This window comes from Ochrobactrum sp. PL_is501 (genome assembly GCF_055816895.1).
Genome location: NZ_JBVPGR010000023.1, coordinates 1 through 50,038, shown reverse-complemented (window position 1 = coordinate 50,038; position 50,038 = coordinate 1). Strand labels below are relative to the sequence as shown.

The window sequence follows — 50,038 nt, the reverse complement described above, 5'->3', positions numbered from 1 at the left end:
TGCAGCTCTGGTTGCAGCTTCCGGCGCTCAGGCTGCCGACGCAATCGTCGCGCCAGAGCCAGAAGCCGTTGAATATGTCCGCGTCTGCGATGCTTACGGCGCTGGCTACTTCTACATCCCAGGCACCGAAACCTGCCTGCGCATCCATGGCTACGTTCGTTACGACGTTAAGGGCGGCGACGACGTATACGCTCGCGGCGGCCGTATCTCTCGCGACCCAGAGACGGGCTACCCCATTACTCTCGGCGGCAAAGATCGCGACACCTATGCCAAGACGGCTCGTGCAGTTCTCCGTTTCTCGACCGCTTCGGAAACCGAACTCGGCACCCTGAAGACCTATATCGACACCCGTTTCCAGTGGTCTGACGGTTCTGACTCGAGCTCGACCGGTACGCTGCGTTTCGGCTACATTCAGCTCGGCGGCCTGCGCATTGGTCTCGACGAATCGGCTTTCGTAACCTTCCCTGGTTACCTCGGCAACGTCATGAACGACGACGTGATCCTCGCTGGCGGCTACCGCACGGGTCTCATCAGCTACACCTTCACCGGCGGTAACGGCTTCTCGGCAGTTCTGTCGCTCGAACAGGGCAACAACGTTGACGTCGACTACAATGGCGTCATTGACGACTACACGCCGCATATCGTTGGCGGCCTGAAGTACGCTGGTGGCTGGGGCTCGATCGCAGCAGTTGCTGCTTACGACGCAGTCAACGAAGAGTGGGCCGGCAAGGTTCGCGCCGACGTCAACATCACCGACCGTTTCTCGGTCTGGGCGATGGGCGGCTACAAGTCCAACGATGATACCTATTATGGCTATACGGATGCAGACGGTAATTTCCGCGGCATTCGCGCCATTGATAGCTTCTACGGCACCTGGGGCGGCGATTGGGCCGTTTGGGGCGGCGCAGCGTTCAAGGCAACCGAAAAGGCTACCTTCAACGTTCAGCTCGCTTACGAAGATGCAGAAACCTTCGCAGCAACCGCAAACGTTGCTTACGAACTGGTTCCTGGCTTCACCATCACCCCAGAAGTTTCTTACACCAAGTGGAACGACAAGAAGTCGGTCCTCAAGGGCGAAGACGCTTGGCAGGGCATGATCCGCTTCCAGCGCTCGTTCTAATCAGATCGACGCTTAAGCGAAAAGCGCCAACGGGAAACCGTTGGCGCTCATTCATTTGAAACACAGCTCACGAATGCGTGAACTTTGATCCTTCAGAAATGGGGATTTCGAAAAGGATCGAAAACCGAGGGGAGTTGCGGGGGACGACAAAAGCTGGGGGCAGATACTGGTCTTTTAGAAAGGTCCAAACATGTCTCCGCATAAAGTTAGCTCACTTATCTTGTGTTCCGAGAATTATTTCATTAGTTGTGCGTCTCATATATCTATGGGGGGCGTACAATGATCGTCGTTGGGGAAACGAAGATCGACATGGGCGAAAAATTTGCGCCGATAGTCGACTACAACTTACAATATACATCCAGCAAAAGTCCGAACCACCGGCTTGTCGAACAATTTTCGGTGGCGGAACTGACGGGGAAATACATCAACATCCTGTGGGATGATGGGTCGCACAAGTATAATGTGAAGTCGTTTCTCGGGGAAATTGACGAGATTCTGAAAGGCGAGCGCTTTTCAGGTTTCGATCAGGAAATGCTCGACTCCGTCATCGGTTCGCTTCGTGAGCGCGGCAACAGCAATGCAACCATCAATAGAAAGATGGCTGCGCTGAGCAAGCTGCTGCGAAAGGCGCACAAGATGGGGGATATCTTCAATCTACCGGAATTTATCCGGCAGAAAGAGCGTGTAGGACGCATTCGATTCCTTGAATATGAGGAAGAAAAGCGCCTGTTCGCGGCGATCAAGTCGCGTTGCGAAGATAGCTACCGGCTTTCGCTGTTTCTTGTCGACACAGGCTGTCGTCTCGGGGAAGCAATTGGCGTTACCTGGAACGATATTCAGGATCACAGGGTTACGTTCTGGCTCACCAAATCGAATCGCAGCCGCACTGTTCCCCTCACCCGTCGTGCCCGCAAGGCAGCACATATCCCGCATGAAAAGCTCAAAGGCCCCTTCTCCATGCTCAATCAGGTCAGGTTCCGCCAGATCTGGAATGAAGCGAAGATGGAAGTCGGGCTGGGCACGGACGATCAGGTCGTTCCGCATATTCTGCGCCATACCTGTGCATCTCGTTTGGTTCGGGGCGGGATCGACATCCGTCGTGTTCAAATGTGGTTGGGTCACCAAACCTTGCAGATGACCATGCGTTACGCTCATCTGGCGACACATGACCTCGATTCTTGTGTGAAAGTACTCGAAGTCCATTAAAACCTATCCCGCAAGCGTGAAACGGCTTTCGGAACAAGACGCGCATGAACCAATTGGATAAGGCATTTCCAATACTTCAGGAAATGCCCCATGAGCCTGAAGCAAAAGGCGATGCTGTGCGAAAATGGTTGCTTTCGGAAGACGGAGCGCAAGCTACTTAAGATACAAAGCGCCGAAACGCGAGAACTTGTCGTTTGTGGCCACAGATGACCACTTTTGTAACGGCTTCCATGCTTCCGCTGTTGTGTTTGACAGCAGCAAATAGCAACGGACGTGACGATTACCTGGCGGATTGGACATCCAGATTTCCGCCCGGAGCCATTTTTCTGCGTTCGTGATACCCCTTCCCTGACGGACCGCTGGCCCGATCAGCTTCCTATTATTCGGCGCGCACCAAATCATTGTGATGGCACCGGCCCATACAAGTTGCTATGCCTTTCCTAGCAGGACAGACGCGGGTAGCTTACGGCATCATCCGGCCTTCGATCTGCCTCATCATATTGTGCCGGACCGAGAATCGACTGGGAATCGTCATGGGATCGCCTCGCCTTACACCGCTCGTTGCAAATCTGCCCTCCACCGTTCCTTTTACCGGCCCTGAAACGCTGGAACTGCAACGCGGAAAACCTTTCCGTGCGCGAATCGGTGCGAATGAGAGCAGTTTCGGACCAGCCCCCTCCGTCCTTGAGGCAATTCGGACGGAAGCAACCGAAATCTGGAAGTATGGCGACCCGGAAAATTACGACCTGCGTCACGCCATTGCCGCACATCACAGAGTGAAACCTGAAAATATCATGCCCGGAGCGGGCGTTGATGCGTTGCTTGGCCTTGTGGTCAGGCAATATGTTCAGGAAGGTGACAGGGTCATCAACTCCCTCGGCGGCTATCCGACTTTCAACTACCATGTTGCCGGTTATGGCGGCAAACTGATCACCGTCCCCTATATCAATGACAAGTCGGATCTGGACGGTTTGATAGATGCCACGCGCGAGCAAGATGCCGCGATCTTGTATCTCGCCAACCCGGATAATCCGATGGGGACCTGGCATGAAGGCTCGGACATCCAGTCCTTCATCGAGCGCATCCCCGAAACCACGATGCTTGTTCTGGATGAGGCCTATTGCGAAACCGGACCAGCTTCCGCCTTTCCGCCTTTCGAAACCGACCGCCCGAATGTTCTTCGGATGCGTACTTTTTCCAAAGCCTATGGTCTTGCGGGCATTCGCTGCGGTTATGTTGTCGGCAACGCCGATGCCATCAAATGTTTCGACAAGATTCGCGATCATTTCGCAGTCAATCGTCTCGCACAGGCGGCGGCTATCGCGGCTCTCAAGGATCAGGCCTATTTGCAGGATGTGGTGGCGAAAATTCAGGCCGGGCGGGATCGAATCGCTGCAATCGCCGAAGCAAACGGCCTGTCAGCAATCCCATCCGCTACGAATTTTGTCACCATCGATTGCGGCAAAGACGGAGCGTTTGCCACGGCAGTGCTGAACGGACTTCTCGCACGGGACATTTTCGTTCGCAAACCCGGCGCGCCAATTCTCGATCGCTGCATTCGAGTGAGTGTCGGCATTCACGAACAGCTCGACCTCTTGGAGGCCGCTCTTCCTGCGGCCCTGGAGGAGGCCAGGAAACACGCAAAGCTTCGGGAAACGGCCTGAACAGCGGAGCCATATATGCAGATTCAACCCGATAGCCGCCCGAAGAACATTCTTTTCAGCACCCTTGCCGGGCTAACCGGCGCCCTTGCGATAGCCGCTTATGCGGGTGCGGCCCATGGCGGTGATAATCATCTGGGCAATATTGCGCCGCTGCTTCTCGGCCATGCGCCCGCATTTCTGGTACTGTCGCTCATTGCACCGACGAGCCGCACTGCTTATGCGGGCGGCGCATTGCTTGTTATCGGCCTCGTCTTGTTCTGCGGCGATCTGTTCATGCGTGACATGACCGGCGACCGCCTTTTCCCGATGGCCGCACCGACAGGCGGGTCGTTGATGATACTCGGCTGGCTTGCTGTGGCGGTCACGGGTTGGTTCTCACGAACCAAATAAAAAGGGGCCGGAGGGGCCCCTTTCTCTTCAGATGGTCCTGATCAGATCAGGAATTGCCCTTCAGGCGGGCGTTGCAGAGGCTGTAGTAACCGCCGCCCTTCTGTACCCACTTCAAGCCGCCGAGAGCGTTTGCATCTTTCAGGGCATGATATTGTTCGAGGCAGGTGTGCATACGCGCCTTGCCAGCTGATTCACTGGAATATTTCGCCGACACGGCTGTCGGGAACTTCACGCCTTTCGGCGCAGCAACCGTTGGGGCAGCAGGTTCACTGTTGCCATCCGTGGTAAGTGCAACCGGATCAGCACCCGGACCGCACTCGGCCTTGCGGAAATCGTTCCACTTCGCGCCATTATCCGTGCCAGCGTCCTTGGCTGCCTGATACTTGGCACTGCACTGCTTCATCGTCAGGCCCTTGGCGCTGTCGTCTGCTGCAGGAGCAGCGGCCGCCTTTTTGGCTGGAGCAGCAGGCGCGGGCGCAGCCGGAGCAGCCGCGGCGTCTGCATCGTCGCCACATTGAGCCTTGCGGAAATCGTTCCACTTCATGTTGCCGAGCGTGCCAGCATCCTTGGCAGACTGATACTTTGCGCTACATTCCTTCATCGTCAACGCATTGGCAGGCGATGAAAAGGCAAATGCAGCAGCACTCATGATGATAGCCGTGCCGGCCATGGCGGTTATGGTTCGAATAGACATCTTGTCACTCCCTATCGAATGCAGCCCTTCGATCGCCCGGCATCCGTTCACACCTTGCGATCTTTCTAATACAGAAGAACGGTAGATGTCATTGTTGCTCACACCCGTTCCGTTTTGTCATCATTGCGCTTCGCAAAGTTGACTGTCAATCAGTTGGCCAATATTACCCTAAACTCCAATACAAATTTTCTAACGGGCTTTCTTTGCTCGTTATGGTCATGCGGGTGCCATGAAGTAGAAATACAGTACTTCCTATCCCATGTCCGATTTTTATTCGAACAGAGTTAAAATCCGAGGACGATGCGGACGATGAAGCGGATCATGATTATAGGCGGTGCCGGTTCGGGAAAATCCAGCCTTGCGCGCAGGCTTGGCGACCTCACCGGCTTACCGGTCGTGCATATCGATACCCTTTACTGGCAGCCTGGCTGGAGGATGCGAACGCGTGACGAGATCGGTCGTCTCACCAACGAAGCGGCAAATCAGGACGCATGGATATTTGAGGGCAATCATAGCGAAACTATGAACTACCGCGCCTCACGTGCAGATATGCTCGTTTTTCTCGACCTGTCGACCGCGCGTCGCCTATGGCGCGTGGTCAAAAGAACGGCAATCCACTACGGGCGTGCACGCCCGGACATGGCGGAAGGATGTGTAGAGCGTTTCGACTGGGATTTCATGAAATGGGTGGCGGGTTACCGCAAGGATGGCCGCATTCGCGCGCTGGCATTTCTGGAAAAAGCGCCGCAACATCTTATCAAGCATCGTTTGCGCAGTCCGCGGGAGGTGAAACGCTTCCTCGCGCAGATGTCACGCGAAATAAATTAAAACAATCTGCCCTTCCAATTGCGATAAATCCACAAAGCCGACCTTGAAATAACAATATTGCAAGTCGTGCGCAGCGTCGAAACGGCTGCTATATTTGGCCGTCTCCCAAGACTTGACGCTGCGTGCTATGGTCGAACCATCTGCACAGCGCGAAGACATACCGGAACTCGTTCCGGCACCACACTTTTTGCCGGATCGCCGGCTTCTCGCTGTTCTGGAGTTTCGCCGTGGCCGATATCACTGATAACGCCGCCCCCCTCATCGATGCGCCCAAAGCCGCCGCGTTCGACCGTCACCGCCTCTATGAAGATGCGATGGCGATGTTGATCGGCACATCCTTCATCGCACTCGGCATCACGCTTTACGGTCAGGCGATGCTGATGACGGGCAGCACCGCCGGTATTGCCCTTCTTATCCAGTATGCCACGGGCACGGAATTCGGATTGCTCTATTTCCTGATCAATCTGCCGTTTTATTATTTCGCCGTGCGTCGCATGGGCTGGGCTTTCACAATCAGGACATTCGTCGCAGTAGCTATGATGTCGGCTTTTGCCCGCCTGATGCCGCTGAGTGTCGACTTCTCAAGCGTCAATCCGCTTTTCGCCGCCCTCATGGGCGGCACCTTGATGGGCATGGGCGTGCTGGCGCTCTTCCGCCACCGCTCGGGCGTCGGCGGCGTCAATATTCTGGCGCTTTATCTGCAAGACGCCTATGGAATAAGGGCTGGCTGGTTCCAGCTCGGCCTCGATGTCCTGATTATGCTGGCTTCCCTGTTCTTTATCCCATGGGAAAACATGGCGCTTTCCCTGATCGGCGCGGTTGCCATGAACCTCATCATCGCGATCAACCACAAGCCTGGTCGCTATCTCGGCATAAGCTGAACAAAAAAGCCGCCGGAAGGGCGGCTTTTGTCATGGCGGAGGAACTCGTCAGTGGGTGGTCATCCACTCACGTGCGCCGCGCAGGGCTGCTGCCAGTTCGCCCTTGCTCATCGTAGCGGCCACCTGGTTGCGCATGCGGGCTGCCTTTTCGCTGCCGCGGATGGCGGCAATGTTCAGCCATTTATGCGCTTCGATCACGTCGATCTCGCAATCACGGCCGATGGCAAATTTCATACCCATTTCCAGAAGAATGCGATCCTGTGCGATAGCGTTGTTCTTATTCGTAAAGCTCTGAAACTGTGCCATTTTCTTTGTCCCTGTTAAATCCCGAGAACCGTCCGGTCTTTGTTTTCAAAGACTGATTTTTCAGCTTCGAAACCGCCGTCTCTGTCGTTCCGTTCATGCTTTCAAATCTACGGGAAAGGGTTGAAATGCGCGTTAAACCAGATGCTTAACGAGCAACCAACAAAATCCGAACAAGGGGTAAACTTGGGATTTTGTTAAACATGCAAGTTCCGTCGATTGCTGGATATTCACGAAAATTCGATTCAAATCCAAATTCTGAAACGAAACCAGTTGCTAACTATAGACAACATTCGAAAGCGGCGGATGCATGAAAAAGGCGGCATCCGACATGCCTCTAGAGAGGCAAACATTCCTCTTCCGCTTCGTGAGAAACTGGATTACGTTTACGTTTGCGTAAGTCTGGCGGAGGTCGAGGAGGCGTCCGCCAAACTTGTGAAACGCATCATGGCGGTTTCATCGCTGCGACCGGCAAAACCGGAGTTCGCGGCGAATTGGGAGGAAAGAATGTTCCGCACACTTATTCTTGGAATGACGCTAGCAGCCACCTTTGCCGCGCCTGCCCTCGCCGAGGAAGGCATTGTCGGCACGTGGAAGCGCCCGAACGGCACGATCATCAGTTATGCATCCTGCGGCGCCAACAAGTTCTGCGGTACGGTGCAGACCGGCGAGTACAAGGGCAAGTCCATTGGCACGATGTCGGGCACCGGCGGCAGCTACAAGGGCGAAGTCAACAAGCTCGACGAAGGCAAAACCTATACCGGCAAGGCAAGCGTCAAGGGTAATACGCTTTCACTCTCCGGCTGCGTGATGGGCGGTCTGATCTGCAAAAGCGAGAGCCTGACGCGCCAGTAATTCAGCGAAACATGGAATCAAAAAGGGCGGCGTCATGGCCGCCCTTTCTTCTTGGAGCATTTCCAGCAAAAGCGTGAAACGGCTTTGCGTTGGAAAATGCGACAAAACCTGCTCAACGTGCCTTCTGGCCGAAGAGAATTTTCTGGGCTTCCTTGTCCGTTGCCAGATTGGATTTTTCCCGCTCTTCCTTGCCGACCAGCAGACCGCGCTGCACTGCCGGACGAGCATTCATCGTTTCATGCCAGCGCTTCAGGTTCGGGAAATCATCGAGGTTCTGGTCGTAGTTCTTATAGGCGTTGATCCAGCCAATCGATGCCATATCGGCGATTGAATATTCGCCTGCGATATAATCCTTGCCCTCAAGCTGCTTGTTCAGCACACCATAGAGACGATTGACCTCATTGGTATAGCGATCAATCCCGTATTGCACCTTTTCAGGCGCATAGATACGGAAATGACCAGCCTGTCCCGACATCGGGCCGAGCCCGCCCATCTGCCACATCAGCCATTCGTCGACGGCAACGCGCTTGCGTTCGTCAGACGGATAGAATTTGCCGAATTTACGCCCGAGATATTGCAGGATCGCTCCGGACTCGAAAACCGAGATCGGTTCGCCACCCGGTCCTTCCGGATCGATGATCGCGGGCATCCGGTTGTTCGGCGCAATCTTCAAAAAGTCCGGCTTGAACTGATCGCCCTTGCCGATGTTGACGTATTTGACCTCGTAGGGAATGCCGAGTTCTTCGAGCATAATGCTGATCTTGAAGCCGTTCGGTGTCGGCCAATAATATAATTCGATGGGCTTGATCTGTTCGGCCATGGGCTCTCTCCCGCTGATCCTGACATTGAGCGGGACGTGCTCCCGCATTCCAATGATGGGAAACATAAGACCCTTTCGAACAGGCACAAGAGCCCAATGCCGCAATAAACGGAACATCAATATTTTTGAACGCCGCATGAACGACGCTCTCAGGGACGGTTCAGGCGTGATCGCTAGATTGGCAAGGGAGAACAGAAATCAGAACGGCCTGGGGGACCAACCGCTATGCTTCGGCGCTTAACAATTCTCTGCCTGATGATCGCCGGCTTTGCCGCAGTCGCCAGCATTTTCGTTGACCAGCGATACAACGCTTATCGGGACCAGCCGGTGATCGGCCCTGTCGCCGCATTCACCCAGAAACATGCCGGAGAACGGCAATGAGGAGAACCCAGGCAATAGCCGCAATCGCGCTTCGCGTTTTCCTTTTCACCGCCATATTCACCGGTCCGGCAGCTACCTTTGCCTATACGCAGATCGGCCAGCATTCCCAGATGAGCAGCATCGGTCTCGTGCTTTATGTAAGCCTGCAGCGCGCCGCATAAACTGGGTCATGTCACGGTCATAGACTTTGCTATACTGGGTTATGACACAGCGAATCGAACATCCATTTCTGACAGAAATCAAAACGCCTCCAACGGTTGACCCGGAGGTTTTCACTGATGCCGGTGCGGCAGTTGCCGCCCTGCAGAAACTCTATGATCGCAACACGGCCTTCCTTCGCGATGCGTTCGAGAAAGTCGCGCGCGGCGAAGTTCCGCCGCAGCGCTATCGCGCTTATTATCCCGAGATTTGTCTATCTACGTCCAGCTTTGCGCATGTGGATTCGCGGCTGGCCTATGGCCATGTCTCGACGCCGGGCGATTATTCCGCGAACATCACGCGGCCCGATTTGTTCGATCATTATCTGAACGAACAAATTCGCCTCCTGATGCGCAATCACGGTGTGACCGTGACGGTGAAGGAATCTTCCACGCCAATCCCGATCCATTTTGCCTTCAAGGAAGGCACCTATGTCGAGGCTTCCGTCGCCAATGCCTTCACGCATCCGCTGCGTGACCTGTTCGACGTGCCAGATCTGGCGGCAACAGACGACAAGATCGTCAACGCTGACTTCGAGCCTGCACCCGGCGAACCGATGCCGCTTGCGCCGTTCACGGCCCAGCGCGTCGATTATTCCTTGCACCGGCTGGCGCACTATACGGCGACAAGTCCGGCACACTTCCAGAATTTCGTGCTGTTCACCAACTACCAGTTCTATATGGACGAGTTCTGCGCCTATGCCCGTCAATTGATGGCAGATGGTGGTGGTGGCTATGACCAATTCGTGGAACCGGGCAACATCGTCACGCTGGCGGGAGAGACCGCGCCGAGCAATGGCAATCCGTTGCAGCGCCTGCCCCAGATGCCTGCTTATCACCTGCAGCGGGCGGACCATTCCGGCATTACCATGGTCAATATCGGCGTAGGCCCGTCCAATGCCAAAACCATTACGGACCATATCGCTGTGCTTCGCCCTCATGCCTGGCTGATGTTGGGTCACTGCGCGGGCCTGCGCAACAGCCAGCAGCTTGGCGATTATGTTCTGGCCCACGCCTATATGCGTGAAGACCACGTTCTTGACGACGATCTGCCGGTTTGGGTGCCACTTCCGGCCCTTGCAGAAATTCAGGTCGCGCTTGAAGAGGCCGTCGAAGAAATTACCGGCCTGGAAGGCTATGACCTCAAGCGGATCATGCGCACCGGAACGGTCGCCACCATCGACAATCGCAACTGGGAACTGCGTGACCAGCGCGGTCCTGTCCAGCGCCTTTCGCAAGCACGCGCCGTCGCACTCGACATGGAATCAGCCACGATTGCCGCGAACGGGTTCCGCTTCCGCGTGCCTTACGGCACGCTGCTCTGCGTGTCTGACAAGCCGCTGCATGGCGAGTTGAAACTGCCGGGCATGGCGACCGAATTCTACAAGCGGCAGGTAGCACAGCACTTGCGCATCGGCATTCGCGCAATGGAGAAGATCGCGGCAATGCCCGATGAACGGTTGCATTCCCGAAAGCTCAGAAGTTTTTACGAGACGGCTTTCCAGTGAAGTAAGGGAGTAAGGGAAAATCGCTTATTCCCGGTCATGGCAAATATTTTACTTGCCTTGTCCACTGCCTGATCGCACCCTATTCCCCTATTCCCCTATTCCCCTATTCCCCTATTCCCCTATTCCCCCTTTCATCATCACGCCGCAATCAGCACGTATTGGCACCTTCATGTCGAAAAGCCGTGAAAACCTTTCATTCCTGCTGCTTCTGGCCGCTGTCGTGCTGTCTATCCCGCTCGTGCTTGGATTTCTCGGGGCAGCGCATCCTGCTCTTGATTCCTTTTCACATTTTCGGGCTCACCTCGCCGTTTTGTTAGCGTTGCTGGCCTTTCCGCTGCTCTTCACCAAAATGCGCCGCGAGGCAGCGATGCTTCTGCTTTTTGCCGTCATGGCGTTCAGCACGACCACCGGCGCCGCACGCGATTTCCTGAGTGGCTCCACCGGCGCACAGGCAGACGAACAGGCTGGCGCGCGCTATAGTCTCGTCCAGATCAATCTGCGCGAAGATAATCCCGAGCCGAAACGCATTCTCCAGATGATTGCGCGGGAGAAGCCCGACGTCATTACCTATGAGGAAGCGAGCGACCAATGGACGAAATGGCTTACCATTCTCCAGGGTTCTTATCCCTATCATCTCAATTGCGCTGACGACCCCAATACCTGGGGCGTGGGAATCCTGTCCAAACGGCCGTTCAGTGAAGAGGCGCAGACAGCCTGCGTCGGTGATGGCTTGCTGGCAATTGCGCCGATCAACTTCGGCGGGACGACCGTGCATGTCGCCGCCCTGCACTTCTCATGGCCATGGCCGCGCTGGCAGCCACATCAGCTCCGCTATATCGAACCGGAACTGGCGAAGCTGAAAGGCCCTCTGGTCATCGCCGGGGATTTCAACGCGGCTCCGTGGAGCAATGCCGTGCGTCGGGTCGAAAATGCCTCCGGCACCCACCACATGACTGGTATTGGCGGCACGTGGATGACGCATCTGCTGCCCGTTACGCTGGCACCCTTTCTGGGCCTGCCTATCGATCAGATACTTGTCAGCCCTGAAATCGGAGGGGCGAAGGTTTCGGCCCGCGAAGACGCTGGCTCCGATCATCTGCCGGTGCGGCTCGATTTTTCCGTTCCGCCTCCCGTTCGACCGGATGAAGAACAACCGGAAACCCAATCCGTCATGCTGCAATGAAAAAGGCGGTCCCAGACCGCCTTTCAACTCATGTCATCATGTAAACATTACATGTTCACATAAACGGGCCCTTCCCCGCCTTGTGGCGGCACCCAATTGATGTTCTGGTTCGGGTCCTTGATGTCGCACGTCTTGCAGTGCACGCAATTCTGCGCATTGATCACAAACCGCACGTCCTTTGCCTGTGGATCGGCAGCAGAGTTGCCGTCAGCATCCACCCATTCATAGACGCCAGCGGGGCAATAACGGGTCGACGGACCAGCGAAGACGTCATGTTCGGAAGTCTTTTGCAGTTCCATGTTGCGGACCTGCAAATGCACCGGCTCGTTCTCGTCATGGTTCGTGTTCGACAGGAACACTGACGACAGACGATCAAACGTCAGAACGCCATCCGGTTTTGGATAGTCGATCTTGGTGTGCTTCGCAGCTGGTTCCAGCGACTGCGCATCGGTCTTGCCGTGCTTCAGCGTTCCAAAGATGGAGAAGCCGAATAGCTGGTTGGTCCACATATCGAGACCACCAAGCGCCACGCCGACAACCGTGCCGAACTTCGACCACAGCGGCTTGACGTTACGCACCCGCTTCAGATCCTTGCCGATCAGGCTCGAACGCCAGCTGTTTTCGATCTCGACCGGTTCGTCATTGGCGCGGCCTGCGGCAATTGCCTCAGCGATCTTGTCTGCGGCGAGAATGCCGGACAGAACCGCATTGTGGCTGCCCTTGATGCGCGGCACGTTGACCAGACCGGCCGAGCAACCGATGAGCGCTCCGCCCGGGAACGACAGCTTCGGCACCGACTGGAAACCGCCTTCGGTAATGGCACGTGCGCCGTAGGAAAGGCGCTTGCCGCCCTCAAACACGTCGCGAATGGCCGGATGCGTCTTGAAGCGCTGGAATTCCTCAAATGGCGACAGATATGGATTCTTGTAGTTGAGGTGCAGCACGAAGCCGACCGCCACCATATTGTCTTCCAGATGATAAAGGAATGAGCCGCCGCCCGTCTTCATGTCGAGCGGCCAGCCGAAAGAGTGCTGGACAAGACCCGGCTTGTGCTTGGAAGGATCGACCTGCCACAGCTCCTTGAGCCCGATACCGTATTTGGCGGGTTCGCGGCCTTCATCGAGCTTGAACTTCGAGATCAGTTGCTTGGCAAGCGAACCGCGTGCGCCCTCGCCGACCAGCGTATATTTGCCGAGCAGCGCCATGCCGCGCGTATAGTTTGATCCATGCGTTCCGTCGCGTTCGACACCCATGTCGCCGGTGGCAACGCCAATGACCGCGCCTTCATCATTGTACAGCACTTCGGTTGCAGCAAAACCCGGGTAGATTTCCACGCCGAGTTCTTCGGCCTTGGTGCCAAGCCAACGGCAGACGTTACCGAGCGACACAATGTAATTGCCATGATTGTTCATCAAAGGCGGCATGGCGAAATTTGGCAGGCGCACAGAGCCTGCTGGCCCCAGCACGAGGAAATGATCGGCTGTCACAGGCGTCTTGAAGGGGTGCCCCTCTTCCTCGCGCCAGCCCGGCAGAAGCTGATCAATGCCAACCGGATCAACGACAGCGCCGGACAGAATGTGCGCGCCGACTTCCCCGCCCTTTTCGAGGACGACGACTGAAAGCTCCGGATTCGCCTGTTTCAAACGGATTGCCGCAGCAAGGCCCGCCGGGCCTGCGCCGACGATCACAACGTCGAATTCCATGCTTTCGCGCTCGGGAAGCTCCTGATTTGCATATTCTGGGGCTTCAGACATTCATTCCTCCGTCCGGTGTAATATCGTCTTCTCACTAGGCTAGCCCAGACGACACATCCAATTGTTTTTGTGCATGATCTGATCGCGAATATCCATGAACAAACTGCCCGTCAGCACTCGAACCCGCGAAAAGACCTGCCGTTTCCCCGTATTCCGCCTTACCCTGTCGCAGAGTTGGAGACTGTCGCAAATGCGTCCAATTGTCCAAAACGGGCGTCTTACGTCCTCAAATATATTTACCTTAACGTAAACGTCAAATCTATTCCATTCAATAAACTGCGATAAGGATTTGTCCAGACGGTAGAGGAAGCATAACTTCATGTCATATTGAGGGTCCCGCTCAAGCCCGCGCAGGAAACCGGGTATGAACAGGAACTAATGGGCCCGACGGGCCTGAAATCTGAACAGGGCTATTGCATTCACCTTCAAAATTCGCCACCTCAGAGGTGAGGTAAATAATGGCTGATAATCGTGAAACGCTGGATATTGAAGGCTTGCTCCGCTTCTATGCGGAAGCGGGCGTCGACATGCCGCTTTCCGAAACGCCGATAGACCGGTTTGCGGAGCCTCAGCGCGTCGCCCCCTCGCAGCCAGCAACGCAGGCGGCGAGTGTAGCTGAACGCGCCCGTCAACAGCAGCCGCGCCCTGCCCCGGCGCCAGCCCCCACCAGCAGGCCCGTTCAGGCCGCAGCCGATCTTCCTGATACAGCACAGATTGCGCTTGCGCGCGAAGCGGCAGCCCAGGCCTCGACGCTCGATGAACTGCGGGAAAAGCTTGCGGCATTCGACGGCTGCAATCTGAAATTCACGGCGAAGAATCTTTGCTTTGCCGATGGCGATCCATCCTCCGACATAATGTTCATCGGAGAAGCGCCCGGACGGGACGAGGATATGGAGGGATTGCCGTTCGTCGGAAAGTCCGGCCAGCTTCTCAATCGCATGATCGAATCCATCGGCCTGAAGCGGGAAAACGTCTACATCGCCAACACGATCCCCTGGCGTCCGCCGGGCAATCGCACGCCGACGCCGCTTGAAACAGAGCTTTGCCGACCATTCATTGAAAGACAGATCGAGCTTGCCGCGCCGAAAGTTCTGGTCGCGCTGGGCGGACCGGCTGGCAAGGCACTCACCGGCGCGCCGGAAGGAATCCTACGCCTGCGCGGTAACTGGAAGATTCACCGGACACCTTCCGGCGTGGAAATTCCGGTTATGCCGACCCTGCATCCGGCCTATCTTCTGCGTACGCCAGCCCAAAAACGTTTTGCGTGGCGCGATTTTCTGGCTGTGAAACTGAAATTGGCCGAATTGACGGATTGATTTTTAAGCATTTCAGCGGCATCGGCAGGTGGCATTGTCACCAGCATGCCGCAAACTTGTTCTACTTCGCCGCTTGCCAAACCGCCTTCCGGCGACAAGTAGCCCTAAATTCAGTTTCCCATGGGATTTCACTATGGAGTTTTTCATGGCTGGCCAGCTCCTGCCCATAGCCGCTTTGCTTGCAAGCACGTTTCTCATGCTGCTTGCCGGTGGCCTCGCGGGTATTCTTCTGCCCCTGCGCGGTGGCATGGAAGGCTGGTCGACCACGACCATCGGCTGGATGGGCACGAGCTATTCCCTTGCCTTCACGATCGGCTGCATTGTGGTGCCGCATCTGGTGCGGCGCGTCGGCCATGTGCGCGTCTTTTCCGCATTGCTGACGCTGCTTTCCATGGCGCTTCTCTTGCACGCACTGGTCGTCAACCCGGTTGCGTGGATGATCTTCCGCGGCGTCGCGGGTTTTTCGCTCGCAGGCAGCTACATGATTATCGAAAGCTGGCTGAACGAGCGCGTGACCAATGAATCGCGCGGGCGCATCTTTTCGATCTATATGATCATCACCATGCTCGGCCTGTTGTGCGGACAGTACATTCTGCCGTTCGGCGATGCGGGAACGCAGACGCTCTTCATCATTTGCGCCATCATCTACGCAAGCGCGCTGCTTCCAACGGCCCTTTCAAGTGCACAATCGCCCAATCCGCTGACGCAGGTTTCGCTCGACCTGAAAGGGCTTTACCGGCGATCACCAGCCGCCGCTGTCGGATCGCTGATTGCCGGTATCGTTGCAGGCACGTGGAACTTCCTCGCCGCCATCTATGGCGAGATGAATGGCCTTTCCACTTTCGGCATCGCCACGATGCTGGCCTGCGCCATGGTGGGCGGCGCGATTTTCCAATATCCGCTCGGACGGGGATCGGACTTTGTGGATCGCCGCTATGTCATGGTGCTTGCCGGGGTCATAGGCTTTGTCCTGTCAATGGTGATGGTGCTGTTCCACCCCACTTCGCCCTATGCGCTCTATGCCATGATGTTTCTGTTCGGCTCGGTGATTTATCCGATCTACAGCCTCAACGTCGCCCATGCCAATGACTATGCAGATGCAAGCGAGTTCGTGAAGGTTTCCGGCGGATTGCTGATTATCTACGGCGTGGGCAGCGTCATCGGGCCTGCTCTCTCCGGTCCGCTAATGGATCTGATCGGCGCTTCGGGCTTCTTCGTGACCATGGCCATCGCTTACAGCTTCTATGGCCTGCATGCCTTCTGGCGCATTCGTCGTCTTGAGCGACCGGCCATCAGCGACCAGAAAACCGAGTACAAGTTCCATACGCCCGACGGCCAGTCCACGCCGGAAACGATGCAGCTCGATCCTCGCGCGGAAGGCACACCCGGACAGAGCTGAATTTACGGGGTCTGCGGTGCGTTGACCTTGTGCGGCGCGATGGAAAGCTGGTGCTCGCGATAGATGATGAAACCGCCAGCCGCCATGACGACGGCGCTGCCCGCCAGCATCTCGAAGGTCGGGATATCGCCGAACAATAGAAACCCGATGGCAAGTCCAAGCAGCATGGACGTGTATTCGAAGGGAGCAATCGTCGACATGGGTGCATGGCGATAGCATTCGGTCAGAAGTATCTGGCCGACCCCACCGGCAAATCCTGCACAGATCATCATGGCAAGCTGTGACCAGCTTGGTACGATCCAGCCGAAAGGAAAGCTCGCCAGGGAGATGACGCTCGCGGATATGGAAAAGTAGATCACGATGGTTGAGGTGCGCTCCGTCTGCACGAGACGGCGCACAAGCATCATGGCCACCGCAGACAAGATGGCCGCGCCAAGAGCGGCAAGCGCACCCATGGCCTCATCATGCCCCAGGCCACCGCTCGAAAACACTGTCAGCCGCGGCCAGATGATGACCATTACCCCGCAAAGGCCGATGAGAACCGCGCTCCACCGATAGAATCGCACGACTTCATGCAGGATGACCGCGCCAAGAATGACGGTGATCAGCGGCGAAGCATAGTTGATGGCGATTGCTTCCGGCAGCGGCAGCTTGGTGAGCGCGAAAAAGCTCATCGACATGGAACAGACGCCGACCAGCCCGCGCCAGAAATGGCTGAAGCCGTTCTGGGTGCGGAACACGCCTGAAAGCTGTCCGCGCCATCCGAGATAAAGCAATATCGCGAAGATTGCGAAGAATGACCGGAAGAAGATCAACTGCCCGACCGGCACACCATCCGCCGCCTTCAGCAAGCTGGACATGGCGACGAAAACGGCAACGGAAGCGATTTTAAGACCGATGCCGAGCATCGGTTTCGTTTCAAGATGGGCAGCCTCGACAGGCGCGCTCGCATGAGCGTTCACAACGCAATTCCTTAAAATATGATGCGTAGCTACACCCGAAATATTCGTGTGCCTGTCTTTCTTATTCCTGTTTGCAACACAGCACCAGTAGCTCAAAGGTCAAGTCGAAAAATATTTGATAAAACGCCCATCCGGCTACAAAGCCCGGTTGGTTGTTCTGGAATTAAGTTTCCCTCGGCAGCAATTTTGGGTACGAAACCAGTATCGTAAGTTCAAAGAGAGTTCAGGGAGAGAGTTTCGCTATGCGTACTGAAACCGGCCAGACATTCCGCCTCGAAGATTACCGTCCGACCCCTTACGCCATACCCGAGACCAAACTGGACTTCTCACTGGAACCGGAAAAAACCATCGTCAGTGCGACCCTTACGATTGAGCGCCGCGATGACACTCGAGCCGGCACGCCCTTGGTGCTGGACGGTGACGAACTGAAGCTTGTCAGCATCGCCATCGACGGCAAGCCTCTTGCCGACAACAGCTATGTCGCAACGCCCGACCAGCTTGAAATCAGCGACCTGCCGGAAGGAAAGCGCTTCACGCTTGAAATCGTGACGGAAATCAATCCGACGACAAACCGGCAGCTATCCGGCCTTTATCGCTCAAGCGGCGTCTATTGCACCCAATGCGAGGCCGAAGGCTTCCGCCGCATCACCTATTATTACGACCGCCCGGACGTGCTGTCAGTCTATACCGTCCGCATCGACGCCGACAGGCAAGCTGCTCCAATTCTTCTGTCCAACGGCAATCCGGTCGACAGTGGATCGGTCGAAGGCAAACCGGACCGGCATTTCGCCGTCTGGCACGATCCGCATCCGAAACCATCCTATCTCTTTGCGCTCGTTGCCGGATCGCTCGGCGTCGTGAAGGATCACTTCACCACGCAATCCGGAAGGCCGGTCGATCTGGCGATCTATGTCGAACATGGCAAGGAAGGCCGCGCGCTCTATGCAATGGATGCATTGAAACGCTCCATGCGCTGGGACGAGGAAAAGTTCGGCCGCGAATATGATCTCGATGTTTTCAACATCGTCGCCGTGTCCGATTTCAACATGGGCGCGATGGAGAACAAGGGGCTTAACGTCTTCAACGACAAATATGTGCTGGCCGACCCCGAAACGGCAACCGATGTCGACTATGCGGGCATCGAGGCGGTCATCGCGCACGAATATTTCCACAATTGGACAGGCAACCGCATCACCTGCCGCGACTGGTTCCAGCTGTGCCTCAAGGAAGGCCTGACCGTCTATCGCGATCACGAATTTTCCGCCGATGAGCGTTCGCGCCCGGTCAAGCGCATTTCCGAAGTGAAAATTCTGAAAGCGCAGCAATTTCCCGAGGATGCCGGGCCACTTGCCCACCCGGTGCGCCCGCGCGAATACCGAGAGATCAACAACTTCTATACGGCGACCGTTTATGAGAAAGGCTCGGAAGTGGTGCGCATGATCCGCACGATCATCGGGCCCGAGCTGTTCCGCAAGGGCATGGACCTCTATTTCGAGCGCCATGACGGAGATGCTGCGACCATCGAGGATTTCGTCAAGGTTTTTGCCGATGTTTCCGGTCAGGACTTTTCGCAATTCGCACTCTGGTACGATCAGGCCGGAACGCCGAAAGTGGAAGCTACTTTCACTCATGACGCCGCGAAAGAAACCTTTACGATTGAACTGACACAGTCGCTTGGAGCTACGCCCGGACAAGCGACCAAGAAGCCCATGCACATCCCGATTGCCTTCGGCCTGATCGGGCCTGACGGCAAGGATATGGTTGCAGCTTCCGTCGATGGCGGGGATGTACGCGGTGACGTCATCCATCTGCACCATTCATCCGAAACAATCGTCTTTCATGGCATCAAGGAACGCCCGGTTCCGTCGCTGCTGCGCGGATTCTCGGCTCCCGTTAATCTGACGGCGCCGTTATCGGATGATGATCGCGCATTCCTGGCCCTCAACGACAGCGACCCGGTGGCGCGCTGGCAGGCATTGACCGGAATTTTCAACCAGGTTCTGCTTGAAGGCGCCAAGCGTGTGCGCGGCGGTCATGCCCCGGCAGTTGAAGACAAGATCGTTGAACTCGCGGGCAAAGTGGCATCCGATGAAACCCTTGATCCTGCCTTCCGCGCACTCTGCCTGACATTGCCGAGCGAAAGCGATATCGCGCGCGAGATGGGAAGCAATGTCGATCCCGATGCGATCCTCGCCAGCCGACACCATCTGGTGGACGCCATTGCCGCCCGTTACTCCAAGGACTTCGCCAGTCTCTACGATGCCCTGAAACAAGATGGCGCTTTCTCACCGGACGCAGGTGCAGCAGGCAAGCGTGCCTTGCGAAATGTGCTGCTCGATTATCTTACCCGCCACGAGAACAGCCAGCAACGCGCCGCCAACCAGTTCGCTGTTGCGGACAATATGACCGACCGCTTCGCAGCACTGACCATACTGGTGCATCGGTTTGGCGATTCGAGCGAAGCAAAGGACGCGCTGGCAAGTTTCGAGCGACAGTTCGGCATGGATGGTCTTGTGATGGATAAGTGGTTCAGCGTGCAGGCAAGCCGTCCCGGCGATGTGGCCTTGCAGGCTGTGCGCGACCTTACGAAACACGCGCTCTTCTCGCTCGACAATCCGAACCGCGTGCGTTCGTTGATCGGCTCGTTCTCCGCATCCAACCCGACCGGCTTCAACCGCAAGGACGGTGCGGCTTACGCGTTCTTTGCCGATACGATCCTGTCCATCGATCCGGAGAACCCGCAGCTCGCGGCACGGCTTCTGACTGCGCTGCGTTCGTGGCGCTCACTCGAAGATGCTCGTCGCGAACATGCAAGGGCGGCGCTGGCGCGCATATCCGGCGCGGGAAAACTGTCCACCGATCTGCGCGACATCGTGGACCGCACTCTCGCCTGATTCGCGGTCCATCCTGCCGTCGTGATGATTCGTCCGTTCCGGTTGCTGTTACGCTCCCGGAACGGACCTTTTCACGCGGAATGCGGTAAAGGCGGCAAGGCAGTCAGCTTTCATGAGTCTTTTCATGCGTTTAGACGAATCAGATAGGACATCGATTCTACTTAAGAGCTTGAGATTCATGGACAAATTGACCGATGAAATTCCCGTTTTTTACGCCTCGTTAACGAATTCGCTGGACAGCGCGAATCACTTTTGATTCATTGAGGATATTCGGAGGTGGCGTATTCCGAATCACTTCACTCGCAGGGAATTCACGAGGGACCATTATATGGCGAGCACCGACGCGTATGGCGCGCCGGCGGGGACGCATTGCGAATCCGGTCGGAAAAGAAGGAAGGGCAAGCTTTCGGGCCATGTCAGTCTTCTTGCTGGTCCGGCCTATGGCAAGTTCATCTCAATCGAGCCTATCCTTCGTCGCCTCGTTCCCGCGCTCATCATCATTTTCCTGATTATTCTGGGTGTTGCTCGCGTCTTTTCGATGCTTGCATGGCGCGACGATATCGAGCAGCAGCACAAGGCTTTCCTGTCGGCGGCAACCGCCAATCTTGCCCAGATGATCGAACGCGTTGCCAATGGCACCGACGCCGGAGCGCAGATATCCGCGAAGGATATTCAGGACACGATGGCGGAATTCCGCTCTCGCGGACCGTCATCCTCGAACATGACGCTCGCCGTCATCGACCCGCAGTCTTCCGTGGTGGCGGCCTCGGGCCCGCTTTCCGATTTGTCCGGCAAGCCGATCGATACGATCCTTGCAGAAGCGCAACCGTTATTCCTGTTTGCAGAACGAGCAGGCGTGCTGAAAGTCATGTTGCAGGGTGAATCGGCTTTCGGCGCCCTGTCGAAGCCGATGACCCTGCCCTATTCCGTCATCGCCGTGGAGCCGGAAAGCGCCATCTTTGCGGAATGGCGGCGGGCCGTGTCACTCAATGTGACGCTCTTCGCAGGCACGACCGGCGTGATGTTCGCCATTCTCTATGCCTATTTCAGCCAGGCAGCGCGGGCGCGCGAGGCCGATGATCTTTCCGGCCAGATCCAGCGGCGTATCGATCTGGCGCTGGCGCGCGGTCGTTGCGGCCTGTGGGACTGGGACATGGCGCGCGGCCGCATCTACTGGTCGCGCTCCATGTATGAAATGCTGGGCTACGAGGCGCAGGACGCAGTGCTGCCTTTCGGCGATGTGGCCGCGATCATAAATACGGAAGATGGCGACCTCTATTCCATCGCCGAGCAAGCGGCGGCTGGCGATATTTCGCATGTCGACCGCGTCTTCCGCATGCGCCATGCCGATGGTTCATGGGTGTGGATGCGCGTTCGCGCCGAAATTGCCAGCGAAGGCGATCTTCATCTGGTCGGCATCGCTTTCGACGTCAGCGAACAGCACCGTTTCGCGCAGCAGACGGCGGAAGCCGATATGCGTATCCGCGAAGCCATCGAGAATATTTCGGAAGCCTTCATCCTGTGGGATTCCAACAATCGCCTCGTCATGGCGAATTCCAAGTTCAGCGAATATGCCGGCCTTCCGGTCTGGACGCTGAAACCCGGTGTGCCGCGCAACGAAGTCGACGCCCATACGCGCCCATTCACTTTCGAGCGTCGCATGGCCAATGAACATAACCGCGCCGGTGGCCAGACTTTCGAGCGCCAGTTGAGCGATGGCCGCTGGCTGCAGGTCAACGAACGCCGCACGCAAGATGGCGGTCTTGTTTCCATCGGCACCGACATTACCCAGCTCAAGCTGCATCAGGAACGCTTGGTGGACAGCGAACGTCGCCTGATGGCGACCATTCACGACCTTTCGATTGCGCGCAAGGGCGAACGCGACCGTGTACGCGAGTTGTCAGAGCTTGCCCGGAAATACGGCCAGGAAAAGGAACGCGCCGAGGCTGCGAACCGCGCCAAATCAGAATTCCTCGCCAATATGTCCCATGAGCTGCGCACGCCGCTCAATGCCATCATCGGTTTCTCGGAAATGATCCAGGCTGGCACGTTCGGTCCGCTCGGCTCCGACCGTTACGAGGAATACATCAACGACATCCATACGAGCGGTAACTTCCTGCTCAACGTCATCAACGACATTCTCGACATGTCGAAGATCGAGGCCGGACATTTCTCGCTCGACCGTGAGCAGATCGATCTCTGCCCGCTCATCAATGAAACGGTGCGCATGATCTCGCTGCAGGCGGATGAGAAGAATATTGCGGTCAATACGCGTATCGAAGATGCGATGCAGCTTTATGCCGACCGCCGGGCGATCAAGCAGGTGTTAATCAACCTTCTTTCCAATGCGGTGAAGTTCACGTCCTATGGTGGACAGATCACGGTGCGGGCGCGCAAGACCGGATCAGCCCTGTTCATGACGATTCGGGATACTGGCGTCGGCATTCCGAAATCGGCAATCAAGAAGATCGGCCAGCCCTTTGAGCAGGTGGAAAACCAGTTCACCAAGACCCATACCGGCTCTGGCCTCGGGCTTGCCATCACCCGCTCGTTGGCCGAGCTTCACGGCGGCTGGCTTCGCATTCGCTCAACCGAAGGCGTTGGCACCGTGGTTTCGGTCTGCATCCCTGACCGCAAGCGCGGCCATGTTGGAAATGGTGCAGAAACCTACGCCGCCTGATTAGATATTCAAAAGCTTCTCGAAACTTGTCCGTACCTCAACGGCGACTTCCGCCAGATGATGCTCGACGCGCTTTATGTCTGGCATGTCGGCCGCACGACATAGCAGGTCGATCATGCCGGGTATGAATTCTTCACGTTTGGCATCGCTTCCAAGGCACAGACGGATCGTCTGGCTCAAATTGGTATAGAGGCGGTGCGCATTCACCAGATTGTCGGCACGCGCCGGATCGGCAAAGGACGGATCGAGCGCTGAAAGGATTTCTTCTGTACCCAAGGGACGCGGCTTCCGGTCGAGCTTGTTTGCCAATACGGCAAATTGCGCAATGAACTCCAGATCGACAATGCCGCCGGGCTTCAGCTTGAAATCCCAATCGTCTGCCGGCGGTTTTTCCTGATAGATGAGGTCGCGCATCTCGCGCACATCCTTGGCGATCTTCTTCACATCGCGCGGCCCAAACAGAACCGTGTCGATCTCCCCTCTGATGTGATCCATGAAGGTCTCGTCGCCGTGGATCGGGCGTGCGCGGGTCAGGGCCATATGTTCCCATGTCCATGCTTCGCTGCGCTGATACTTGCCGAAAGCGTCGATATGGGTCGCAACAGGCCCCTTGTTGCCGGAGGGCCGCAGCCGCATATCGACTTCGTAAAGCACGCCTTCGGCTGTCGGCGCGGAAAGCGCCGCGATGAGCCGCTGCGTCAGGCGGATATAATATTGCGAGGGAGCCAGCGGCTTTTCGCCATCGGATTCATCCGTTTCCTTGTCGTGATCGTAAAGCAGGATCAGATCGACATCGGAACCAGCGGTTAGCTCGCGACTGCCAAGCTTGCCCATGGCAAGAAGAGCGACTTTGGCGCCCTTCACCTTGCCGTGGCGCCGCTCCAGTTCGGCTTCGACAACTTCGAATGCCTTGCCGATCATCAGTTCGGCGAGATCGGAGAAAGCGCGACCAGCGCGTACGCCGTCAATCGCGCTTGTCAGCAGACGGATACCGATCAGAAAGCGATGCTCGGCAGCGAAGATGCGCAGCCGGTCCAGCACTTCCTCGTAGTCGGTCGCAGGCCCCAGAAACACGTGCAGGCGCTCTTCCAGATAGGCGCGCGTCGGCATTTCGGAGAAAATCGCCGGATCAAGCAGACCGTCGAAAACATGCGGGTTGCGCGTGATGATTTCGGCGAGCCGGGGCGCGGCGCTCATGATCATCACGAGAAGGTTCAGGAGACGGGGGTTGGATTGCAGCAGGCTGAAAAGCTGGATGCCCGATGGCAGTCCTTTCAAAAAACCGTCGAAACGCAATAGCGCCTCGTCCGCGCGCTTGGTTTCGGCAAAAGCCTTGAGCAGCGCGGGCGTCAGTTCGGTCAGGCGCTCGCGCGCTTCCGCCGATTGCGTGGCGCGATACCGCCCGAAGTGCCATGTGCGGATCACACGGCATATATCGCTCGGACGCTCATAGCCCATGGCGGCGAGCGTCTCCAGCGTGCCCGGATCATCCACATCGCCGGTAAAGACCAGATTGCCGGATGAGCTGCCAAGCTCGGGCGCTTGCTCGAACAGGGCCGCATAGTGTTTTTCCACGACCTTCAGCGCATCAAGAAAAACATCGGAAAAGACTGCCGGATCGGCATAGCCCATCATATGGGCGACCCGGGCAAAGCCTTCATCGTCTTCGGGCAGGATATGGGTCTGTTCGTCGGCAATCATCTGAATGCGATGCTCTACATCGCGCAGGAAATAATATTCCTTCGCCAAGGCATCGCGGGCCTTCTCGGTGATCCAGCCGCGTTCGGCCAGTCGGGCCAGCATCGGCACCGTCTGGTTGCCGCGCAATTCGGGAAACCGCCCGCCCGCGATAAGCTGCTGCGTCTGGACAAAAAATTCGATTTCGCGGATACCGCCGCGCCCCAGTTTTACATTATGGCCGCGCACGGCAATATCGCCGTGGCCCTTATGGGCGTGAATCTGGCGCTTGATCGAGTGCACGTCGGCAATGGCCGCATAGTCGAGATATTTGCGCCAGACATAGGGGGAGAGTTCCGCCAGCACCTGCTTGCCGGATTCGCGGTCTCCCGCGACAGGCCGCGCCTTGATCATGGCAGCGCGCTCCCAGTTCTGGCCGCGCCCTTCGTAGTAATGAAGGGCGGCGCCGACGGGAATGGCAAGCGGCGTCGAGCCGGGGTCCGGGCGCAGGCGAAGATCGACGCGGAAGACATAGCCGTCACCGGTACGGTCCTGCAAAATGCGGACAAGGCGACGCGTCAGCCGTGAAAAGGTTTCAACGCATTCATACGGTTCACCGATAGCCGGTCTGGTTTCATCGATGAAGACGATGAGATCGATATCGGATGAGTAATTCAGCTCACGCGCGCCGAACTTGCCCATGCCAAGAACGATCCAGCCGCTGTCCTTGTCGGGCTGCGCCCGGTCGGGAAGTTTGATCTTGCCAGCACTATCCGCATCGAGCAGCAGAAACCGGACGGCGGCGCCCGTGCAGGCCTCAGCCAGATCGGTGAGCCAGCCAGTCGTTGCCTGCGTATCGAAAATCCCGGCGAGATCGCAAAGGGCGATCAGCACATGCGCCTCGCGTTTCAAAACGCGCAGGCTGGTCATGAGCGCGGCTTCCGTCACATCCGCGCTTGCAGCACAGGCCGCGATTTCCGCCAGAATATCCTTCAACGCCGTCTCCGGCGTTTTGGCCGCGATACGGTCGAGAATGCGCGGATGACGGGTCAATGCTTCGCGAATGAATGGAGAAAGATCGAGAACGGCGGAGAGAAAGCGGACAGCTTCCGCCTTCTGCAACAGGGTCACGACGCCCGAAATGTCCTCTTCGCGGGCGCGTGCGGCAAGGTCGGCCAAGAAGGTTTCCGCCCTTGCGGTATCAAGCGGCGTCAAAGCGCGAATATCGCTGTCGAAGAACAGTGCCTCTGCGTTTTCTGCCGTCATGATCCCCTCTTATGTCACGCCATTACAGCAGGGCGCTAAGATGTCAACGCTATCCAAGCCCTGAAAATGCTCAATCGCCGCACGGGCTTATACCCAAGTCTCGATGAGTCAAACTCAACGAGACCTGGTATTATTCGACCTTGTCCGAGGGCAACGGAAACTCCAATACGGCGCGCAGGCCCGGATCGTTGCCTTCCAGACGAAGTGCGCCACCGTGCAATTTCATCACGGCCTTGGCAAGACTTAAACCGAGGCCCGAACCGGGCTGTGTGCGGCTCTCCTCAAGACGAACAAACCGTTCCGTCGCCTGTTCGCGTTTATCTTCAGGAATGCCGGGTCCGTTGTCGGCAACAATGATGCGGACCCAGTTCGGATCACGCTCCATCGAAAGACTAACGGTCGCAGTCTGCCCATCACCGCCCGCATACTTAATTGCATTGTCGACGAGATTGGAAATCGTCTGTCCAACCAGTTCGCGATTGATATGAAGCGCGACCTCGTCCAGATTGCCAAGCGTGAGGTTCACGCCCGTATCCTCGGCAACAGGCTCATACATTTCGGCCACGTCGCGAAGGATCGGCGCTACCGGCATGTTCTCCAGATTTTCGGACGAATAGCCTGCTTCCAGACGTGAAATCATCAGGATTGCGTTGAAGGTCCGGATCAATTGATCCGACTCGCCAATGATATCTTCGAGCGCCTCACGATATTCAGGCCCGGCCTTCTTGCCGGAAAGGGCTTCTTCCGCACGATTGCGCAGGCGCGTCAGCGGCGTTTTGAGATCATGCGCGATATTGTCCGAGACCTGTTTCAGCCCCTCGTTCAATTCCAGAATTTTGCCGAGCATGACGTTGAGATTGCCCGACAGGCGGTCGAACTCGTCACCGGAACCGTTGACCGGAAGCCTGCCCGTCAAATCGCCATCCATGATGCGCTGCGAGGCTCGTGAAACCTCATCGATACGCTTCAATGCGCGCCGCCCGACAAACAGCCAGATCAGGAGCGCCCCAACGCCCATGATGCCCAGCGCCAGCATTAACGACTGGCGAATAATGTCACGGAACCGCTCCGGCTCACCGAGATCACGGCCGACCAGCAGCCTCATGCCGTTCGGCAATGCGATCACGACAGCAATAGCGCGGTGCTCCGTCTCGGTGCCCTGCTCGCCATAACGCCTATATTTGAACCCACGTTCGATAACGCCATCTGTGTCTAGAACACCGGGTTCCACGCTTTCGACATTGCCCGAAAGAACGCGCCCTGTCGGGTCGGCCACCAGATAGAGGTAAGCGCCCGGCTGGCGCGAACGATAATCGATTGTCCGCACAAGTTGCGGAATGCCGCCTCGCGCATAGCTCTTGCCGATACTGGCAACTTCCTCGCCCAGCGACTGCTGGGTCTGCGCGGTCAGCATGGAGGCCGACAGATTGGTCATATAGAAGACCAGCGCCACCGCGCCCACAATGAACAGCAGCAGATAAAGCGTCGATAGCCGAACGGCGGTTGTGCGCATGAGCGCTGAAAAGCGGCTCATCAATCCTCCTTGGCGGCTGCGGATTGCTTGGCCCGCCCTGCCTTCAGCATGTAACCGGCGCCGCGCACCGTATGAAGCAGCGGAACGTCAAAACCTTTCTCGATCTTCGAACGCAGGCGCGAGATATGCACGTCGATGACGTTGGTCTGCGGATCGAAGTGATAGTCCCAGACATTTTCGAGCAGCATGGTGCGCGTGACGACCTGCCCCGCATGACGCATCAGATATTCGAGGAGACGGAACTCGCGGGGCTGGAGCGTAATATCCACATCCTGACGGCGCGCGGTGTGCGCAAGCCGATCGAGCTCCAGATCGCCGACGCGGTAGATCGTATCCGCCTCACGCGGGCTGGAACGGCGCTGCAGCACCTCCACGCGGGCCAAAAGCTCGGAAAATGCATAGGGTTTGGTCAGATAGTCGTCGCCGCCAGCGCGCAGTCCGGTAACGCGGTCATCCACTTCGCCGAGCGCGGAAAGGATCAGTACCGGCGTTTCCATTCCCTTGGCGCGCAACGCAGCCACGACGGAAAGACCATCGCGCTTCGGCAGCATACGATCGACGACGAGAACGTCGTAGCTTCCATTTTCGGCCAGCGCATAGCCGGTCTCGCCGTCACCGGCGATATCGGCGGAATGTCCGGCCTCCGTGAAGGCCTTCTCCAGATAGCGGGCCGCTTCGCGGTCGTCTTCAATAACGAGAATCTTCATGGCGCTACTTATAATCCGATTGGTGACAAGGCGATGCCAGGCGGTGCGCCGCCTGGCATCAAATTGCTGAGCCTCAAGGGGTGCCGATCATCATCCCTGATCGATCGGCAAGGCCACGAAGCGGCTTTGATCGTTGCTCTGCAATTGCAGCAGCACTGCCTTGCGACCCGACTTTTCGGCTTCGCTGATGGCGTTGTTGATGTCCTTGGCGCTCTTCACCGTCTGATTGTTGACACTCACGATGATGTCACCTGAACGGATACCGCGGTCGGAGGCATCGCTGTCAGGATCGACATCGGTTACCACCACGCCGTTTCCGTCTTCAGACGGTGTCACGGTCAGGCCATAGGAGTCGAGGGTCTCGTTCTGGCCACCGCTGCCGTTATCGCCCGAAGGGCTGGTCGCCTTGCCGAGATCGCCCGGCATCGCCTCGATGGTGATATTGATTTCCTCGGCCTTGTTCTTGCGCCAGACGGTGAGCGCCGCCTTTTCACCAGGAACGATGCCGGCAACCTTACGCGCCAGATCGCGAGGGTCCTGCACGGTTTCGCCATTGACAGCCGTGATCACGTCACCCGACTGAATGCCGGCCTTGGCAGCAGGACCATCCTTCTGCGGCGAAGCGACGAGTGCGCCCTTCTCTTCGGCAAGGCCTAGCGAAGCGGCGATATCCTTCGTCACCGGCTGTATCTGGACACCGATCCAGCCCCGTTCCACCGAGCCCTTCTTGATGAGCTGGTCAACAACCTGCTTCGCGGTGGATGCCGGGATTGCGAAGGCAATGCCCACGCTGCCGCCCGAAGGCGAGAAGATGGCCGTGTTGATGCCGATCACCTGACCGGACAGATTGAAGGCCGGACCACCGGAATTGCCCTTGTTCACGGCTGCGTCGATCTGGATGAAGTCATCGTAAGGACCGGCACCGATATCGCGGCCGCGAGCCGACACGATACCGGAGGTCACCGTGCCGCCGAGGCCAAACGGATTACCGACAGCCACAACCCAGTCACCGACGCGGATCTTGTTATCGTCGCCGAATGCGACATAGGTGAACTTCTTCTTCGGATCGTTGACCTTGAGCACAGCCAGATCGGTGCGCGGGTCGGTGCCGATCAGCTTGGCATCAAGTTCGGTGCCATCGTCCATGACCACGCTATAGGCATCGCCATCGGAAACGACGTGATTATTGGTGACGACATAGCCGTCTTCAGAGATGAAGAAGCCAGACCCTTGGGCGACCGGGCGTTCATGACCCGGACGTGGGCCTCGCTTGCCACGGCGATCGGGGCGTGCATCGCCACGCGGGTCCATGCCGAAATCACGGAAGAAGCGCTTGAGCGGATGGTCGTCCGGAAGCTGGTCGAAGCCGGGAGGGCCCGAGAACTGGCCGCCGCGATCGGCAGTCTGCTGCACGTCCTTCTTGACACGGACACTGACGACAGCCGGACGAACCTTCTCAACCAGATCGGCAAAACCCGCAGCCTGCGGCGGCGGCGTCACCTGAACGGCATCCGCGCGGGCGTCGTTGAGCGCGCCGAGCGGCCCAGTCGCGACGAAACCACCAGCGAGAACAGCCGAAAGTGCAATCGCGGCAACGCCCTTGCGATAGTTGGAAATCCTGGCTCTGGACATTTATTTCTCCTTACGAGCAGTAATCCGGCCGCTGCCCTGATCATTCAGGAAACGCAGGCCCGTGAAACCTTTATAGAGCGTAAGATAGATAGGACTACCTTACCGCTCCGTTTCCACAACATGAAAGTTTCGTAAGGTTGCGAATGTCGGTCAAAGGCGACCGATGGTCACTTGCCGTCCAGCAGGCGCGAGAGTTCGGCCTTTTCGCTTTCCGTAAGCGGCTTTGGCGCTTCACCCGCCTGCCGGCGTCCGCGAAAGGCGAAAACCAGCGCTACAGCACCGATCAGCAATATGACGACGGGAAAACCCCACAGAAGGATGGTGCGCGCGTTGAGACGCGGCTTCAAAAGAACGAATTCACCATAACGGTCGACGATGAAATCCATCACCTGTTCGTTACTATCGCCTTCTTTCAGCCGGTCACGCACGAGAATGCGGAGATCGCGGGCAAGTTCGGCATTGGAGTCGTCGATCGATTCGTTCTGGCAGACCATGCAGCGCAGTTCGCCGGAGATGGCGCGAGCGCGCTTTTCAAGCGCCGGATCGGACAGGACTTCATCCGGATTGACCGCAAGCGCCGCAGTCCCTTGAATAGCCAGGGCAGCGCCTAGCAAAAGTGCCGCAAATGCCGAACGCTTTTTCATGCTGCGGCCTCCGCCTCTTGTCGAGCCGATTTGCGGCTGCGCGACGGCGCGCCGACCCGGAGGCGACGATCCGCCAGGGAGAAGAGCGCACCCACCATCATGACAAGCGCGCCGTACCAGATGAGCGTCACATCGGGCTTCCACCATATGCGCACCACGACCGAACCATCGCCCGGTTCATCGCCGAGCGCGACATAGACCTGGCTGAACCACAGCGTTTTGATGCCTGATTCTGTCGTCGGCATCTGGCGTGCCGGGAAGAAACGCTTGGACGGTTCGATCTGTCCAAGGCTGCGCGAGCTGGAATCCAGCAGCGTGAACGTGCCGCGATTTTCGGTAAAGTTCGAGCCGGTCAGCGGGCGAAGGCCTTCAAAGCGCAGCGTGTAGTCCTGCACCTTGGCGGTATCGCCTGGACGCATGATCAGCACATTCTCCGTACCGAAGGTGGTCACACTCACAATGCCGAGCAGTGTCACGCCAAGTCCGATATGGGCAAGTGCGGTACCGAAGACCGAGCGCGGCAAACCCTTGAAGCGCGCCAACGCCTTGCTCGCGGAGACCTTGCCTATGCCAGCCTTTAGAACGAGGTCCGTCAGGCTGCCGAAAATCAGCCATGCCGCAAGCCCGATGCCGCAGGCGGCGAGAACCGATTTCGCCGAGGTGCTCCACAGAACGATTGCCGCAGCCACAAGCGAGAGCGCGAAAGCCGTCATCAACCGTTGCGACACGCCGTAAAGATCGCCGCGTTTCCAGGCGAGCAGCGGACCGAAGGGAACCGCAAACAGAAGCGGGATCATCAGCGGGCCGAACGTCATGTTGAAGAACGGCGCGCCAACGGAAATCTTGTCACCCGTCATCACTTCCAGCAGCAGCGGATAAAGCGTGCCGATCAGCACGGTCGCAGCCGCGGTCGTCAGGAACAGATTGTTGAAGACGAGCGCGCCTTCACGCGAAATCGGATGAAAGATGCCGCCTGCCGTCAGGCTCTGCACCCGGAGCGCGAAAAGCGACAGCGAACCGCCAATGAAGATTGCAAGGATCGCCAGAATGAAAAGGCCGCGTCCCGGATCGGTGGCGAAGCTGTGAACCGAAGTCAGAACGCCGGAGCGGACGAGGAAGGTGCCAAGCAGCGACAGCGAAAAAGTGAGGATCGCAAGCAGCACGGTCCAGATTTTCAGCGCCGAGCGCTTTTCCATGACGAGTGCTGAATGGAGCAGCGCGGTGCCGACCAGCCAGGGCATAAAGGATGCATTTTCAACCGGATCCCAGAACCACCAGCCGCCCCATCCAAGCTCGTAATAGGCCCAGTAGGAACCCATGGCGATGCCGCCGGTCAGGAACATCCATGCGACAAGCGCCCACGGACGCACCCAGCGCGCCCATGCAGCATCGAGACGCCCTTCGATCAACGCCGCCACGGCAAAGGAGAAGCACACCGAAAAACCAACATAGCCCAGATAAAGCAGCGGCGGATGGATCGCGAGACCGATGTCCTGAAGGATCGGATTGAGGTCGCCGCCCTCCATCGGGGCCGGGAAAATACGTGTGAACGGGTTCGAGGTGAAGATGATGAATGCCAGAAAGGCGACACCGATCCAGCCCTGCACGGCGAGCACATTGGCGCGCAGCGTTTCCGGCAGATTGCCGGAAAAGGCTGCGACCAGCGCGCTGAAGAAGGTGAGAATAAACACCCATAGCAGCATGGAGCCTTCGTGATTGCCCCAGACGCCGGTGATTTTATAGAGAAGTGGCTTTTGCGAGTGCGAGTTCTCAACCACGTTGAGGACCGAGAAATCCGACACGACATAGGCATGAACGAGCACCGCCGATGCAAGGCAGATCAGCGCGAAGACGGCAATCGCCGTCGGCACGGCGACCGCCATGAGCTGTGTGTCGCGACGATGCGCGCCGACCACCGGCACGATCGATTGGACAATCGACAGTGCCAATGCCAGAACCAGAGCAAAATGGCCGATCTCGACGCTCATTTGCAGTCTCCATCAGGCACGCAACCGGACATCGCCGGTTTGGGTGCGCCAATCATTTGTTTTTACGCATTCCCGAACGCAAAACCGTTTCAAACTTTTGCTGGAAATGCACTTTCCGTTACTTGCCTTCCCAGACGCCCTTTTCCTTCAGGCTGTCTGCAAGGTCCTTGGGAATATAATTCTCATCGTGTTTCGCCAGCACGTTGTCGGCGCGGAAAACTCCGCCGTCTCCGAAACGCCCTTCGGCGACGACGCCCTGCCCTTCACGGAAGAGATCAGGCGGAATGCCCTCGAACACGACCTTCACGGTCTTGATCGTATCGGTCACAGTGAAACGCAGTTCGCTGCCCTCGCGGCTGACGGACCCTTCCTCCACGAGACCGCCGAGACGAAACCGCGAGCCGGAGGCCATATCCTGTTCCGTCAGATCGGCTGGCGTGCGGAAGAAGCGGATATCCTGACTGAAAGCCATCAGCATCAGCCCCACCGCCACGGCCAGAACCGCCAGCGCACCGCCGATCAGAAACAGGCGCTTGCGCTTTCTCTGGCTGACGGTACGGGCGAAATTAGCCGTCGGTTTGCTTTTGCGTGCGTTATCATCTGCGGTCGCGCTCATTTTTGTGCGTCCCCTGCCTTTGGCTCTAGTCCAAGGCCAGCTGCGAAACTCTCAAGGTTCGTCCGGCTCTCGCCTTCGAGGGCTGTCATTCCGCGATCAAGAGCGTCAAGCGCTGCATCGCGGCGGTTGAGGATCATATAGGAGCGCACAAGGCGCTTCCAGCCTTCGACATCACCACTATTCTGGCGAAGACTTTCATCAAGACGTTGAACCATGCCTTCGATCATCGCTTGACGGTCTTCGGGGCTGAGCGTCGAAGCGGCATCAACGTCGTCAGCGGTCGGACCCTTCGGCTGCTGCTGACCGGCTGCGGGATCGCGAAGCCGGGCGATAGCCTGTTCGATCTGGCCGCGCCACGGCGCATCGGCGGGCGCTTTATCGAGGAAAGCCTGCAGGCGATTGGCTGCCAAATCCATGCGACCATCCTGCATTTCGCCCTGTGCGAGATAGAATTGCGGGCGCACGTCATTGGGTTCGAGATCGGCTGCTTTCTTGAAAAAGCCTTCGGCCTCGGCAGTAACGGTGCCACCCGAAGCGGTAGCAAGCGCTTCACCCAGTCCCAGGACGCGGGGGAAATTCTCGCCCGCGATACGAATGGAACTGCGATAGGCATTGACGGCATCCGCAGCGCGGCCAAGCCGCAGATAAATCGGCGCCAGCACATCCCATCCGCGCACATCGTCGGGTTTCTGCGCCAGATGCGCTTCGGCACGCGCCACCAACTCATCGACAGAGCCACGATCCGCGCTCGCCGAAAGCCGCTCGGCGAGCGGCATGGACGGCATGTCCGGCTTTCCGAACAGCGGGTAGACGCCCCAGGCAACCAGCGGCACTGCAAGCACGGCCAGAAAAGCCAGCAACCGGCCCGGCATCGTTTTGCCTGCGGCTTCAGCAGCTTCTCTCGCTGACTTTTCGGCATTCAAAATGCGACGTGAAATTTCGATGCGCGCCTGCTCGGCGCTTTGCGGGTCGATCATGCCGCGCGCAGCGTCAGCTTCGACCTCGCGCAACTGGTCCCGATAGACCTCAAGATCGTTTTTCTCGGCAGGCAGGAATGCCTGTTTGCGCCGCGTGAGAGGCAACAAAACAACCAGAGTGGCTGCCAATGTCAATAGTGCTGCAATAAGCCAGAATCCCATGGCTACGACTTAAGCGCAGCCAAGGGAAAAACCAACCACTACCTGCAGTAAGTTGCCACCTAGGGCAATTCGCCGCAAAGGTAAGGTTGAGGAATCAGGTCAGCGGGGTCCAGCTGCCGTCCGGATTGCGACATGCCGTTCCGCGCGACGTCTGCTGCGATCCGCCAATGGTGAAGCTGTGCGAATACTGACGGCAATTCTGCGAGCCGACCTGATAGGGCTGTGCCGCCGTCACATCACCGGAATTCGATCCGCTGCCGCTCCACGATACGGCCTTGCCTGCGGGCGAATATTCAAGCGCGCGATATTCCGCCTCCAGCGCCTTCTTGCGGTCGGCTGCATTCAGTTGATTTGCAGAGCCCCCGAGAAGACCATTGCCGAGCGGCGTCAACAGGCTGGTTTCGGGCTTCTGCGCCGCAGAGCCGCCGCCCAGCGAGCCTAGCCCGACCCCCTTGCCGGTGGTCGTGCCACAAGCTGACAATGCAAGCGCTACGGCAAACATCGTCGAAGCAACTGAAACCGGGTGAGACAACCTGGACACCATCACCATAACAACCAGCCTTCATAAACAATTAGCATGCACACTATAACGGCATGTGGCTTTTCAATTTATCTTCTAGAGCGGACCCTGTTAAGACGAAATCATGGATCCGCTCTATCTCTTGGTTTTTACGCATTATCCAACGCAAAACCGCTTCGCACCTTTGCTGGAAATGCTCTGTCTTTACGCATTGTCCGACGCAAAACCGCTTCGCACTTTTGCTGGAAATGCTCTGTCTTTACGCATTGTCCGACGCAAAACCGCTTCGCACTTTTGCTGGAAATGCTCTGTCTTTACGCATTATCCGACGCAGAACCGCTTCGCACTTTTGCTGGAAATGCTTAGTTCGCTTTCAGCCAAAAACAACCGTCAATCTTCCGTCAGGGGCAACAGGACCCGGACTCCCAGTCCGCCGAACGAACTCTTGCCCAGATGCAAGCCACCGCCATATTCGCGCACGGTATCCTGTACGATTGCCAGCCCCAGCCCGGTTCCGGGCTTCGTTTCGTCAACGCGACTGCCACGTTTCAGCGCCGCCTCGATCTTGTCGGATGCCAGCCCCGGCCCGTCATCTTCGATCAGGATTTCGAACTGGCGTTGCTCGCCAGCAACAAGGGCAAGCCGGATATTGATGCGTTTGCGGCCCCATTTACCGGCATTCTCCAGCAGGTTTCCGACGATTTCTTCCAGGTCCTCGCGCTCGCCCGCGAAAACCGCATCAGGCAAATCGTTCCGCAAAGTGACGTTGAAAGCCGGATTGAGTTTAGCTGTCACCCGCTGCATACGCTCCAGAACCGGCGTTACAGGCGTGCGGAACACGACACTGTCGCGTTGGGCTGCAATGCGTGCGCGTTGCAGATAATGCTGGATCTGCACCTGCATCGCTTCGCTTTGCTCCTGGACGATGCGTCCGTGTTCGCCACCCATGCTCCGCGCTTCATTGACCAGCACCGAAAGCGGTGTCTTGAGAGAATGGGCGAGATTGCCGACCTGCGTTCGCGACCGTTCCATGATGCGGCGATTATTTTCGATCAGCGCGTTCATTTCCGTGGCGAGCGGCGCAATCTCGACGGGCAGCGACGCATCGAGCTTTGACGAGCGTCCTTCGCGAATGTCGGCCAGCGACTGACGTACCTTGTCGAGCGGACGCAGGCCGAACAGGATCACGGCGGCGTTTATGAGAATGCTGCCAATGCCGAAAATCGCCAGATAGATGGCGAGGCGGGTTCTGAAATCGGATATTTCCTTCAAAATCTCGCTGAGATTGCCCATGACACGAAAGCGCGCCACGCGATTGACGCTATCCAGCACCACTTCGGTTTCGACGATGAAAAGCTCCTCGCCATCAAGACCGGGCAAGGTGTAACTGCGCATGAAGGAACTGTCGAAAGGGGCCTGCGAGACCGGCATTTCCGGCACGATGCGCCCCAGTAGCGAGGGCGACTCCAGCTTTCCGGTGAGATTTGGCGTGACGGGATCGACTGACCAGTACCAGCCGGACAGCGGGCTGGAATAGCGCAGTTCTCCCAGTTCCGGGCGCCCCTGCAATGCACCTTCGCCCGACGTGCTGACAGCGCCGACAAGGCTGAACAGATGGGCGGTCAAGAGCCGCTCAAAATTGCTGCGCGCAGCCTCGCCGTATAGGGAGCCGATAAAGGTCGCCACCACCACAAGGGCGACGATGACCCAGATCGTTGAGAGGGTGACGACGCGGACCGCGAGCGAACGCAGTGGAGGAAAGGCGCGAAGAAGCTTCAGCTGTCGTCGCCTTTCGTTTCGCCCCCGCCTTCCGAACGGATGCGGTAGCCCATGCCGCGCACGGTCTCGATCAGGTCCACGCCCATCTTCTTGCGCAGGCGACCGACAAAGACTTCGATCGTGTTGGAATCGCGGTCAAAATCCTGATCGTAAAGGTGCTCCACCAGTTCGGTGCGTGACACCACTTCATCCATATGGTGCATCAGATAGGACAAAAGCCGGTATTCGTGCGAGGTCAGCTTGAGCGCGACGCCGTTGATGCTGGCTTTCGATGTTTTCGTATCGAGATAGAGCGGCCCGCAGACAAGTTCGGACGATGCATGGCCAGCCGCACGACGGATCAGCGCGCGCAACCGCGCCAGCACTTCCTCTATATGGAAAGGCTTGGCGACATAGTCGTCGGCGCCCGCGTCGATCCCGGCGACCTTGTCGCTCCAGCGGTCACGGGCGGTGAGCATGAGAACGGGCATGGTGCGGCCACTACGCCGCCAGCGCTCCACGACACTGATGCCGTCCATGCGCGGCAGGCCAATGTCGAGCACGACCGCATCATAAGGCTCGGTATCGCCGAGATAATGCCCTTCTTCGCCGTCATAGGCGCGGTCAACCACATAACCGGCAGCAGCCATTGCTTCCGCAAGCTGCCGGTTCAGGTCCTTGTCGTCTTCAACGATCAGGATACGCAAGCGAAGGTTCTCCCCTCAATAAATGCAGAACAGCAACGAAACCGTTGTTATTGAGCGGGAACAGCCACTTCAACGCGGCGCGGACGTTCGCCATCACGGCCCGGCACCAGCACGACGATGACACACATGGGGCGACCATTTTGCGTCGTAGCGGTTGCCTTGGCCAGCTGGCCACCCTGCTGGGCGGCCACCTGTTCGCCGACCGCGGCACAATCACTGGCGGCAGCGACAACGAGATTGGACTTCTGCGGCGCAGTCATCGGCAATGCACCGGCACTGACCGGCAGCAAGCCAATACTAACCGCGAGAAGCGCGAAAACTTTGAGAGCAGGGTTCTTTTTCATCATGCCGCCTTATATAGCGCCCAACAGCTGAATGATGCATGAACAACCAAACCTCTTGCCGGGCCCAAAGGAAAAATCAGCCTCTGACTATCACGGTTTGTGTAATTATGAAATGCGTGATGTTGCCCCGATACGCCCGATAATCGTAACAATTCCGGCAATTGCGGTCGCCAGTTGCAGCAAAACATCCGTTAACGCGCCCTGATCGATCATATCGGTAGCCACACCGAAAACACCGGCAAGCGAAAGAAAAAACGCAACGAGACCTACCCAGACCGTGCGCGAAAGATACCAAGATCATTACGGGGACGTCGAGGCGCGCAAAATCGCCCGGCCCGCTCTTTGCGCCGATCATCGCAACCCGAAACTGGAAAGCAGCCCCGAATGCCTCATTGCCAAGATCAGCTTGCCTTTCCCCCGCGCCATAAATCCATGATGGTGTCGATGTCTGGCTGCCTCGCACCAGCGGTGTCGTTCCGCCAGATTTCGATGCGGTAGGCCTCGCGTTCCTCGCCAAGCGGAATATCTTCGAAAGACCAGTTATCGGGCCAACCGTCGGCATCGATCCGCCCGCGCCTGATCCAGTTGAAGGACAGGTCGTCATTCGCCAGCCGCCCCACTTTCAAATGGACGGGGCTGAGCGGACGCAAGCCCCGCAGACCGCCGCTCGACCGGACCGTATCGAAAAACTCGTCCGAAAAGGCCTTGCCCGCCGTCCCGACACGCCAGTTCAGCTCAAGCCCGATTTCGGAGACCTGCAAACTGGCTGGCACAACCGCGCCGTCCAGCAATATGAAGGGTGTTTCAGCTTCCTTCGTGAACGATGCGGCCAGTTCCGTCCCCAATTGTCCGCGCAAAAGGCGCGTCAGTTTCCAGCGGTTCAGACCAATTTCCTCCGCATCCAGAAACTGGAAGACTTCCCATTCGCCATTCTGTGCCTGCAATAAAGCCGTATCGCCTCCGTTCAGTATCTGCGCCATTGGCCGCGATTGCAGCTCGCCGGAATAAAGCGCAACTTCAACCGACTGCCCTTCAATAAGGCGTCCGCTGGGAGCGCCTTCCAGCGGCGCGGTCAGTTCGCCCATGATTGCACGATCCTGCACGATGATCCGCTCCGCAAAGCCGTCTTCCGAGGGCGACGCGAACACAGCCGCGCCGCGCCATGGCTTTGCATGACAGGCGATGCGGAATTTTCCGGCCGGCTCCTCCGCGCCTAGCTAGAGCGCCAAATCGATCAGATGAAAGATCGGCTTCGTATCAAGAGCCGGACCGCCGCCGGGACTGGTCGGCGTTTTGCCCTGATCGGCAAAGCGCCCTTGGCAAGCGAGCGGGAAACAGCACCTCGTTCGATCACGTCAAGGCCGATCGGCGAGACCGTAAATACTTGCATAACCGGAAAAGCTGCCGTCCAGCTCCACCTCCTCAATGGCAAGCGCGGCTTGTTCGTTTCCAGCCGCAAATCACGTATCGCCATTCTGTCCCTTTTCCTCCGGCAGAATTCCCGGTATCGCGGCCTGTTTCAGCCGTTCGGAAAAGCGCTTGAAGATGCCGAGCGCCGACCAGGCAGCAAGGCTTGCAGCAGCCGAACCCATCAGCATCAGCTCGGCCCGGCTAAGCAAGCCGCCGAGAGCCAGGGTTTCGGATAACTTGACGCCCGCCGCGCCGCCGAAAACCATGCCGCAGATGATGCCGACCGCGAAACGGTTTGCCGCTTCGCGCTTTCCGTGCGGCAGCATATAGCCGAGCGAGACGGCGGAGCCTGCCACCGCGCCCGCCACCTTGGCGAACCATATCCAGGCCGCTTCCGAAGCAAAAACTGCATCGTTGAGGTTGCTCATGACAGTCTCCTGACTGAATGCGGCTGATAGCCCACCCCGCATCCCATTTTTTCGTCGGTGAGAAACGACGCCTCGGAAATGCGCCGCCACAGCGATTCCCGCTCGCGTGACAGGCCTTCCACACCGTCGATATCGTGCTCAAGTCGCAGATCGTCGCCGAAATGCGGCCCAAGCCATCCGGAAAATGCCTTGGCCGTGCGCCCAATCAACGGCAGCACCGTTACCCGATAGAAGGCGCGATTGGCTTCCGCATAATTGGCATAGGTGTTGTCGCCCGGTATGCCGAGCAGCATTGGCGGCACTCCGAAGGCCAGCGCGATGTCACGGGCAGCGCCATTTTTGGCTTCGATAAAATCCATGTCCTGCGTGCTTTAGCCCATCGCCTACCAGTCCATGCCGCCTTCCAGAAGCAGCGGACGCCCGGCATCCGAAACACCGGTAAAACCCTCCTCTAGTTCTTCCTTGAGCCGCGCGAACTGCTCCTCCGTCAGATTGCCGTCATCCTTCGGCGCATAGACCAGCGCGTCGGAAGGCCGCGCCGAATTGTCCAGAAGCGCCTTGTTCCACGCGCCTGCCGCATTGTGGAGATCGAGCGCCATCAGGGCCGCTTCCAGCGGGGGAAACCCGTAATGGTCAACCAACGGATGAAACAACTTGAGCTGCAAGGCAACCGCCCCGCCGCTGCCAAGGGAAAAGCCGCTTGCCGGCATTGCTCATTAGCGCCTGTGGCCAGCCATCCGTGTCCGTTTCGACGCTGACCCGTTCCGGGCGCAAAAGATGCAGTTCCATGCGGCCGTTCGGCAGTTCGACATAGGCATTGCCGGAAATCAGCCAATGCCCGTGTAGCCGCTCGAAAAATGTCGTTCCGTCCAACCTGCATTGAGGGCGAGTAATGACGTCGAGCAGCGGATGCGTTTCGTGTTCCGTCATGCCTTCATAAAGCAGCCACAGCACATTGCTTGCCGCTTCCTCAATCATGCGCACGCAGCGATGGGCGACCGGATTGCGCATGAAGCCTTCACGCGCCAGCGGCGTATAATCCCGCGCAATCCACGATGCGCCGTGATCCATATGCAGCGCGACAAATCCGTTCGCCATTCTGTCTGACGCGGCGCGTCGGACTTCACCGCTGATACGGGCGTGCTTCGTCGCCCCAGCCATTTTCGGACCCAGTTCCATGCCATCCTATGGCTTCTCCAACTCTAAAATAAATCAGCCAAACCGGCGTATACGCGGTTTGTGTTCGGTGCCGAGCATCAGTTCGGTGAGGGCTCAGACCAGTGCATCGAGCCTGTCCGGCGAACATCCGACGGACAGACCGCCCGGTGCGAAGTCGCACATTTCATCCTCCAGCGCCGGGAACCGCCCGGCATGGCGGATTCGGCCCTGCTCATAGAGTGCGGCCGCTGGCTCCGCCCGCAAAAACCTTTCCCCGCGAGGCGTGGCGCTTGAGAACCGGCACACTCGCATCTTCCGGTCGCACCATCTTGCCGCTCTGATTGACCTCCGCGACAATCCCATCGGCCTGATGTGCGTGGAAAAGCGAAATCGCCTTTCGCGCCCATTGCTGCGGCTTGGCGGCTTTCATGCCGGCACCGCCGAGCACGTGGCCTTTTCCTTCATCGTCGAGACCGGCAACGACGATACCGCAGGCATCCGACGCCTTGCCGGACGAGGCAGGCGGGTCAATAGCCACGACGATACGAACCAGTTCCGGGGCCTCAGTCTCGAAACAGCGTTCGATAAGATCACGTGACCAAAGCGCATCGGCACGTTCCTCGATCAGTTCCCCATCGAGTTCCTGCCGTCCAAGACGTGTCCCGCCATGGCGTTCATTGATGCTCTGTACGAAGCCTTGCGCGAGATTGGCTGCGTTCTCGCCGTCCAGGATCTCCCGCGCCCGACTTTGTGCAAGTTCGTCTATCCTCCTGCTTATGCGCATCAATGCCTTGCGCGTGTCGCTCAACGAGGCAACCGCATGGCTGGCCGGCTGTTGGCTGGCGGGCCTGTCCTCGGCGGTGAGTTCACCAACGGACTTGACGGCGCGGGCAAGCGCCATCAGCGCTTCGGACTTGCTTTTGACCGGCAGGTCGCCGCCCTCCAGCAGCCGTGTCAGTTCTGTCTGAAGTCGCTCCAGAATTGCATCGCGTGACCTCTTCTGCGAATCAGCCGCCGCAGTCAAACGAGCCAGATTCAGGCGATTCAGACGGTTGAGATACTGGCTTATCGAAACAGACAGCAATGCCGCGATATCCGCGGGGTCAATGCCGTGCGCAATCTGCAATTGATGCGCCAGACAGATGCGGGCTTCGCTGGCTCCTCAGGGTTATGCACACCAAATATCTACTGGGGTATATAGCAGAACCGGCGACGGTCACACTTTGTCTACCGTAGATAAAACCTAGCAAAGCACCGTCACGCAGTCAAGGACTATTTTCCTATTAATTGTTTTTTTTCCTACATGCGAAAAGCCGCTCGTGCTTTAACCATTTCACATGAGCTGTGGCTTATTTATCTGCTATGATGGATGAGAAAGTTCCGCCTGTCTCCGAAACCAACCGTGCCGAAGTCAGTGTTCATGCGTAGAACGGCAGATAAAGATTCCGGAAACGAGAAGCGCAAACCGTTCAGGGTTTCGCGCCTGATCGGGCTTGACGCATGGATCGACTCCACCCTCTACAGCCTGCGGTACAATCTCGGTGAATGGTGGGAGAACATCACTGTCTTCTCGCGTCGTTTTCGCGTGCGCGGTTTCCGGCGTTTCGTGGTCGAAGTTCTCGACGAAGGATTTACACTTGGGGTCGGCGGTGCGGTGCTGATGCTGATTCTGGCCGTGCCCGCTTTCGAGGAGAGCAAGAAAGACTGGCGCGCGCAGGACGATTATGCCGTTACCTTCCTCGACCGTTACGGCAACGAAATCGGCCAGCGCGGTATCCTGCATCGCCAGGCTGTGCCGATCGATGAATTGCCCGATCATGTCATCAAGGCCGTGCTCGGCACCGAGGACCGGCGCTTTTTCGATCATTACGGCATCGACTTCTGGGGCCTGACCCGCGCGTTCAGCCAGAACATGCGCGCCAATGGCGTCGTTCAGGGCGGCTCGACCATCACCCAGCAGCTTGCCAAGAACCTTTTCCTCTCCAACGAGCGCACCATCGAGCGCAAGATCAAGGAAGCCTTTCTCGCGCTCTGGCTGGAAAGCAATATGAGCAAGAAGGAAATCCTTCAGCTCTATCTCGACCGCGCCTATATGGGCGGCGGCACATTCGGCATCGCAGCCGCTTCGGAATTTTATTTCGGCAAGAACATCAAGGACGTTTCACTCGCCGAGGCCGCGATGCTGGCGGGGCTGTTCAAGGCTCCGGCCAAGTTCGCGCCGCATGTCAACCTGCCCGCGGCACGTGCGCGCGCCAATGTCGTGCTTTCCAACATGGTTGAAAGCGGTTTCCTGAGCGAGGGACAAGTGGCCGTCGCGCGCCGCCATCCGGCCAGCGTCATCGACCGCGCCAAGAATGAAAGCCCCGACTATTTCCTCGACTGGGCTTTCGAGGAAGTAAAAAAGGTCGCCGCCAATATTCCGCAGCACACGCTGATCGTGCGCACGACGCTGGACCGCAATATCCAGAAGGCGGCGGAAGAGTCGCTCGAATATCATCTGCGCCAGTTTGGCAAGGATTATAATGTTTCGGAAGCGGCGACAGTGGTGATCGCCAATGACGGCTCGGTCCGTGCACTGGTCGGCGGGCGGGACTATGGCGAAAGCCAGTTCAACCGCGCCACCAAGGCGCTGCGGCAGGCCGGTTCGTCCTTCAAGCCCTATGTCTATGCGGCGGCGATGGAAAAGGGCCTGACGCCCAGCACCATCGTTTCGGACGCCCCGATCAGCTGGGGCAACTGGTCGCCGCGCAATTATGGCCGCAGTTTCGCGGGCCGCGTGGACCTGACGACTGCGCTCGTCCGTTCGTTGAACAGCGTGCCGGTGCGGCTGGCGCGCGATTATCTGACCACGGCCCCCATCGTCGCGCTGACCAAGGCGATGGGCGTGGAATCGCCGATCTCGTCGCACAAGACCATGGTGCTCGGCACATCGGAAATGACGGTGATGGACCAGGCAACAGGCTTCAACGTGTTTCCGAATGCGGGCATGGCTGGCAATCGCCATGCGTTTACGCAGATCGTTTCCCCGGACGGCAAGGTGTTGTGGGATTTTCGGCGCGATGCCCCGAAGCCGCACAGGGCGCTGTCGGAAAAGGCGGCGCTTGAAATGAACTCCATGCTGGTGCAGGTGCCCGAGCGCGGCACCGGACGCCGCGCCGCACTGCCGATGACGCGGGTTGGCGGCAAGACCGGCACGACGCAGAATTATCGCGACGCATGGTTTGTCGGCTTTACCGGCAATTTCACGGCGGCGGTGTGGTTCGGCAACGACAATTTCACCCCCATGAAGGAAATGACCGGCGGCGTTCTGCCCGCCATGGCCTGGCAGCGGATGATGGCCTATGCGCATCAGAACATCGAACTGAAGCCCATACCCGGCGTGACGCCGCCCTTCCCCGCGCCGCCCAAGAAGAGCGAGCCGCAAGTTGCCACCGCCAAGCCGGAAGAAGTGATGGCCGCGCCGCCGCGCGTGCTTTCGCCCCTGTCGACAAAAATCATCAAGGAACTGCATGACCGCTTCCTTGCAGCCCCGCCTCTGCCTAAGATCGCCGGGCGCACGAAAATATCGGTACTCTGAGGGGCGATGTTCAAGCGGATATTCTACACGGCGATTGTGCTTGTGCTGGCGCTCGGCGGCGGCATCTGGAGCGTCGACCAGATTCTCGACCGCTTCGAGGGGTTCGGTGAACTCCGCGTTGGAATCTGGAGCGCCTATCCGGCGGCAGGCACGCCCGATGCGGACCCCTATGCCAAGGCTCGCGCTGCCCGAAAAGCCTATCTGGCGCTTGGAACGGCTGAAGGCCTGCCGTTCTACGCGCGCACCGATACCAGCGGTCGCACGCTTCGGCGCGGATGCACTTATCGCCTGAGCGGCATGACGCCGCCCGCCCGCTTCTGGACCCTCTATCCCGCCACGACCGACCTCGAACCGATCAGGCCGCGCGAGGGGTTGCAGGAAGCGCTGCATTCCCGTGAAGTGCTTTATGACGATGACGGCAGCGTCACGATCACAATCGGCCCCGATGCCGCGCCGGGCAATTGGCTCCCCATCGAAGGGAGCGGCGATTTCGTTCTCGTCATGACGCTTTACGACACGCCCGCAGCGTCCTCTTCCGGCCTCACCGATCCGGTCATGCCAACGCTCGCCCGTATCGCCGGGGCAAATCCGGGAGCGTGCCGTGGCTAGGATTTTCCACCTCGTCCTTCTCGGCCTCGTCGGTGCTGCGATTGTTCATATCGCTGTGCTCTTCCTCGTTCCCTTTTATTCCGACAAGAATGCCTGGTCGCGGATTGAAGCAGAAAGCGAGCCCTACCGGTTCCACCGGCTCAACGAAAAGACCGGCCCGATCAGCGACAGCGATCCGCTTGTGCAGCAAGCCACCTGCCGCTTCGATCTTGCCGATGGTCCCGTGCACATCACGACCGGCGCAACCGTGCCTTACTGGTCGCTTTCGATCTACGCGCCCAACGGGGACAATCTCTACAGCCTCAACGACAGCGTTTCCAATGAGCGCAAGCTCGACCTGATCCTTGCCGACCCCATAGGCATGGCCAGTCTTCGTTCGGATGGCTCACAGGCCGATGCACGTTCGATCCTGATCGAGCAGAATATCGGTGAAGGTGTCGCCGTGCTGCGCGCCTTCGTGCCCGATGCCACGTGGAACAGGCAAGTGCAGGGCTTCTTTACCGAAGCGCGCTGCGCGCCGTTTGAAGGACCCTGACTGCGCCCCGGCCCTCAGGCATCAGTGCAACCAAATGCTGTTTCTTTATGGCACGGTTAATGAGTTGCTAAGGCTTCAACGCTACTATCCGCAATACCGACCCATGCGGGGTGCATTTTCGCGCAAACCGGCTGCTGCCGGATGCGTGATCTGCGATTGGGGCGGGTGAGTTGTGTGCCTACCGGAGTATTCTGCGTGACAAATGATCAGTTCCGCGCCCTGGAGGATATTTCAGGCCACCGGAGCCCGTCGGATTCAAAAGCGGGGAGAGCCAAGGCGGACGACCTTCTGGCGGCCGCGATTTCGGCATTCGCGGGCATCACGCGCCCCGGACGGCAGGATATGCAGCAGCTCGAAGATCTCGCCCTGCCGCTTCTGGAATGCGCTTCCACACGCGGCAAGCGCCACGCAGCCAATGCGCTGGCACAGCTGGAAGACGCGCCGCGTCGCCTCATTCTGGCGCTGGCCGACCAGCCCGTCGAAATCTCCGCGCCCATCCTGTTGCGCTCTCCCCTTCTGCGCCCTTCCGACCTGATCGAGATCATCGGCAAGAACGGTCTTGCCCATGCGCGCGCCATTGCGCGGCGCCAATCGGGCGATGTGCTTCTGCAAGGCGTGCTGCGCAGTTTTGCCGATCCAGTCATCGACCGCACGCTGGCGCTTCAGGAAAACCTCGCCAATATCGAGGCCGAGCCACTTGAAAAGCCGGATGTGCCTGACCTTTCCGCCGCCAGAGCGCCATTGATGAAGGAAGGCAGTTCCGAGCGGCTGGCACGCGCGCTGCAACAGCCATTTTACGAAGCGGGTGCGACCGGTTCACAGCATCTCATCGATACCGCGCTTCTGATCGACGGCCAGTTTTTCCGCAACGCACTGGCCGATGCGCTCGATCTTTCGTTCGAACGCTCCGACGCGATCATCGGCCAGTGGCCGGATTCGCATCTGCCGATTGCGCTGAAGGCGCTCGGATTGTCGCCAGCGGAATGCTATCTCACCATGACTGCCATTCTGGGGCCGATCGATGCCAACCGCGACAGCCTGCGTGAGTTTGTCCATATCTATCGCTCCATCGACCGCGAAAAGGCGATGGCGCTCGTGCGGCGCTGGAAGGCGGAAGACATGTCAGCCATGCTGCGCGGCAAGCTGCGCGAAATGGCGGAAGCCGAAGACGACACCCCGCTCGTGGATGCGGCCAATTCCGATCATCCCTCCCAGCAGCGGTTGGTAAAATAAACCGTCAGTAAGACGCTTCTCCGTCCTGCGAAATCGGGAACAGTGCCGACGCGTCGGCAATATCTTCCAGTTCGACCAGCCACAGATCGGGGTCGAAACGGGTTTCCCGCGCCATGCGGTCACTTGCCGCCATGTCATCGGCGTCGTGAAGAATGCGCAGGAACATGCGCTCCCCGTCATTATCCTCTTCATAGGAGGTTTGCGGCGCGGGCGAATATAAATCGCATGTGCCGAAGCGCGAGCTTACCTTGATGAAAATCGCGCCCGCTTCCGGGGACCCGCGACGGGCGAGATAGGCAAAGCCGCCCTCGCCCTGCACCTTGCGGATCAGGGCCGAAACCCAGAAATCGGATGTCAGGCGCATAGGGCATCCATCAGCTTATCAGGCCGATCTCACGCATCTTGGCGATGAGCGTTCCATCGATTTCGCCTGTCACGGGCAAGCTGAACAGTTTCTGGAATTCGCGCACCGCTTCCTGTGTCGACTTGCCGGGCTGTCCGTTCACCGGCACCGTGTCGTTGCCGAATGCCTTCAGTCCGGCCTGCACGCGGATAATATCCTGCGAACTCACTTTTCCCGATTGGATGGCGGGCGTTGCCGCAACCTGCTTTTTGGCCGCCGGTTTTTCATAGGAAGCAAGGTCAGGCTTCGGCTTTGAAACTGTTTCCGATTTCAAAACGGCAGGCTGCGGGCGCGGCGACGGAACCGCGACCTCGATGGCTTTTGCCACATCATCCTGAGCCGGGCTACGGTCCAAATTGCTGTTTTGGGCACCGGCCAGCAATTGCGCAGGGATGTTGGCCTCCTGCACGCCGAGCTTTTGCTGCAAGGCGCGCCAGCGTTCCACCGCTTCGCGGGTCTGCGGCCCGGTGAACCCATCCACCGGCCCCTTGTAGATGCCCAGCGTCGAAAGCCGCTGTTGCAGCCGCGCGATTTCCAGATCGGCGTTGGGCGCAAGTGCCGGCAGCATGTCATCCACCGATGCGCTCATGTTCAGCCGGTCCGTCGCCAGGCTGGCGGTTTCCTGCGTTGGGGCGGTCTCGCTCTTCGCGGTTTCAGCCGGTTTCGGGGCGTTGTCACTCGCTGCCGCCGTTCCCGGCAGCACCTCGCGCGGGGTCGGCTTGAACACGAAATCCGGCCTGGTGCGGAAAAACACAGCGTTGTGCGCCTCCGGCTGATACCAGAGCGCATTGGCCGAAACGAAACTCATGACCACCAGAAACGCGGTTGCCCCGCCGGTCAGGACGGGGTTGCGCGCGATGAAATCTCCGGCAGCGATCGCAAGCGCCGAGGCCGACGTGAAGAAGAAATGGAGGAGCCGCGATCCGAGACTACGCCGTTTTGCGGGCTTGCGCATTTTTCTGCTCCCGGATTTCGTCGTTCTGCCAGTCATGTCGCCTTTCTCCCTGGTGACGGTGCATGTCGATCACCGTGCCAAGCTCCTGATGTTCGTCTTCTCCCATCACAAATTGCGGACCTGCCACCGGAAGGCGGACAGTGACGACCGTGCCTTCGCCGGGGCAGCTTTTCAGTTGCATCGTTCCCTGATGCAGCTCCACAAGCCCCTTGACCACCGAAAGGCCGAGGCCGCTTCCTTCCTGTGCGCGCGCATAATTATTGTTGGCGCGCACGAATGGCGTGCCGATGCGCTGCATGTCTTCCGGCTCAATGCCGATGCCCGTATCCGACACGCTGAATTCCAGCATCGCACGGCCTTCAGCCACCACGCGCGCTGCATCGATGGTGACGCAGCCGCCGCTTTGCGTGAACTTCACCGCATTTCCGGCGAGGTTGAGCAGGATCTGCTGGATGGCGCGGCGATCGGCCACCAGTTCGCCAATGCCGTTGCCGACGCGATGGCAAAAGGCAACGCCCTTCTTCTCGGCCAGCGGCAGCATGACGGCGGTGCACATTTCAGCCGCTTCACGGAAGGCAAGCCTCTGCGGATCGATGCTGTAATTGCCGGTTTCCAGACGCGAATTGTCGAGAACGGCGTTCACAAGATCCAGCAGATAATGGCCGGACTGATGAATGAGCCCCGCATATTCGCGCTGCTTCTCATTGGCCAGCTTGCCGCCCATTTCATGCGACAGCATGTCGGAAAAGCCGATGATGGAATTGAGCGGCGTGCGCAGTTCGTGGCTCACGGCTGCGAGCAGACGGCCCTTGCCGATGCGCTCCGATTCCAGTTCCGCTTTCAGCGTGGCAATCTCGTCCAGAAGCTTCTGCTCGCCTTCAAGCGAACGGCCAATCAGGGTGACGGCGTCAGCGCTTGCGGCGCCTTCAAGCCGATAGGTGCGGAAGACGGTCTCGCCATTTTCGATGGAACGAAGGCGCACGTCGATCTTGCGCACCGAGGCACCGGCGCGAAGATCGGCCAGAAGCGAAAGATATTCAACGCGGTCGGCCACATGCACGCGGTCGATCAGGGCCGTGCCTTCCAGCATTTTCGGCTGCACGCCCAGAAGCTTTGCGGAGTTCGCGTCGACCGAAGACACTACGCCATCCGCATCGAGGCAAAACTGCACGTCACCGGCAGCAACCGCGATCTGCGGTGCGCCGACCTTGATCTCGGCAGGTTTGGCAGCGCTCACAAAGCCACGCGCAACAAGGCTTGCGGCATAAAGGACAAGAACAGCGACAGACACATAGCTGCCGCCGGAAATAGCGCCGCCGCTTGCGGTCGCAAGGAAACCCAGAATCATTGCGGCGAATGCTGCGCCTGCGGCGGAAGCGCCCCGCTTGCGGGTCGCGAACCAGACCTCAAGCGGCAGGCCTGCCGCCATCAGCCACAGGACCGCATTGCCATGCGAAAAGGCGCCGATGGCAGCGAGACCCGCGCCATAGGCAGCGAAGTTCAGGCCAGCCAGAACGGGCGCAGCGACGCCCATCAGCGACAGCGCGCATAGGATCATGGCGACGCCTGCAAAGCTGGCGGCGAGAATCGCAAATTCCGTGAAGCCCGGCGTTACGCCGGAGCCAAGCACCGCAGCACACAGCAGGACCGGCACGGTGATGACCGAGCCGATGACACGTATGGAGGCCGCGTCGGGTGTGGATGCCCAGCGGCGGCAGAAACGTTCGTAAAAACGGCTGATCGCCTGCACATTCGTGCGGACGGCTTCGGCTGTTTTCAAAAGAATGGCGTTCAACGTGCCCTACTCACTCAATACTCTTGCATGGTCAAAACCGGAAAGCCGACGCACTTCCAGCCAGCAACAGATTGCAGCCGAGGCTTTAAAGAAACGATAAAGCGGAGCCGCCCAAAGCGGATAAGTGATGTGCCGGGGGTGCTTTTCTGTCTATGGTAAACAGAGTGTAGCAATCGGCGAAATGATATTGCTGCCCGATGCAATCTTAGGCTGTAGAGACGGATTACCTCATGGTTCGGTATGAGCGAAAATGGTTCAGCTTTAGGAGCGAAACCGAAGATGGGGTGGTTCCCCCATTGAGGTTTTGCGACGCCAAGATGGGACATTTTCGTCATATCGCGAAGCGACGTGGTGTATTTTCCCTCTGA

General features: G+C 58.2%; 41 protein-coding genes and 5 pseudogenes. 19 read left to right on the top strand and 27 right to left on the bottom strand.

From position 1 onward, the window contains the following. From AC0TOF_RS02305 to AC0TOF_RS02290, 4 genes are all read left to right on the top strand, one after another. Positions 1-1,120 (top strand): porin (locus tag AC0TOF_RS02305; RefSeq protein ID WP_473767077.1); only part of this gene is annotated, 1,120 nt, incomplete at its 5' end. 279 nt (positions 1,121-1,399) lie between these two features. Further along, complete coding sequence (locus AC0TOF_RS02300; protein WP_473767076.1) at positions 1,400-2,326, top strand: tyrosine-type recombinase/integrase; 927 nt, start codon at positions 1,400-1,402, stop codon at positions 2,324-2,326. Positions 2,327-2,859: 533 nt separating this feature from the next. Next, positions 2,860-3,990: a pyridoxal phosphate-dependent aminotransferase gene (locus tag AC0TOF_RS02295; RefSeq protein WP_473767075.1), complete on the top strand. Its 1,131-nt coding sequence runs from the start codon at positions 2,860-2,862 to the stop codon at positions 3,988-3,990. A gap of 15 nt (positions 3,991-4,005) precedes the next feature. Further along, positions 4,006-4,380 (top strand): DUF423 domain-containing protein, encoded by a 375-nt coding sequence (locus AC0TOF_RS02290; RefSeq protein ID WP_473767074.1) that lies wholly within the window; start codon positions 4,006-4,008, stop codon positions 4,378-4,380. Positions 4,381-4,426: 46 nt separating this feature from the next. On the opposite strand, the gene AC0TOF_RS02285 is transcribed toward AC0TOF_RS02290, so the two are convergent. Further along, a complete protein-coding gene (locus tag AC0TOF_RS02285; protein WP_473767073.1) occupies positions 4,427-5,074 on the bottom strand; it encodes an antifreeze protein in 648 nt (215 codons plus the stop codon). 321 nt (positions 5,075-5,395) lie between these two features. Here AC0TOF_RS02285 and AC0TOF_RS02280 point away from each other — a divergent pair, with 321 nt between their 5' ends. Both AC0TOF_RS02280 and AC0TOF_RS02275 read left to right on the top strand, forming a co-directional pair. Continuing rightward, the gene (locus AC0TOF_RS02280; protein WP_473767072.1) at positions 5,396-5,902 is read left to right on the top strand and encodes a P-loop NTPase family protein; all 507 of its coding nucleotides are present in this window, start codon (positions 5,396-5,398) and stop codon (positions 5,900-5,902) included. 227 nt (positions 5,903-6,129) lie between these two features. Then, positions 6,130-6,783 carry a YitT family protein gene (locus tag AC0TOF_RS02275; RefSeq protein WP_473767071.1) on the top strand — a complete coding sequence of 218 codons (654 nt, stop codon included), beginning with the start codon at positions 6,130-6,132 and terminating at the stop codon, positions 6,781-6,783. Positions 6,784-6,831: 48 nt separating this feature from the next. On the opposite strand, the gene AC0TOF_RS02270 is transcribed toward AC0TOF_RS02275, so the two are convergent. Beyond that, a complete protein-coding gene (locus AC0TOF_RS02270; protein ID WP_122002649.1) occupies positions 6,832-7,089 on the bottom strand; it encodes a tetratricopeptide repeat protein in 258 nt (85 codons plus the stop codon). A 504-nt stretch (positions 7,090-7,593) separates the two neighbouring features. Here AC0TOF_RS02270 and AC0TOF_RS02265 point away from each other — a divergent pair. After that, positions 7,594-7,941, top strand: a complete 348-nt coding sequence (locus AC0TOF_RS02265) for a DUF2147 domain-containing protein (protein ID WP_122002682.1) — start codon at positions 7,594-7,596, stop codon at positions 7,939-7,941. 112 nt (positions 7,942-8,053) lie between these two features. Here the strand turns inward: AC0TOF_RS02265 and AC0TOF_RS02260 are convergent, their stop codons facing one another. Next, positions 8,054-8,761, bottom strand: a complete 708-nt coding sequence (locus AC0TOF_RS02260; RefSeq protein ID WP_473767070.1) for a glutathione binding-like protein — start codon at positions 8,759-8,761, stop codon at positions 8,054-8,056. Positions 8,762-8,986: 225 nt separating this feature from the next. Between AC0TOF_RS02260 and AC0TOF_RS02255 the strand changes: the two genes are divergently transcribed. From AC0TOF_RS02255 to AC0TOF_RS02240, 4 genes are all read left to right on the top strand, one after another. Beyond that, entirely contained in the window at positions 8,987-9,142 is a 156-nt protein-coding gene (locus tag AC0TOF_RS02255; RefSeq protein WP_162997363.1) for a hypothetical protein, read from the top strand. Beyond that, on the top strand, positions 9,139-9,303 hold the full coding sequence (locus tag AC0TOF_RS02250; RefSeq protein WP_473767069.1) for a hypothetical protein: 165 nt from the start codon (positions 9,139-9,141) through the stop codon (positions 9,301-9,303). The genes AC0TOF_RS02255 and AC0TOF_RS02250 overlap by 4 nt, the downstream gene beginning before the upstream one ends. 41 nt (positions 9,304-9,344) lie before the next feature. Next, complete coding sequence (locus AC0TOF_RS02245) at positions 9,345-10,847, top strand: AMP nucleosidase (RefSeq protein WP_122002651.1); 1,503 nt, start codon at positions 9,345-9,347, stop codon at positions 10,845-10,847. A 169-nt stretch (positions 10,848-11,016) separates the two neighbouring features. After that, positions 11,017-12,030, top strand: coding sequence for an endonuclease/exonuclease/phosphatase family protein (locus AC0TOF_RS02240; RefSeq protein ID WP_473767068.1), 1,014 nt, complete (start codon positions 11,017-11,019; stop codon positions 12,028-12,030). A gap of 47 nt (positions 12,031-12,077) precedes the next feature. Here the strand turns inward: AC0TOF_RS02240 and AC0TOF_RS02235 are convergent, their stop codons facing one another. Further along, positions 12,078-13,784, bottom strand: coding sequence for an electron transfer flavoprotein-ubiquinone oxidoreductase (locus tag AC0TOF_RS02235; RefSeq protein WP_473767067.1), 1,707 nt, complete (start codon positions 13,782-13,784; stop codon positions 12,078-12,080). Positions 13,785-14,242: 458 nt separating this feature from the next. Here AC0TOF_RS02235 and AC0TOF_RS02230 point away from each other — a divergent pair, with 458 nt between their 5' ends. Together AC0TOF_RS02230 and AC0TOF_RS02225 are read left to right on the top strand one after the other, a co-directional pair. Continuing rightward, entirely contained in the window at positions 14,243-15,100 is an 858-nt protein-coding gene (locus AC0TOF_RS02230) for a uracil-DNA glycosylase (protein ID WP_473767066.1), read from the top strand. Positions 15,101-15,245: 145 nt separating this feature from the next. Further along, entirely contained in the window at positions 15,246-16,499 is a 1,254-nt protein-coding gene (locus tag AC0TOF_RS02225; RefSeq protein ID WP_122002683.1) for an MFS transporter, read from the top strand. Between the two features lie 2 nt (positions 16,500-16,501). Here the strand turns inward: AC0TOF_RS02225 and AC0TOF_RS02220 are convergent, their stop codons facing one another. After that, on the bottom strand, positions 16,502-17,461 hold the full coding sequence (locus AC0TOF_RS02220; protein WP_473767065.1) for a DMT family transporter: 960 nt from the start codon (positions 17,459-17,461) through the stop codon (positions 16,502-16,504). A gap of 242 nt (positions 17,462-17,703) precedes the next feature. Here AC0TOF_RS02220 and pepN point away from each other — a divergent pair, with 242 nt between their 5' ends. After that, positions 17,704-20,355 carry an aminopeptidase N gene (gene pepN / locus AC0TOF_RS02215; protein WP_473767064.1) on the top strand — a complete coding sequence of 884 codons (2,652 nt, stop codon included), beginning with the start codon at positions 17,704-17,706 and terminating at the stop codon, positions 20,353-20,355. Between the two features lie 328 nt (positions 20,356-20,683). Beyond that, positions 20,684-23,035 (top strand): PAS domain-containing sensor histidine kinase, encoded by a 2,352-nt coding sequence (locus tag AC0TOF_RS02210; protein WP_473767063.1) that lies wholly within the window; start codon positions 20,684-20,686, stop codon positions 23,033-23,035. Here the strand turns inward: AC0TOF_RS02210 and AC0TOF_RS02205 are convergent, their stop codons facing one another. From AC0TOF_RS02205 to AC0TOF_RS02120, 18 genes and pseudogenes are all read right to left on the bottom strand, one after another. After that, positions 23,036-25,978 carry a bifunctional [glutamine synthetase] adenylyltransferase/[glutamine synthetase]-adenylyl-L-tyrosine phosphorylase gene (locus tag AC0TOF_RS02205; protein WP_473767062.1) on the bottom strand — a complete coding sequence of 981 codons (2,943 nt, stop codon included), beginning with the start codon at positions 25,976-25,978 and terminating at the stop codon, positions 23,036-23,038. 130 nt (positions 25,979-26,108) lie between these two features. Further along, positions 26,109-27,515: a sensor histidine kinase gene (locus AC0TOF_RS02200; protein ID WP_473767061.1), complete on the bottom strand. Its 1,407-nt coding sequence runs from the start codon at positions 27,513-27,515 to the stop codon at positions 26,109-26,111. After that, entirely contained in the window at positions 27,512-28,219 is a 708-nt protein-coding gene (locus tag AC0TOF_RS02195) for a response regulator transcription factor (RefSeq protein ID WP_473767060.1), read from the bottom strand. Before AC0TOF_RS02195 ends, AC0TOF_RS02200 begins: the two co-directional genes overlap by 4 nt. 90 nt (positions 28,220-28,309) lie before the next feature. After that, positions 28,310-29,851, bottom strand: coding sequence for a Do family serine endopeptidase (locus tag AC0TOF_RS02190; RefSeq protein WP_122002661.1), 1,542 nt, complete (start codon positions 29,849-29,851; stop codon positions 28,310-28,312). A 167-nt stretch (positions 29,852-30,018) separates the two neighbouring features. After that, positions 30,019-30,495, bottom strand: a complete 477-nt coding sequence (locus tag AC0TOF_RS02185; RefSeq protein ID WP_473767059.1) for a cytochrome c-type biogenesis protein — start codon at positions 30,493-30,495, stop codon at positions 30,019-30,021. Further along, the gene (locus tag AC0TOF_RS02180; protein ID WP_473767058.1) at positions 30,492-32,483 is read right to left on the bottom strand and encodes a heme lyase CcmF/NrfE family subunit; all 1,992 of its coding nucleotides are present in this window, start codon (positions 32,481-32,483) and stop codon (positions 30,492-30,494) included. The genes AC0TOF_RS02185 and AC0TOF_RS02180 overlap by 4 nt, the downstream gene beginning before the upstream one ends. 118 nt (positions 32,484-32,601) lie before the next feature. Beyond that, entirely contained in the window at positions 32,602-33,099 is a 498-nt protein-coding gene (ccmE, locus tag AC0TOF_RS02175; protein ID WP_122002664.1) for a cytochrome c maturation protein CcmE, read from the bottom strand. Beyond that, a complete protein-coding gene (ccmI, locus tag AC0TOF_RS02170) occupies positions 33,096-34,238 on the bottom strand; it encodes a c-type cytochrome biogenesis protein CcmI (protein ID WP_473767057.1) in 1,143 nt (380 codons plus the stop codon). The genes ccmE and ccmI overlap by 4 nt, the downstream gene beginning before the upstream one ends. Positions 34,239-34,332: 94 nt before the next feature. After that, positions 34,333-34,788 carry a hypothetical protein gene (locus AC0TOF_RS02165; protein WP_473767056.1) on the bottom strand — a complete coding sequence of 152 codons (456 nt, stop codon included), beginning with the start codon at positions 34,786-34,788 and terminating at the stop codon, positions 34,333-34,335. Positions 34,789-35,148: 360 nt separating this feature from the next. Next, positions 35,149-36,447 (bottom strand): ATP-binding protein, encoded by a 1,299-nt coding sequence (locus AC0TOF_RS02160; protein ID WP_473767055.1) that lies wholly within the window; start codon positions 36,445-36,447, stop codon positions 35,149-35,151. Positions 36,448-36,533: 86 nt separating this feature from the next. Beyond that, a complete protein-coding gene (locus AC0TOF_RS02155) occupies positions 36,534-37,223 on the bottom strand; it encodes a response regulator transcription factor (RefSeq protein WP_122002668.1) in 690 nt (229 codons plus the stop codon). A gap of 47 nt (positions 37,224-37,270) precedes the next feature. Further along, positions 37,271-37,567 carry a hypothetical protein gene (locus AC0TOF_RS02150; protein ID WP_473767078.1) on the bottom strand — a complete coding sequence of 99 codons (297 nt, stop codon included), beginning with the start codon at positions 37,565-37,567 and terminating at the stop codon, positions 37,271-37,273. A gap of 105 nt (positions 37,568-37,672) precedes the next feature. Beyond that, positions 37,673-37,864, bottom strand: a pseudogene (locus AC0TOF_RS02145) (hypothetical protein); the annotation flags it as partial. 104 nt (positions 37,865-37,968) lie between these two features. Further along, positions 37,969-38,715 (bottom strand): GTA baseplate fiber-binding domain-containing protein, encoded by a 747-nt coding sequence (locus AC0TOF_RS02140; protein WP_473767054.1) that lies wholly within the window; start codon positions 38,713-38,715, stop codon positions 37,969-37,971. Positions 38,716-38,864: 149 nt separating this feature from the next. Beyond that, positions 38,865-39,041: pseudogene (locus AC0TOF_RS02135) on the bottom strand (HK97 family phage prohead protease); the annotation flags it as partial. Further along, complete coding sequence (locus tag AC0TOF_RS02130; RefSeq protein WP_473767053.1) at positions 39,028-39,405, bottom strand: DUF6107 family protein; 378 nt, start codon at positions 39,403-39,405, stop codon at positions 39,028-39,030. The gene AC0TOF_RS02130 and the pseudogene AC0TOF_RS02135, both read right to left, overlap by 14 nt. Beyond that, a pseudogene (locus AC0TOF_RS02125) lies at positions 39,402-40,589 on the bottom strand (phage portal protein). The gene AC0TOF_RS02130 and the pseudogene AC0TOF_RS02125 overlap by 4 nt, the downstream one beginning before the upstream one ends. An 88-nt stretch (positions 40,590-40,677) precedes the next feature. After that, a pseudogene (locus tag AC0TOF_RS02120) lies at positions 40,678-41,284 on the bottom strand (phage terminase large subunit family protein); the annotation flags it as partial. A gap of 699 nt (positions 41,285-41,983) precedes the next feature. Here AC0TOF_RS02120 and AC0TOF_RS02115 point away from each other — a divergent pair. From AC0TOF_RS02115 to AC0TOF_RS02100, 4 genes are all read left to right on the top strand, one after another. After that, positions 41,984-44,140, top strand: a complete 2,157-nt coding sequence (locus AC0TOF_RS02115) for a penicillin-binding protein 1A (protein WP_473767052.1) — start codon at positions 41,984-41,986, stop codon at positions 44,138-44,140. Between the two features lie 6 nt (positions 44,141-44,146). Next, positions 44,147-44,749 carry a DUF1214 domain-containing protein gene (locus AC0TOF_RS02110; protein ID WP_473767051.1) on the top strand — a complete coding sequence of 201 codons (603 nt, stop codon included), beginning with the start codon at positions 44,147-44,149 and terminating at the stop codon, positions 44,747-44,749. Continuing rightward, positions 44,742-45,284 (top strand): DUF1254 domain-containing protein, encoded by a 543-nt coding sequence (locus AC0TOF_RS02105; RefSeq protein WP_473767050.1) that lies wholly within the window; start codon positions 44,742-44,744, stop codon positions 45,282-45,284. Before AC0TOF_RS02110 ends, AC0TOF_RS02105 begins: the two co-directional genes overlap by 8 nt. Before the next feature lie 195 nt (positions 45,285-45,479). Next, positions 45,480-46,517, top strand: coding sequence for a DUF2336 domain-containing protein (locus tag AC0TOF_RS02100; protein WP_473767049.1), 1,038 nt, complete (start codon positions 45,480-45,482; stop codon positions 46,515-46,517). 4 nt (positions 46,518-46,521) lie between these two features. Here the strand turns inward: AC0TOF_RS02100 and AC0TOF_RS02095 are convergent, their stop codons facing one another. The 4 genes and pseudogenes from AC0TOF_RS02095 to AC0TOF_RS02080 all read right to left on the bottom strand — a co-directional run. After that, positions 46,522-46,881, bottom strand: coding sequence for a DUF1491 family protein (locus tag AC0TOF_RS02095; RefSeq protein WP_473767048.1), 360 nt, complete (start codon positions 46,879-46,881; stop codon positions 46,522-46,524). A 10-nt stretch (positions 46,882-46,891) separates the two neighbouring features. Next, on the bottom strand, positions 46,892-47,875 hold the full coding sequence (locus tag AC0TOF_RS02090) for a peptidoglycan-binding domain-containing protein (RefSeq protein ID WP_473767047.1): 984 nt from the start codon (positions 47,873-47,875) through the stop codon (positions 46,892-46,894). Then, positions 47,850-49,670 (bottom strand): sensor histidine kinase, encoded by a 1,821-nt coding sequence (locus AC0TOF_RS02085; protein ID WP_473767046.1) that lies wholly within the window; start codon positions 49,668-49,670, stop codon positions 47,850-47,852. The genes AC0TOF_RS02090 and AC0TOF_RS02085 overlap by 26 nt, the downstream gene beginning before the upstream one ends. Positions 49,671-49,684: 14 nt before the next feature. Next, positions 49,685-50,038 (bottom strand): annotated as a pseudogene (locus tag AC0TOF_RS02080) (hypothetical protein); the annotation flags it as partial.

What these genes read in the sequence shown, in the direction of transcription:
- AC0TOF_RS02300 (WP_473767076.1), top strand. Translation starts at nt 1,400, where the DNA reads ATGATCGTCGTTGGGGAAACGAAGATCGACATGGGCGAAAAATTTGCG.
- AC0TOF_RS02295 (WP_473767075.1), top strand. Translation starts at nt 2,860, where the DNA reads ATGGGATCGCCTCGCCTTACACCGCTCGTTGCAAATCTGCCCTCCACC.
- AC0TOF_RS02290 (WP_473767074.1), top strand. Translation starts at nt 4,006, where the DNA reads ATGCAGATTCAACCCGATAGCCGCCCGAAGAACATTCTTTTCAGCACC.
- AC0TOF_RS02285 (WP_473767073.1), bottom strand. Translation starts at nt 5,074, where the DNA reads ATGTCTATTCGAACCATAACCGCCATGGCCGGCACGGCTATCATCATG.
- AC0TOF_RS02280 (WP_473767072.1), top strand. Translation starts at nt 5,396, where the DNA reads ATGATTATAGGCGGTGCCGGTTCGGGAAAATCCAGCCTTGCGCGCAGG.
- AC0TOF_RS02270 (WP_122002649.1), bottom strand. Translation starts at nt 7,089, where the DNA reads ATGGCACAGTTTCAGAGCTTTACGAATAAGAACAACGCTATCGCACAG.
- AC0TOF_RS02265 (WP_122002682.1), top strand. Translation starts at nt 7,594, where the DNA reads ATGTTCCGCACACTTATTCTTGGAATGACGCTAGCAGCCACCTTTGCC.
- AC0TOF_RS02260 (WP_473767070.1), bottom strand. Translation starts at nt 8,761, where the DNA reads ATGGCCGAACAGATCAAGCCCATCGAATTATATTATTGGCCGACACCG.
- AC0TOF_RS02255 (WP_162997363.1), top strand. Translation starts at nt 8,987, where the DNA reads ATGCTTCGGCGCTTAACAATTCTCTGCCTGATGATCGCCGGCTTTGCC.
- AC0TOF_RS02250 (WP_473767069.1), top strand. Translation starts at nt 9,139, where the DNA reads ATGAGGAGAACCCAGGCAATAGCCGCAATCGCGCTTCGCGTTTTCCTT.
- AC0TOF_RS02245 (WP_122002651.1), top strand. Translation starts at nt 9,345, where the DNA reads ATGACACAGCGAATCGAACATCCATTTCTGACAGAAATCAAAACGCCT.
- AC0TOF_RS02240 (WP_473767068.1), top strand. Translation starts at nt 11,017, where the DNA reads ATGTCGAAAAGCCGTGAAAACCTTTCATTCCTGCTGCTTCTGGCCGCT.
- AC0TOF_RS02235 (WP_473767067.1), bottom strand. Translation starts at nt 13,784, where the DNA reads ATGTCTGAAGCCCCAGAATATGCAAATCAGGAGCTTCCCGAGCGCGAA.
- AC0TOF_RS02230 (WP_473767066.1), top strand. Translation starts at nt 14,243, where the DNA reads ATGGCTGATAATCGTGAAACGCTGGATATTGAAGGCTTGCTCCGCTTC.
- AC0TOF_RS02225 (WP_122002683.1), top strand. Translation starts at nt 15,246, where the DNA reads ATGGCTGGCCAGCTCCTGCCCATAGCCGCTTTGCTTGCAAGCACGTTT.
- pepN (WP_473767064.1), top strand. Translation starts at nt 17,704, where the DNA reads ATGCGTACTGAAACCGGCCAGACATTCCGCCTCGAAGATTACCGTCCG.
- AC0TOF_RS02210 (WP_473767063.1), top strand. Translation starts at nt 20,684, where the DNA reads ATGGCGAGCACCGACGCGTATGGCGCGCCGGCGGGGACGCATTGCGAA.
- AC0TOF_RS02205 (WP_473767062.1), bottom strand. Translation starts at nt 25,978, where the DNA reads ATGACGGCAGAAAACGCAGAGGCACTGTTCTTCGACAGCGATATTCGC.
- AC0TOF_RS02195 (WP_473767060.1), bottom strand. Translation starts at nt 28,219, where the DNA reads ATGAAGATTCTCGTTATTGAAGACGACCGCGAAGCGGCCCGCTATCTG.
- AC0TOF_RS02190 (WP_122002661.1), bottom strand. Translation starts at nt 29,851, where the DNA reads ATGTCCAGAGCCAGGATTTCCAACTATCGCAAGGGCGTTGCCGCGATT.
- AC0TOF_RS02185 (WP_473767059.1), bottom strand. Translation starts at nt 30,495, where the DNA reads ATGAAAAAGCGTTCGGCATTTGCGGCACTTTTGCTAGGCGCTGCCCTG.
- AC0TOF_RS02180 (WP_473767058.1), bottom strand. Translation starts at nt 32,483, where the DNA reads ATGAGCGTCGAGATCGGCCATTTTGCTCTGGTTCTGGCATTGGCACTG.
- ccmE (WP_122002664.1), bottom strand. Translation starts at nt 33,099, where the DNA reads ATGAGCGCGACCGCAGATGATAACGCACGCAAAAGCAAACCGACGGCT.
- ccmI (WP_473767057.1), bottom strand. Translation starts at nt 34,238, where the DNA reads ATGGGATTCTGGCTTATTGCAGCACTATTGACATTGGCAGCCACTCTG.
- AC0TOF_RS02165 (WP_473767056.1), bottom strand. Translation starts at nt 34,788, where the DNA reads ATGGTGATGGTGTCCAGGTTGTCTCACCCGGTTTCAGTTGCTTCGACG.
- AC0TOF_RS02150 (WP_473767078.1), bottom strand. Translation starts at nt 37,567, where the DNA reads ATGAAAAAGAACCCTGCTCTCAAAGTTTTCGCGCTTCTCGCGGTTAGT.
- AC0TOF_RS02130 (WP_473767053.1), bottom strand. Translation starts at nt 39,405, where the DNA reads ATGAGCAACCTCAACGATGCAGTTTTTGCTTCGGAAGCGGCCTGGATA.
- AC0TOF_RS02115 (WP_473767052.1), top strand. Translation starts at nt 41,984, where the DNA reads ATGCGTAGAACGGCAGATAAAGATTCCGGAAACGAGAAGCGCAAACCG.
- AC0TOF_RS02110 (WP_473767051.1), top strand. Translation starts at nt 44,147, where the DNA reads ATGTTCAAGCGGATATTCTACACGGCGATTGTGCTTGTGCTGGCGCTC.
- AC0TOF_RS02095 (WP_473767048.1), bottom strand. Translation starts at nt 46,881, where the DNA reads ATGCGCCTGACATCCGATTTCTGGGTTTCGGCCCTGATCCGCAAGGTG.
- AC0TOF_RS02090 (WP_473767047.1), bottom strand. Translation starts at nt 47,875, where the DNA reads ATGCGCAAGCCCGCAAAACGGCGTAGTCTCGGATCGCGGCTCCTCCAT.